Genomic DNA, 56,306 nt, shown 5'->3' with positions numbered 1-56,306 from the left:
CCCAGCAGCACAGGGGTGGAGCGGGAAAGGATGTTCATTGTTGTTATTCCTTTGCTTGATCGCAGGCAGCAGTCTCCCGTCGCAGATAAATGGCTATCTGCCGGGGAATGTGTGGTGGTTATTGCAGGTAAGACGCCGTTGAGCTGGCTACCCCGCCAGCGCGATGATTGCCGGCACACTGAGTACCGCCGTGTAGTACCCCATGAACTGCACACCGGTGTTGAACCCTAGAAAGCGCGCCAGGAAACCACCCAGCAACCCCACCGTGACGATCACCAGCAGCCCCAGCAGACCGCCCTCCCAGATGCCGATCACCAGCACCAGGCCTATAAACGTCGCGATCACCGCTTCATGGCTGATCTTGCGCACCACGAAAGCGGCGGCACCATGGGCGAAGTTCATGGTGAACGGGTATGCCACCAGGATCGCCACAATCACGGCGAGCATGCCGTAACCGAGGAAGTCCCAGGTGCTGAGCAGGTTATGCAGGTTGTTGACCTGGCCGCTGGCGTTGTCCACCCAGAAGCGTGGTGGTGCGTTGAACAGCGGCGCGGCCGGGCCGGCAGCCACGGGGCTCAGGGGCAAACCGAAGGCCATCAGTGGGATCAGGGTTTCGGCGATGTACGTGGACTCGGTGACCCCGTTTCGTGCGGTGATCACCGTGGTCAGGCGGTCATACGCCTGCTTGATCCGCGCGCCGATCACTTCGCCCATGATCACGGTCATCGCCACGGGGCTGAACACGAACGTCGCGCTCGACACACTGGCCGCCATGGCGGTGACTTTAACCTGGCGGCGGTTGATGACCTTGAACGGGTTAGGGAAGTAGCCACTCCAGCCCTTGACGTCCGGCGCCAGGGAGAACACTCGGTATTCGTTGCGACGCATCTGCTCGCGCTCACCGGGAGCCAGTAGCGAGAACAGTGAAGCAATCAACGGCGCCACGGCGATGCCGAGGAAATAACTCACCGACAGTTTCACCCCGTAGTGGCCGGTCAAGGCCTGCAACGCGACGATCACCACAACAAACGGCACCAGGGTGAGCACCGAGGCCCAGCGGCCGGCAGAAAAGTACGCAATGGCCAGGGCCGCACACAGGAACACCCACGGTGCGAACTGCTTGATCACCCCGCCAAACGGCGCCAGTAACACCGCGAACAGGACCGACAGCGGCACCGCGATCAACGCCGCCACCGCGCCGCCGGTGATCATTTTGCGCAGGGCGATATGCGGCACGCCGAGTTTGCGCAGGTAGTTGGCATCGCCGAGCAAGGCGGTGGCCACTGTGTCGCCGGGAATGCCCAGCAAGGCCGTGGGCACCGCGTGGGTCATGTGCTTGGCGACAGCGCCGGCAAGAAAGAACGTCAACACCCCGGCAGGCGGTGCGCCGAGCAACACCACGAGCATGGTCAGCGGCGCCAGGGTGGCGGTTTCGTCGGTGCCCGAGACCAGGCCGATGGAGGAAAACACCACCGCCCCCAGCAACCCCAAGGCGAACGCCATCATGATTTCATGCATCAGCATTTCCATCACGGGCGCCCTCCGTTCAGGTGCGCCTGTTCTTCACGCGCCTGGGCTTCACGGAACAAGTCGTACAATTCCAGCTCGCGCAACTCGGCGATCACTTCGTCAGACAAGTCCTCAAGCCGGCCAAGACTGCCGTACTCCTTGAGCAGGTCGGCCACCACTTGTTCGCGAAACGCCGGGTCAGCCGCGTGTTCCTGCACGTCACGCTTGGGCGGGAACAACTTGGCGCTGATCACACCTGCACCCAGGCAGCCGAGCACGCCCACCAGCATGGCGTAGGTCTTGGCCATCTGCGCCGACTCGACAAACGGTTGCAGCAAGTAGTGAGCGCCGAAATACGCACCCAGGCTGACCACTGCACCGATGCCGATGGACAGCATCAGGTCGCGGCCATCGATGGTGTCGCCCCAGACCTCGTAGAGGTTTTGCTTTTTTGGCGGTGAAAGAGGTTGATGCATGGTGCCCTCCGCGCCCTTGCGGGCTTGTTGTTTTTATTAAGGCTCTTTATGAAAAGCTTTGGCGCGCTTGCATGGCTTTCGCCACGCGCGAGCCACCGATGCGCTGTAACTGGCTGTCGATAAACGCGCCGACCTCGATCAAGCGCTCAAGGTCGACACCGGTGCCCAGGCCCTGGCGTTCCAGCAGGTAAACCAATTCTTCGGTGGCCACGTTACCGGTGGCACCCGGTGAGTAAGGGCAGCCGCCCAGGCCTGAGACGGAGCCGTCGAACACCCTGACCCCAGCCGCCAATGCCGCCTGGACATTGGCCACGGCCATGCCGTAGGTGTCATGGAAGTGCCCGGCCAGGGCGCTGACCGGCACCTCGGCAGCACAGGCGGCGATCAGCCGGGCAGTGGCTTGCGGAGTACCGACGCCGATGGTGTCGCCCAGGCTGATTTCATAACAGCCCATCTCATGCAGTGCCGTCGTCACCCGTGCCACTTCGCCAGGCGCAACCTCGCCACTGAACGGGCAACCCAGCGCGCAAGACACATACCCACGCACTGCCACGCCCATCTCGCGGGCCTTGGTCAACACCGGACCAAAGCGCTCAAGGCTCTGGGCAATCGAGCAATTGATGTTCTTGCGGGAAAACGCCTCGGAGGCCGCCGCAAATACCGCCACCTCCCGACACCCCGCCGCCAGCGCGGCGTTCAGGCCTTGCAGGTTGGGCACCAGGGCGCTGTAGGTCACCCCGGCGGGCTGCCCGAGACGGCGCAGCACTTCGTCGGTGCCGGCCATCTGCGGCACCCAGCGTGGCGAGACAAAAGCCCCCGCCTCCAGGGTTTTCAGCCCCGCCGCGACCAACCCCTCCAGCAGCGCCACGCGGGTTTCTACCGGCAGGCTGCGGGCTTCATTTTGCAGGCCGTCGCGCGCGCCTACTTCCACCAACCGCACAGCGTCCACGGTTATTGCCCGCGCTTTTCAAGTAACAGCTCGGCGGCCCGGTCAGCGCGCACATCATGGCTTTCGACCATGCGCTTGACCAGCCAGTCCAACTCCTCACCGCGGGCGCCGGCCGACAACGCGACGTTGCGCGCATGCAAGGCCATATGTCCGCGCTGGATGCCTTCGGTGGCCAGGGCGCGCAAGGCGCCGAGATTCTGCGCCAGGCCCACGGCCACAGCAATTTCCCCCAGTTCCTGGGCGGTCTGCACCCCAAGAATGCGCAGCGACAATTGCGCCAGCGGATGGGTCTTCGTCGCCCCGCCCACCAGGCCAAGCGGCATGGGCATCTCCAGGGTGCCGACCAAATGCCCGGCGCTGTCCTTTTCCCAGGTGGTCAGCGAGCCGTAGTGACCGTTGCGGCAGGCGTAGGCGTGGGCGCCGGCCTCCACGGCACGCCAGTCATTGCCGGTGGCCACCACCAGTGGGTCGATGCCGTTCATGATCCCTTTGTTATGGGTCGCCGCGCGGTACGGGTCGATCACCGCAAAGGTGTAGGCGTCGATGATCCCTTCAATGACCTCTTCTCCGCTGTACACGGCGTTGGCCAGATGCTCCGGGGCGATACGCAGTTGGGCACGGGACAGACGCAGGTCCGCCAGGTTGGACAGGATGCGCAGGCGCACCTTGCCGCCAGTCAGGCGTTCCATCAGCGGTGCCACGGCTTCGGCCATGGTGTTGACGGTGTTGGCGCCCATGGCGTCGCGCACATCGACGATCAGGTGCGCCACCAGCATCGGCCCGCGTGGGCTGTCGGCGAAGGTGTGGACCTCAATGTCGCGGCAACCGCCGCCCAGCTTGATCAGCAACTGGTCCTTGCTGTTGGCCTGGGCGATGATTTCCGCCTTGTGCCGCAACAGGCTCAGGCGTGCATTGAACGGGTCGCTGACCCCGACAATCTGCACCTGCGCACGCATCAATGGCGCGCTGCTGGAGGTCTGGAAGCCGCCGCTGTGGCGAGTCAGCTTGGCCATGAACGAGGCCGCCGCAACCACCGAAGGCTCCTCCACCACCAACGGGATCAGCACGTCGCGGCCGTTGATCTGGAAGTTGCTGGCCACGGCGTAGGGCAACTCAAAGGTGCCAATCACGTTCTCGATCATGCCGTCGGCGATTGCCAATGGCAGCGCGCCGGCACCGCGCAACAAGTCGGCATCGGCCGAGCTGAGGCCCAACAGTTGCTGGAGGTGGTCAAGACGCTGGCTGGGAGACAGGCTGCGGAAATTGGGCAAGCGGGAATCGATAGGCATCGAGGGCTCCTTGGGGAGTCATTTGTTATTGGATGACGCCAAGTTGCCCGATCTGTAGCCTTGAAAGAAGGTACAGTTTTGCCGGACAGTTACGCGACTGTACCCATAACAACAACCCTACAAGGAAACGCCCATGGCGCGCTCGACCCTCGCGCAGCAGGTAGCCAGTGCGATCTCCCAGCAAATCACCGACGGCGCCTTGAAGGCCGGCGAGAAGCTGCCGTCGCTGCGCGAGTACATGCGCCTGCATGGCCATTCGAAAAACACCGTGATCACTGCCTATGAGCACCTGGCCGCCGAAGGTTTGGTCGAGGCCCGCCACGGCCAGGGCTTTTTTGTCACCACGCGCGTGGCGCCGACCAGCGAAGAAGACGACAGCCTGCCTTACAACCGCGCGCTGGACACCATCTGGATGATGCGCCAGCAGTTCCTGCGCGACCCTGGGCATTCGCCCCTGGGGGAAGGTTTCCCGCCGGTGGAATGGCTGATGGATATGCGCCTGGACAAGTTCCATCGCCAGGTGGTGCGGGCCGGGGTCACGACGTTGTTTCGCTACGGCACGCGCCTGGGCAATGCCGGCCTGCGCGCACGCCTGGTCCAGAAGCTGGCGGACTACAACATCAAGGTCTCGACCCGCCAATTGGTCACAACGCTTGGGGCCAACCATGCCATGGACCTGATCATCCGACGCTACGTCAACCCGGGCGACCCGGTGCTGGTGGAAGACCCGGGCTACTACCCGCTATTCGGCAAACTGCAATTGCAAGGCGCGACTATGCTCGGCGTGCCACGCGAGCCCGACGGGCCGAACCTGGACGTGTTGGAACAGTTGCTCAAGGCCCATCGCCCCAAGCTGTTCTTTTTGCAGTCCATCGGCCACAACCCCACCGGTTCCGACCTGTCACCGGCCAAGGCGCACCAGTTGCTGCGGATCGCCGAGACCTACGACCTGCTGCTGGTGGAAAACGACGCCATGGCCGACTTCAAGCCTAGCTCGGCGATCAAGCTCTCGGCCCTGGACCAACTCAACCGCACGCTGTACCTGGGCAGTTTCTCCAAGTCGGTGTCGGCGGCGTTGCGGGTCGGGTTTATCGCCGGCAGCAAGCAGCGGGTCGAAGAGTTGGCCGATATCAAGATGATCCTGCATAACAGCGGCGCCGAGTACAGCGAGCGGACTATCGACGTGATCCTCGGCGAAGGCCAGTTCCTGCGGCACTTGTCCCGCCTGCAGGATCGCCTGCACCAAGCTACCGCCCGCGGCCTGGCCTTGCTCGACGAATTGGGCGCCGAGGTGTTTTGCCGCCCCGAGCAGAGCCTGTACCTGTGGGCGCGTTTTCCCAATATCGACGACGCCAATGTGCTGACCCGACTGTGCCTGGCCGAGGGTGTGATGCTCGCGCCGGGGGCGATTTTCTGCACCCAACCCAAGAACCAGGTGCCCTGGACCCGACTCAATGTGGCGTATCTGGATGATCCGGTGTTCTGTCGGATCATCCGGCAAATGCAGCAATAAACCGCAATCAATAGGAATGTGCCGGAAGATTTGCCAGAATGCGCGACTTAGAAACATTCGCATTCGCAGGAAATTCCCATGCACGCCCACTCTTCGCTCCCCGCAGCGCGTCGTATCCTCGCCGTCGAGGATGACCCGGTGCTTGCCGCCCATCTGGACAGCCACCTGGGCCAACGCGGCTTCGATGTCACGTTGCGCCAGAACGGGGGTGAAATCGTCGAGCTGGTGCGCGCCCAACCTTTCGACCTGATCCTGATGGACATCATGCTGCCGGGCAGCAGCGGCCTGGAGGTGCTGGCGCAACTGCGCCGGCATCAACGGGTGCCGGTGATCCTGATGTCGGCCCTTGGCGCCGAGCAGGACCGCATCACCGGTTTCAGCCAGGGCGCCGACGATTACCTGCCCAAGCCGTTCAGCATGCTGGAAATGGATGTGCGCATCGACGCGATCCTGCGCCGCGTGGCCTATGAACACGAGGTGCCGGGCACGGCGCGCAATGAAGACCCGCAACTGACATTCGACGAACAGCGCACCGATGTCAGCCTCAATGGGCAGTGGGCCGACCTGACCACCACCGAGTATCGGGTGCTGGAAACCCTGGTGGCCCATGTCGATGAGGTGCTGACCAAGGCGTTCCTGTACCAGCAGGTGATGCACCGTGCCTATTCCCGGCATGATCGCAGCCTGGACATGCATGTCAGCCGCATCCGCCGCAAGTTGCAGGCCATCGGCTACACCGCCGGGCGCGTGGAGACGGTCAGGAGTACCGGCTACATCCTGACCCGGCTGGCGCCATGAGGCTGCCCAACCGTCATTCGCTGTTGTGGAAACTGATCGGCCTGCTGGCGGTGCTGTGCCTGTTGGTGGTCAGCCTGCAGGTGGATGTCAGCCAGCGTATCCAGGAAGCCACTGCGCGCTTGCCCGCGCCCACCCGGCAGATTCTTACCGATTATGCGCAGCAGGCCGAAGCCGCCTGGCGTGAGCGCGGCGCGGCAGGCGTCGACGAGTTCCTGAACACCTTGCGCGCCCGGGAGCAGGTGTGGGCGGTGGTGGTGGATGACCACCATTCGCTGTCTTCCCAGGCGCTGACCACGCTTGAGCGGCGCAAGTTGGATTTCGTGCGCCGGATCGACTGGCCGGTGGGGCGCCCCGGTGGCCGGCCGACGTTTTATATCCCGTTCAGCGATGGCCAATCGCGGCTGGTGATGGAGCTGCCCTTGCACCTGGACCCGCGCAAGGACAATGGCCGCTGGAACATCCTCCTGCAACACGTCCTGCCGGCCTCACTGGCGCTGTTGTTCGGCGTGCTGTTGTACCGGGTGCTGATTTCGCCGCTGGTGATCCTGCGGCGCCAGGCCAATGCCCTGAGCGCCGGGGACCTGGCGTCACGGGTCGGAGCCCAGGTGACGCGCCGTCGCGATGAGTTGGGTGAATTAGCCCGGGCCTTCGATCATATGGCCGAGCGCCTGGAGAGCACGGTGGTGCTGCAACGGCGCTTGCTGCGGGACTTGTCCCACGAACTGCGCACGCCCTTGAGCCGGCTGCGGGTGGCCGGCGAGCGCGAGCCCGATCCCGGCGCCCTGCGCCAGCGCCTGGAGCGCGAAGTGCAAGGCATGGAACGCCTGATCGGCAACACCCTGGAGTTGGTCTGGCTGGATACCGAACGCCCATCCATGCCGGTGGAAGCGGTGGAGATGGAGCCGTTGTGGGACCTGTTGCGCGAAGACGCCTGCTTTGAAAGCGGCTGGTCAAGCGAGCGCCTGCCCTGCGAGCTGCCCGCAGGCGTCTGGGTGCTGGGCAACCTCAATGGCCTGGCACAGGCCCTGGAAAATATCCTGCGCAATGCCATCCGCCACTCCCCCGAACAGGGCGTGGTGCGCTTGACCGGTAAGCTTGAGGGCGACTTCTGGCACCTGTGCATCCAGGACCAAGGCCCGGGCATCGAGCCCGACAAGCTGGAGCAGATCTTCCTGCCGTTCACCCGCCTCAATGCCGCCCGCCCGGGCGGTGACGGTTATGGCCTGGGCTTGTCGATTGCACGCAGCATCGTGCAGTTGCAAGGCGGTCAGTTATGGGCGCAGAACACCACGCCCGGGCTGAGCCTGCATCTGCGCCTCAAAGTGTATAAGTTGTAAATTGCGTTTACTCCCATATGAGAATCACTAGCATTCGAGCCCTGGATTACTTGTGACCCACTCAATCTAGGTGGGATTGGCTTGTGTGGGAGCTGGCTTGCCTGCGATGGCATCACCTCAAAATTACCTGGTAGACCGAGGCGTCTGCATCGCAGGCAAGCCAGCTCCCACAGGTCTAACGCTGATGAGCCCTCTATGAAAAGCAAATCCCCTGCCTGGCCGACCCTCTCGCGGATTGTCGCCGCGCTGATCGGCGGTTACCTGTTTACCTATGCGTTTACCGCCGCCCTGGCGCGCCTGTTGCCCATGGACAAGGTCGACGCGCTGGTGGTCGCCAGCCTGCCCTCCTTCCTGATCTATACCCTGGCGATTCTCTGGACCTTCGCCTGTCGCAACGCCTGGCGCGCCTGGGCCGGGATGGCCCTGGCGCTGCCATTGGCCGCCATCGGCTTCTGGCCACAATGGCGCGAGGTGCTGGGATGAAACACAAGACCCTGACCCAATCCATGGCCTGGCTGCACACCTGGAGCGGGCTGATTTTTGGCTGGTTGCTGTTTGCGATCTTCCTGACCGGCACCCTGGCGGTGTTCGACAAGGAAATCGACGGCTGGATGCGCCCGGAAATCCCCGCCACCAGCCTGTCGCAAAGCGCCGCCGCGCAACAGGCCCTCGGTTATCTGGCGCGCCAGCATCCCGAGGCGAAGACCTGGAACATCGGCTTGCCTGGCGAGCGCTCCGACACCCTGACGGTATCGGCCGGCGAACAACGCCGTGGCGGCGGCACCGCGCTCGACCCGCGCACCGGCGAGCCCCTGGCCGTGCGCGAAACGGCCGGTGGCGGGTTCTTCTTCCGCTTCCACTTCACCCTCAACCTGCCCCGTGACCTGGGGATCTGGACCGTCGGGCTGGCCGCCATAGCGATGCTGGTGGCGCTGATCAGCGGGATTGTGATTCACAAGAAGTTCTTCAAGGACTTCTTCACCTTCCGTCCCGCCAAGGGCCAGCGTTCGTGGCTGGATGCGCATAATGCGACGGCAGTGCTGGTACTGCCCTTTCACCTGATGATCACCTATACCGGGCTGGTGATTTTCTACCTGATCTACATGCCGGCGGCGGTGGATGCGCTGTTCGATGGCGATCGCGACAACCTGGGCCGCGCCCTGCGGGGTGCGCCCGCCGAACAGCAGGTGCGCGGCGAACGCCCCACGCGCAGCGAGGCGGCCGAGTTGACCGCGCTTGAGCCCCTGCTGGCCGAGGCCGAGCGAGCCATGGGGCCGGTGTCCAGTCTGTCGATCCACAACCCAGGGCGCAGCAACGCGCGGATCGAGGCGCGCCCGGTGCTGGGCAATCGCATCGAACTGACCAAGGGCCAGAGCATGCTGTTTGACGGGGTCAGCGGTGAAGTCCTGCGCCAACCCGCCGTCAGCCGACCAAGCCTGCTGACCCAAAAAGTCATGGCCGGCCTGCACTTTGCCCAGTTTGGTGGCTACTCCATGCGCTGGCTGTACTTTGTCTGCGGCCTGGCCAGTTGCGCGATGCTCGCGACCGGGGTGGTGCTGTTTACCGTCAAGCGCCGTCGGCGCCACGATGGCGAAGGGGCTGTGGGCGCCCTGCTCTACCACATCGCCGAACGCCTGAATGTGGCGGTGGTGGCCGGGTTGATAGTGGCGTGCGTGGCCTTCCTGTGGGCCAACCGCTTGCTGCCGGTGGAACTGGCCCAGCGCGGTGGCTGGGAGGTGCGGGTGTTTTTCCTGGTGTGGTTGCTGAGCCTGGGCCACGCGATCATCCGCCCCTGGCGCAGTGCCTGGCGCGAACAGTTGGGCCTGGCCGCCGCCCTGTGTATCAGCCTGCCGGCCCTGAGCCTGCTGGGGGAAAGCTTGGGTGATTACCTCTACCTGGAATTGACCAGCGTCGCCCTCGGCCTGCTGCTGGCCTGGCCGTGCTGGAAGCTGTACCAGGCGCCCAAGGAGCGCGCCCCACGGCGCGTGGGCAAGCAACCTGTAGCGCAGGTCAACTGAGATGGCATTGATAGCCGCCTTGTTGCTGGCCTGCGGTGGAATGCTGGGCTTATGCCTAGGTTTGGAACGGCACTACAAACAGCTCTGGCACCGCCTGCCCTCGCCCATGCTGCGGCGTGGCTTGCGGGGCATGGGCTGGGTGCTGCTGGCGGCCAGCTTTGCCGTGAGTGTGCAGGTGTGGGGCTGGGCCATGGGCCCAGTGGCGTGGTTTGGCTTGATTTCGCTGGCGGGGCTTAGCGTGGCGTTTCTGTTGCCCTATAGCGCCCGCTGAGTGGCGGCTGGCCGGTTGTGGCTGGGGGCTTGTGGCCAGAGGGCCTGCTGTGGCGAGGGGGCTTGCCGGAACGCCGTATCGCCCCCGCTGGGCTGCGCAGCAGCCCCAATAAGCCTCACCCCGGTCTATCAGATAAACCGAGATAGCAGGTTTTGGGGCTGCTGCGCAGCCCAGCGGGGGACAAGCCCCCTCGCCACGAAAAGCCCTAGCACCACAGCGGGCTTCCTGGAGGGCTGTCAGGCCGCGTGGATCTCGCGCTTGAGGCTGTCCATATCGATCACGAAGCGGTATTTCACATCGCCCTTGAGCATGCGCTCATAGGATTCGTTGATGCCCTGGATATCAATCATCTCGATCTCTGAGACGATGCCGTGCCGCGCGCAGAAGTCCAGCATGTCCTGGGTCTCCTGGATGCCACCTATCAATGAGCCGGCCAGGCTGCGGCGCTTGAAGATCAGGTTGAATACCGTGGGCGATGGGTGCGGGCTGTCCGGTGCGCCCACCAGGGTCATGGTGCCGTCGCGCTTGAGCAGGTTGAGGAACGCGTCCAGGTCATGGGGCGCGGCCACGGTATTGAGGATGAAGTCCAGGCTGTTGGCGACCTTGGCCATTTCGTCCGGGTTCTTCGACACCACCACTTCGTCGGCCCCGAGGCGCAGGCCGTCTTCGCGCTTGTTCGGGGAGGTGGTGAACAACACCACGTGGGCGCCCATGGCATGGGCGATTTTCACCGCCATATGCCCCAGGCCACCGAGGCCGACCACGCCGACCTTCTGCCCAGGCCCGACCTTCCAGTGGTGCAGCGGCGAATAGGTGGTGATGCCGGCACACAACAGCGGCGCCACGGCCGCCAGTTGCGCCTCGTCGTGGGAGATGCGCAGGACGAACTTCTCCTTGACCACGATGTTGTCCGAGTAACCGCCAAAGGTGTTCTCGCCACCAAACACCGGACCGTTGTAGGTGCCGGTAAAGCCGCTCTCGCAGTACTGCTCCTCGCCCTCGGCGCAGGATTCGCAGTGCTGGCAGCTGTCGACCATACAACCGACGCCAGCCAGGTCGCCGACCTTGAAGCGGCTGACATTGGCCCCCACCGCTGTCACCCGGCCAACAATTTCATGGCCCGGCACCGACGGATAGAGGGTGTTGTTCCACTCGTTGCGTACCGTGTGCAAGTCGGAGTGGCACACCCCGCAATAGAGGATATCGATCTGTACATCGTCAGCACCGGGGGCACGGCGCTCGAAGGTAAAGGGTTTGAGGGCATCCTTGGCGTCACGGGCGGCGTAGCTGTAAGTCTTGGCCATTGCGGTCACCTGTTTGCATCGACATTGAAGGTCAGTTGACCAGCATAGCCGCCCCACCGTTCAACCGAAGTCAATCGGCGGTAATCCAGACAAACACCTACCCGCTCCCACAGGTCAGTGAACCACCGCCCGGGTTACCAAAAAGCTCAACAACTGCGGTTCGTCATCCAACTCAATGGCCTGCACCGGGCGCGGCAGGTTGTCCAGCACACTGCGCCAGAACGCCTGGGAGGCTTCGTCCTGGTCGTAGAAACGCACCAGCCAGTCAGCCTCGCCGCTGGTCAGTACCTGGGTGGCCAGGGCACGGCCTATGCCCTTGCGTCGGTAGCGTTTGAGGATAAACAGGTCGGCCAGCTCCAGGGCGTTGATCCCCGGCAGCTCGCTGCGCTCGATCAGCAGGAATCCGGCGATGTAGCCGTCCACCAACAGCAGATTGGCGCTCCACTGCGGCTCTTGCCAGTAGCGCGCCAGGTGTTCTTCATGGATGTAGAAGCGGCCGTCCTGCTCGACATCTTCCTGTTCCCAATCCGAGGATTCATAGGCATAAAACTGGTAGAGGTTGCAGATCAGTTCGGCCTGTTCCGGGCCGGTTTGGATCAGTTCGACAGTGGTGTCACTCATGGCGGGGCTCACGCGGGCGGGGCGCCACAGTAGCGAAGGCCGGCGCCCCAGGCAAGCCGCTAGGCTTGCTGCTTGAGCTGGGGCAGCGCGCCCAACCACTGCTCCAGTTCGCGATGCACCTGGGGCGCCAGCAACTGCCGTTCTGCCATCCATTGGTCGTTGAACACCGTATCGAGGTATTTTTCGCCGCCATCGCACACCAGCGCCACGATCACACTGTGGGCCGGCGCGTGCCGTGCCTCGCGCAGGGCCTGGTAGATAACTCCGCCTGCCGAACCGCCCAGCAGCAGGCCGTAATGCCGGGCCAGGTAGCGCGCGGTCTCAAAGGCCTGGGCATCACTGACGGTAAGACCTTTGTCGATCAGTGCGTAGTCGACCACGGCACCGATTTCTGCGCCTTGTGGGGTGCCGGTGCCGGACTGGTGATACGGCGCACCGGGGCCGCCGAAGATCACCGAGCCGCAGGGTTCGACACCGATCACTTGCAGGCTGTGGGCATGGCGTTTCAAGGCGCGCGCGGTGCCGCACAGCGAGCCACCGGTGCCCACGGCGCCCACCAGGTAGTGGACTTCATCGCCAAGCACCGCGCGCAGTTCCTCGGCCAGTTGCGTGTAGCCGTTGGCATTGGCCGGGTTGTGATGCTGGCGGGTCCAGTAGGCGCCCTGCTCAACGGCGATGCGCTCGGCCGTGGCATCGCGGTCGGCGGTGGCCAGCCCGCCACCGGGGTCGCCGACCCGCACCAGTTGCGCACCAAAGGCTTGCATCGCAAGCAGTTTGTCGGGGCTGGCGTGTTCGTCGACCACCGCAGTGAAGCGGTAACCTCGCTCGGCAGCCAGCAACGCCAGGCCCAACCCGGTGTTGCCCGAGGTCGACTCGACAATCCGCCCACCTGGCTTGAGCTGCCCCGAGGCCTGCGCCTCGTCGAGCATCTGCCGGGCCATGCGGATCTTGGCGGTGCCGGTGGGGTTGAATTGCTCCAATTTGAGCAGCACGCAGCTGCCGTTTTCGGTGACGCACAATTTGAGCAGCGGCGTATCGCCGATCAGCTCGGACAGGCAAGTGTTGATCATGGCAACCTCTGGGCAGTATGAAAAACCGGCGCGGCGCTTATCCGGCCAGGGCCGTGACGGCGCGTTGCAGGCTGGCGAGAAACGCCTGGTTTTCGTGGGCCAGGCCCAGGGACACGCGGATGAAACCGCTGTACCCAGGCTCGCGCCAGGCCTTGACGATGATCCCGTCCTTGAGCAGTTCGTCGACCACTTCCAGGGCGTTGCAGGCGGTATCGATAAACAGGAAATTGGCCTGGGACGGCGCCACACGAAACCCCGCAGCCTGCAACCCTTCAGTCAGGCGTCGGCGCTCGCTGGCGACAAACTCGCGGCTGCGCTTCACATGGTGCGGGTCGAGCCAGGCGGCCTTGGCCGCCTCTTGGGCCGCTTGATTGACGTTGTACGGCGTGCGCACCCGGTGCAGCGCATCGATGAGGCTGGGGTGCGAAGCGATGCCATAACCGATCCGCAGCCCTGCCAACCCATAGGCCTTGGAGAACGTGCGCAGGATGATCCACGGCCGCGACTGTGCGCCGAGGATCGCCAGGGCATCGGCGCCGTCCTCGACGAACTCGAAGTACGCCTCGTCGATCACCAGCAAGGTGTCGGGATGGGCGGCGGCAATCAGGGCCGTCAGCTCGGCACTGGACAGCGCCGTGCCCACCGGATTGCAGGGGGTGCTGAGCATCAACAGCTTGGCCGGTTGCTTGAGCGCCGTGTTCCAGGCGTGCAGGTTGACGCTGAAGTCCGGGTTGAGCGGCACCTTGTCCACCGTCGCGCCCATCATCAGCGGCAGGCTTTCATGCAGGCTGAAACAGGGTTGCTGGGTGACTACCCGATCCTGGGGATCAAGCAGCGCCAGGCACAACAGCTCGAGGATGTTTTCTGAGCCATTGCCGAGAATCAGCCTGGCGGGATCCACATCCAAATGCCCGCCGATCAGTTGCCGCAGCGCACGGCCTGTGGGGTCGGGGTAGCGCGCAAGCCCTGCCCCGCCCTGTTGCGCAAGCATTGCCGCGGCTGCCGGCGACATGCCCAGCGGGTTTTCGCAGTTGGACAGTTTGGTCACCGTGGGCGTACCCAACTGACGTGGATCGGCGCCCGGATCATACAGGGGCAAGCGCCGCACACTGGGCCGCACCAGCGCCTCAATGCGCTGTGCGGGGTTGTCTTGATGCATGGAACACCTCCTTGTTATGACAGTGCGATGGCGCCCGCGCGGTCCAGCGCCTTGAGTTGCCGTTCAAACGAGACGATCAGCAGCAACGCCGTGGCCGCTAGGCCAATCGCCAAACCGGCCCATACGCCAAAGATCCCGTAAGGGCTGACAATGCCCAGCAACCAGGCAGCGGGCAGGCCCACCAGCCAGTAGCCGAACAGTGAAATCCGTAGCGGCCCCGCCGTATCGCCAATGCCGCGCAGGATGCCGTTGCCGATGTTCTGGCTGGCGTCGAACACCTGCAGGACGATGGCGATCAACAAACCGGTGGTCGCCAGGCGCACGGCATCCAGGTTGTTGGCGTGTTCGGTGCTGATAAACAGGCCGATCACCTGTTCGGGCAGCAGCGCGTAGGGAATCGCAAACAGCAGCATCACCAGCACCCCGAGGCCCAGCCCCAGGCGCCCCAGTTGCCGGGCGCGCTGATACTGCCCGGTGCCGCAGGCCTCGCTGATATGGATGGAAGCGGCATGGGAGATCCCCGCCGAGAACATGAACACGATGTAGATGATCTGGTTGAGCACCGTCTGCGCCGCCAGCGCTTCCATGCCCAGGGTGCCGATCAGCAAGGTCAGCACGCTGAAGAACCCAGCCTCGCTGGCGTAGGTCCCGGCAATCGGCAGGCCGAGCTTCCACACGGCCTTGAGCGCGTCCGGCGAAAAGCGCAAGTGCGCAAGCGTGAAGTAACCGGCCAGGCGCCGATGGGTCAGTACTACCGCGAGGAACATCAGGAACGACAGCAAGAACACCACCGCGCTGGTGATCGCCACCCCCGCCAGCCCATAGGCGGGCAGGCCCAGTTTGCCGAACACCAGCACGTAGTTCAGGGCCGCCGTGAGAACGATCGACACCAAGGTGATCGCCAGCAACGGGCCGGGGAATTTGAGGCCGACCGTGAAGTGGCGCAGCGCCTGGAACCACAGGCACGGCAACAGGCCAGGGGCAATAATCAATAGGAAGTCCATGGCACCGGCCACTACGCTGGCGTCCTGGCCGAGCCATGTCAGTGGTTGGCGCAATGCCAACAATACGCCCATAAACACCAGGCCACTGACGGTGGCCCAGAACAGGCCCGCCACCAGCAGCGCACGCACTTGGGCCTCATCGCCCCTTGCGTTGGCTTGCGCCACCAGGTTGCTGACGCCCGTGACCAGCCCGGTGCCGGTGGTGCGCAACTGGTTGAACAGTGCGAGCGCCAGGCCACCGGCGGCCAACTCCTTGGCGCCCAGGGTGCCGAGCACCACGATATCGATGGTGGTCAGGGCCACATACGCCAGGTTGGTCAGGATCAGCGGCAGTGCCAGCAACAGCAGCGCCCGGCTGTCGGCGCGCCAGGCGCCGGGTTGTGCGGCATTCAGGCCGACCATAGCTGGACCCTCTGCCCGCGGTTCTGCGCCAGCGCGCGATCGGCCATCAAGCGGCCGAGGGCGACATCGGTCACCACCATGCCGCTGTTGTAGGCAAACACCACATCATCGGGATGGCGCCGTGCGGGCGCCCGGCCCAGAAGGATATCCGGCAGTTCGGCGTCCACCTCAGGCAGGCTGCCATCGGCGGCCGCCAGGTCGGCGCTGGTGACCTGCATTTGCGCGGTATCGGTGGCGATGCGGTAGTCGGCGCCGTGCAGCACGTCGGCATCGATGCCATAGCCCACCAGCACCGCCACCGCGCCTGGCTTGAGCCAGGCACGCTGTACTTGCTGGCGCGCCGAAAGCCCGGCCACGCCGAGGATGATATCGGCCTCGCCCGCCGCAGCCTGCAGGTCATCGACCACGATCACATCGCGCAGCGGGTAGTGTTTGTGCAGGTTTTCGCGCACCGCACGCAAGCCCTCGGCGTAGTGCCCGTAGACATACAAGTGCTCCAGGTCAGGCATGGCCGCCAGCAACATCGGCAAGGCGATCTGGCCTTGCACACCGGTACCCACCACCAGCGCCGTGCGAGCATCCGGGCACGCAGCCCTGGCCATCAGTGCCGAGGTCGCCGAGGTGCGCAGCGGGCCGAGCTTGACCACGTCCATCAGGGCAATCGGGTGGCCGGTGCGGTCATCACACAGGAAGATAAACGAGTGGAACTGATAGGCATCGCGGGTGCGTTGCGGATCGTGTTCGTACACCACCTTGAAGCCCACCGTGTGGCTGGCGCCATCGCGGCCGACCATCGAGTAGCTGATGGAGTGGCGGTCAGCCGGCTCGACAACGGTCTTGAGCGGGTTCTGCGAATCGCCGCTGCGCAAGGCCTTGTACGCCTGCTCGACCACCTGCAGGACTTCGCGGTAACTCACGCCCAGGTCTTCGAGCGCGGCCTGGGGGAGCACCCATAGATCGGCGGGGGCCGCAGCTTTTTTCAAACTGTTCACTCAAGACTCCTTGTGGAAGGGTTTGCACGCTCAAGCCAGGCTGTCCAGCTTCCAGCGCAGGTGTCGGTTACGCAGCTCCAGCACCACTTTGTGTGGCAAGGGGGCTTCGTGAAAGGGCGACTCGTTGGAGTCCATCTGATAGCCGGCGGTATTGAGGTAGATAAGCAAGTCACCCGCCTGGATCGGGTAATCGAAGGCGACCTTGCGCCAGGTCAGCATGTCTGACTCCAGGCAGGTGGCCCCGCCGATGCAGGCGACAAAGGGCGACCGCGCCCGCGGTGTGGCCGGCAGCAACAGTGGGTCGGGCAAAAATTCGCTGTTGAACCACTGCTCGGAGAGGTTGAAGCTGCTGCCCTGCACAGTGACCAGCGCATAGCCGTCGCTGGCGCTGCGGTCCTTGACACCCTGCACGCGGAACACGCTGATGCCGGCCTGGTCGAGCAAGGCGCGGCCGGGTTCGATGAGCAGCCGCACGCCGTATTCGATGACTTTTTGCGCCAGGCTCAGGCCGGGGCTGACGGGTGTGGCAAGGATGTCGTCGAGGGCCTCGGCGCCGGCACGCGGCGCACCATAGGGGTAGAAACCGGCGAAGCCCTTGTCGCTGTGATAGCGCTCGGCGCAGTCCTCGGCCATAAAGGCCTGCCATTGCGCCGGGTCGACATAGCGCACGGCAAAACCACCGCCCAGGTTGACGGTGCGGCAATTGTCCAACTCACTGGCCAGGCACAGGTCGACCAGGTGGCTGGCGACTTGCGCACGCTGTTCGCTGTCGTAGCCGCTCAGGTGAAAAGAAAAGCCTTGCAGGTCCAGGTTCGCCGCATGTTGGCGGCAGAACATCAAGGCCTGGTCGCACTCCCGCGCATTGAGGCCGAAACGGCTGTGGGGCTGGTTGCTGGGGCAATAACGCAGCAACAGATGCGCCCGTTGTCGCAGGGATTGGGCCAGCTGTTGGATACGCAGCAGTTCCTCCAGGGAGTCCACCGCCAACAGGCATTGATGGCTCAGGCTCAGCCCCAGCAATTGATCGCTCTTGCGCGGGCCGGACACGCCGATATCACTGCCGGCGACCCCGCCCGCCAGGGCCTTTTGCAGCTCACCGACGCTGGCTACATCCACGCCAATCGCACACTGGGCGCAGGCCTGGATAAAGCAGTTGGCCTTATTGGCCTTCTTCGCAAACAACAGGCTGCCGCGCGTCTGGGCCTGGGTAAAGCTGTGCTGGAAGGCTTCGACATTGGCGTGGAATACCTGCGGGCACAGCAGATGCAGCGGCGAGCCGAGACCGTCAACCAGCTCGGTCAACGTGCCCGGATGCTGCTCAAGCAAGCGCTCGACCCACAGGTGGCGCAGGCCGGGCAATGAGCTGGAATAAGTCATGGTTCTAGAACTCGAACTTGGCCGAGAGGAATACTTCGCGCTCACGCCCTACATCCAGCCCGCCTTGATAGTAGGCACTGGCGTAGTAGTACTTGTTGGTCAGGTTCTTGCCGTGCAGGCGGTAGGTCACGGGGGTATCCGCCAGTTTCGAGCGGTAGCTGACACCGGCGTCGAGCAAGGTATAGCTGGGGATGTAGCCGCTGTTCTGCGCATCCACCGGGCGGCTGCCGACATAGCTGACGGTGCTGTCCAACGATAGGCCGGGCACGGCGGCCACCCTATACAGGGCACCGACCGCGCCTTTCCACTTGGGCACGCTTTCGGTGCGCTTGCCTTCTACCGTGACGTCATCGACATCTTCCATGCGCGTGGACAGGTAAGCCGCATTGGCGGTGAGGGTCAGGGCATCGGTGACGCGGTTGGACAGGGTCAACTCGGCGCCACGGTGATGGTATTCGCCGTTGCTGACATAGGTGTTGCTGGTGTTCAGGTAACTGGCCCGGCGCCGGATATCGAACACCGCCAGGCCCAGGTTCAGGCGCTCATTGAGGTCCAGCTTCAGGCCTACCTCGTACTGCTTGGACTCGATGGCATCGGTGGGCTGGTTGGCGTTGCTCGCGTTGTAGGGTGCGTAGTCACCCTTTTCAAAGCCTTTGGAGTAGCTGACGTACGTCATCAGGCTGTCCCACGGCCGGTAGATCAGCGCGGCGCTGGGCACGAACACGTTATGGCTTTGCGAGGGCGCGATGGCCGACAGCTCATCGGCGCGGTACCAGATATAACGCCCGCCGAGCATCACCTGGAATTGTTCGGTGAGGGAAATCAGGTCGCTGGCAAAGACCGAGGTTTCCTTGATGGAGGACACAAAGTCGGTGGGCCGCTCCGGGCCGAAATGCCACTTGGGCGGGTTGACCGGGTGCAGGATGTTGCCTACCGAGACGTCGCCGATGCCAATGCCCGCAGTGCCGCTGTCCACCGAATCCCAGAACGGGCTGACATCCTTGAACTGTTTGTAGCCGGTGCCAAAGAACACGTCGTGGTAGATGTTGCCGGTGGCGAACTTGCCGGCCAGGTAAGACTGCAGCGACCAGGTGCTGAACACTTCACCACGGGACACGTAAAAGTCGGCCGAGCCAATGTCCCCGTTGGGCTTGATCCCGAACAGATCGTTGTAGCCGCCATGGCGCTCGACCCGAGAGTAGTTGCCCTGGGTCACGGAGGTCCAGTTGTCATCCAGTTCGTACTCGAGCTTGGCGTCAAGGTTGGCGCCCTCGGTCTGGTGACGGAACCAGGACCCGGTCAGCAGATCCCGGCGATTGACCTTGGGCGGCAGTACATAGCTGGAGGGGTCCAGCGGGTTGGCCCGGCCACTCTGGTCGGCACGCAGCAACGGGTCGGAGACCGTGGACTTGCGTGACCAGTCGGCGTTCAGTTGCAACAGCGCACGGTCGCTCAAGCGAAAGTCGGTGGCCAGGCCGATAAACTTGCGCTCCATGTCGCGGGCGTGATCGAAGTCACCGTTTTTTTCGTAGCCGGCATTCAGGCGATAACCAAAGGCGCCGTCGTTGAATGAGTCACTGGTATCAATCGCCACGTAGCGGCCGAGCAATGACGAGCCCTGTACGCTGACATTGAGCAGCGGCTCCAGGGTCGGGCGCTTGAGGATGTAGTTGATGGTGCCGCCCGGCGAGTTGAAGCCGTAGAGGAAACCCGACGGGCCCTTGAGCACATCGATGCGCTCGACGTTTTCCAGGGGCACATCGTGGTGCGGGGCCAGGGTCAGGCCGTCGCGGCGGATGGTGTTGAAGTTATCCATGGCAAAGCCGCGCAGGCGGAAGTTGTCAAAGCCGCTGCCGCCAGACGAGCTGAGCACCGAAGGGTCGAGGCTCAGCACATCCACGGCGGTGCGCGCGGAGCTATCGGCGATGGTCTTGCTGGAATAGCTCTGGATGGCCAGGGGGATTTCCATGGCGTCCTTGGCGCCGAAACCACCGGCATTGACCTCCAGCGCCTTGTTCAGCGGCGCGCTGACTTGGGTGGCTTCAAGTTCGGTGACTGACTCTTCGCGTTCCTGCGCCGCTACGGGCACGCCGGGAAGCGAGGACAGCACGCCCGCCACTAACAATGTTGAAAACCGCGGAGCTATCCCGTGCAACTGGTTCATCTGCAATCCCTTGAGCCGAAAATAAACAAGCCGACCTCAGGCTTGGCGGCACATGAGAATCGTTATTGATAGATACAATATAACGTTTCTATTGAGCTGACAATCGCACGATCATTCAATACCGGTTTTCGCGCTGCACTTAAGGTCAGGCCTTTCCCGAATCAACTGAGATGACTGCCATGCCCGCCTACACCGCCATCAACTTTGCGCACAAATACAGCCTGTTCAGCGAGCAATGGACGCCCAAGGTCGTCGCACAGATGAACGACTACCAATTCAAGGTGGTAAAGATCGAGGGGGATTTTGTCTGGCACAGCCACGCGGATACCGATGAGACGTTTATCGTCCTCGATGGCGTGCTGCGTATTGATTTTCGCGATGGCGCGGTACAGATCGGCGCCGGCGAGATGTTCGTGGTGCCCAAGGGCGTGGAACACAAGCCGTATGCCGAAGGCGAGGTGAAATTACTGCTGGTCGAGCCCTGTGGGGTGTTGAATACCGGCGATCAGGGCGGCGAGCGGACCATGCTCAATGATGTGTGGGTCTAGATCACCACATTGCGGATAAACCGCACCGCCACAGGCCCCTCATTGCGATAGGCATGGGGCTGGTGGCTGGGAAACATGAAGAACTCACCGGCGGCGATGATGGTTTCGACGTCGTCCACCACCAGGGTCAGGCTGCCTTCGAACACGAACAACTGTTCGCTCCAACCCTCCAGGTCGGGATCCGGGCAATAGCGGTCGCCCGGTTCCAGACGCCACTCCCACAGCTCGACCTCGCGCCGGGCGGTGGCCTTGGCCAGTAATACGGCCTTGCTGCCCTCGATTTCGCCGGCCCAGGCCAGTTCGTTGATGCGGCTGTGGTCACGGGCGTCGGGCGCCTGGATCAGGTCGCTGAAGGCCACGTCCAGGGCTTCGGCCACGCGGTCGAGGGTGGACAGGCTGACGTTCTTTTCACCCGCCTCGATGGCCACCAACATGCGCCGGCTGACCCCGGATTTTTCCGCCAGGGCGGTCTGGCTCAGTTCGGCGGCGTGACGCAGGCGACGAACATTCTGGCTGACGTGCTGCAGAACCGAAGCTCGTTGCGAATTTTCTTTGTGCACTATATTGCTCACTCGGTGGGTTTGCGCAGTATACTGCCCAGCTGCGGCGCATTGTGCGTTCCGCGCCCTTCCTGTGCAAGACCAGAGCCGCCATGACCACCTCGACCGCCTCCCCGCTGTTTTCCCGCTTCAGCAAAGCCGAATGCGTGCTGGTGCTGATCACCATGATCTGGGGCGGCACCTTTATCCTCGTGCAACACGCCATGACCGTCAGTGGGCCGATGTTCTTCGTCGGCCTGCGTTTTGCCGCGGCGGCGCTGGTGGTCGGCCTGTTTTCCCTGCGCAACCTGCGTGGCCTGACGCGATTCGAGCTCAAGGCCGGCGCGTTCATCGGCACGGCGATCATGTTTGGCTATGGCCTGCAAACCATTGGCCTGCAGACCATCCTCAGCAGCCAGTCAGCGTTTATCACCGCGCTCTACGTGCCGTTTGTGCCACTGCTGCAATGGCTGGTGCTGGGACGCCGTCCGGGGTTGATGCCGAGTATTGGCATAATGCTGGCCTTCGCCGGCTTGATGCTGCTGACGGGGCCGGCCGGCGCATCGCTGAATTTCAGCCCCGGCGAAATTGCCACCCTGATCGGCGCCATTGCGATTGCCGCCGAAATCATCCTGATCAGCGCCTATGCCGGCCAGGTGGATGTGCGCAGGGTGACGGTGGTGCAACTGGCCACTGCGTCGCTTCTTTCGTTCCTGCTGGTAGTACCGACGGGCGAGGCATTGCCGGACTTTTCATGGGTACTGCTGTTCAGCGCGGTGGGCCTGGGCCTGACCAGTGCGGTGATTCAACTGGCGATGAACTGGGCGCAGAAAAGCGTCTCGCCGACCCGCGCCACTCTGATCTATGCCGGTGAACCGGTATGGGCCGGGGTGATCGGGCGGATCGCCGGTGAGCGCTTCCCGCCAATTGCAATGCTCGGGGCGGTGTTGATTGTGGCGGCGGTGATTGTCAGCGAGATGAAAACCCGGCAACAGAAATCCAATGGTAGGAGCGAGCTTGCTCGCGAAGAGCGTTAACGATGACGCGGGTAAGCTGATGCGCCGCAGCGCTCTGAGGTTTTTCGCGAGCAAGCTCGTTCCTACAGGGACAGATGGGCGTTTTCGGTCCATCTTGTAGGATCCTGCCACAGGTTGCCGTTTGGTAATCCGGTTTCCGGCACGTATGATGCATCCCAAACCACCGCAGATTAGAAGCCTATGTCCCTGATAGTTCTACTGCTTCTGCCTTTCATCGGCAGTTGTCTGGCGGCCTTGCTGCCGCACAACGCACGTAACACTGAATCCCTGCTGGCCGGCCTTGTGGCCCTGGTCGGTACTGTACAAGTCGCCCTGCTCTACCCACAGATCGCCGACGGTGGCGTGATCCGCGAAGAGTTCTCCTGGCTGCCCAGCCTGGGCATGAACTTCGTGTTGCGCATGGATGGCTTTGCCTGGCTGTTCTCGATGCTGGTATTGGGTATCGGCAGCCTGGTGTCTTTGTACGCCCGTTATTACATGTCGCCGGATGACCCGGTGCCGCGTTTCTTCGCGTTTTTCCTGGCGTTCATGGGCGCGATGCTCGGGTTGGTGATCTCCGGCAACCTGATCCAGATCGTGTTTTTCTGGGAACTGACCAGCCTGTTCTCGTTCCTGTTGATCGGCTATTGGCACCACCGTTCCGATGCCCGCCGTGGCGCCTATATGGCGCTGATGGTGACTGGTGCGGGGGGGTTGTGCCTGCTCGCGGGGGTGATGCTGCTCGGCCATGTCGTCGGCAGTTACGACCTGGACCAGGTGCTCGCCGCCGGTGACCAGATCCGTGCCCACTCCCTCTACCCCATTCTGCTGGCGCTGATCCTGATCGGCGCCCTGAGCAAAAGCGCGCAATTCCCCTTCCACTTCTGGCTCCCCCACGCCATGGCCGCACCGACTCCCGTGTCGGCCTACCTGCACTCGGCCACGATGGTGAAGGCCGGCGTGTTCCTGCTGGCCCGCCTGTGGCCTTCGTTGTCGGGCAGCGAAGAGTGGTTCTGGATAGTCGGTGGCGCCGGCGCCCTGACCCTGTTGCTCGGCGCGTACTGCGCGATGTTCCAGAACGACCTCAAGGGCCTGCTGGCCTACTCCACCATCAGCCACCTGGGCCTGATCACCCTGCTGCTGGGCCTCAACAGCCCGCTGGCCGCCGTCGCGGCAGTGTTCCATATCCTCAACCACGCCACATTCAAGGCCTCGCTGTTCATGGCTGCGGGCATCATCGACCACGAAAGCGGCACCCGGGATATCCGCAAGCTCAGCGGCCTGGTACGCCTGATCCCGTTTACCGCGACCCTGGCCATGGTCGCCAGCGCCTCCATGGCCGGGGTGCCATTGCTCAATGGCTTCCTGTCCAAGGAAATGTTCTTCGCCGAAACCGTGTTTATCTCCTCCACCCAATGGGTGGAAATCGCCCTGCCGGTGATCGCAACCATCGCCGGTACCTTCAGCGTGGCCTATGCCCTGCGCTTCACCGTGGATGTGTTCTTCGGCCCGGCCGCCACCGACCTGCCGCACACGCCCCACGAACCGCCGCGCTGGATGCGTGCCCCGGTGGAATTGCTGGTGTTTACCTGCCTGCTGGTGGGGATCTTCCCGGCCCAGGTGGTGGGCTCGATCCTCGCCGCTGCCGCCCTGCCGGTGGTCGGCGGCGTATTGCCCGAGTACAGCCTGGCGATCTGGCACGGCTGGAACGCACCGATGATCATGAGCCTGGTGGCCATGACCGGTGGCGTGGTCCTGTACCTGCTGCTGCGCAAGCAACTCAAGCGCGGGCGCTTCAAGTACCCGCCGATCATCAGCTACTTCAATGGCAAGCGCATGTTCGAACGCTGCCTGGTGGTGATGATGCGCGGCGTACGCAAGATCGAGAAACGCATCAGCACCAAGCGCCTGCAGACCCAGTTGTTCCTGCTGGTGCTGGTGGCGGTGATCGCCGGGATGATCCCCATGCTGGGCAACAGCCTGAGCTGGGGCGACCGGCCGAAAATCCCGGGTTCCATCGTGTTCGTCACCCTGTGGCTGCTGGCGATTGCTTGCGCCCTGGGCGCCGCCTGGCAAGCCAAGTATCACCGGCTGGCGGCCCTGACCATGGTCAGCGTCTGCGGCCTGATGACCTGCGTGACCTTTGTCTGGTTCTCCGCGCCAGACCTGGCGTTGACGCAACTGGTGGTCGAGGTGGTAACCACGGTCCTGATCCTGCTGGGCCTGCGTTGGTTGCCACGACGGATCGAAGAGGTCTCGCCACTCCCCAGTTCGTTGCGCAAGGCACGCATTCGCCGGCTGCGCGACTTGCTGCTGTCCACGGTGGTCGGTGGCGGCATGGCGCTGTTGTCCTATGCGATGCTGACCCGCCAGACCCCCAACGACATTTCCTCGTTCTACCTCAGCCGCGCCCTGCCGGAAGGCGGCGGCAGCAATGTGGTGAATGTGATGCTCGTCGACTTCCGGGGCTTCGATACCCTGGGCGAAATCACCGTGCTGGGCGCCGTGGCCTTGACGGTGTATGCGCTGCTACGGCGCTTCCGTCCGCCCAAGGAAAGCGAGCAACTGCCCGCGCAACAGCGCCTGCTGGCACCGGATGTGGACACCGACCTGGTCAACCCGCGCCAGGCCAGCGACACCGCCCTGGGCTTCATGATGGTGCCCGCGGTACTGGTGCGCCTGCTGCTGCCGATTGCCCTGGTGGTGTCGTTCTACCTGTTTATGCGCGGCCACAACCAGCCGGGTGGCGGGTTTGTCGCCGGCCTGGTGATGTCGGTGGCGTTTATCCTGCAATACATGGTCGCCGGTACCCAGTGGGTCGAGGCCCAGATGAACCTGCGGCCGATGCGCTGGATGGGGTTCGGCCTGTTGTCGGCAACCTTGACCGGGCTTGGCGCGCTGTTCTTCGGCTATCCGTTCCTCACCACCAGCACCCTGCACCTGAGCCTGCCGGTGCTGGGCGATATTCATATCGCCAGCGCGCTGTTCTTCGACGTCGGCGTGTACGCCATGGTGGTCGGCTCGACTCTGCTGATGCTCACCGCCCTTGGTCACCAATCGGTGCGGGCCCATAAACCCGGCAACCAGGCGAAAGCCGCCGCCACACCCGCACAAGGAGCTGCCGCCTGATGGAAGAAGTCATCGCAATTGCCATTGGGGTCCTGGCGGCCTCCGGCGTCTGGCTGGTGCTGCGGCCACGGACGTTCCAGGTGGTGATGGGCCTGTGCCTGTTGTCGTATGGGGTGAACCTGTTCATCTTCAGCATGGGCAGCCTGTTTATCGGCAAGGAGCCGATCATCAAGGACGGCGTGCCTCAGGACCTGCTCCATTACACCGATCCCCTGCCCCAGGCCCTGGTGCTGACGGCGATCGTGATCAGCTTCGCCATGACGGCGCTGTTCCTGGTGGTGCTGCTGGCCTCCCGGGGCCTGACCGGCACTGACCATGTGGACGGCCGGGAGCCCAAGGAATGAGCTGGATGAACCAACTGATCATCGCGCCGATCCTGCTGCCGTTGCTGACTGCCGCGTTGATGATGATGCTGGGCGAGAAACACCGCCCGCTCAAGGCCAAGATCAACCTGCTGTCGAGCATGACCGGCCTGGGCATCGCGATGCTGATGCTGTACTGGACGCAAAAAGGCGGCCCGGCCTCCATCGGCGTGTACCTGCCAGGCAATTGGCAGGTGCCATTCGGCATCGTGCTGGTGGTGGATCAGCTGTCGGCCCTGATGCTGGTGCTCACCGGGATCATTGGCGTCAGCGCCCTGCTGTTCGCCATGGCTCGCTGGGACCGCGCCGGCACCAGTTTCCATGCGCTGTTCCAGATCCAGTTGATGGGCCTCTACGGCGCCTTCCTCACCGCAGATCTGTTCAACCTGTTCGTGTTCTTCGAGGTGCTGCTGGCCGCGTCCTACGGCCTGATGCTCCACGGCTCGGGCCGGGCGCGGGTGTCGTCGGGGCTGCATTACATCTCGATCAACCTGCTGGCTTCGTCGCTGTTCCTGATTGGCGCGGCACTGATCTACGGGGTCACCGGCACCCTGAACTTTGCTGACCTGGCACTGAAGATCCCGCTGGTGCCGGAAGCCGATCGCGGCCTGCTGCATGCCGGCGCGGCGATCCTCGCCACCGCCTTCCTGGCCAAGGCCGGCATGTGGCCGCTGAACTTCTGGCTGGCACCGGCCTACTCCTCGGCCAGCGCCCCGGTGGCGGCGATGTTTGCGATCATGACCAAGGTCGGCGTGTACACCGTGTTGCGCCTGTGGACCCTGCTGTTTTCCGGGCAGGCCGGCGCCTCGGCACTGTTTGGCGGTGACTGGCTGGTGTACGGCGGCATGGCTACCATCCTCTGCGCGGCCCTGGCCATGCTCGCCGCCCAGCGCCTGGAGCGCATGGCCAGCCTGAGCATCCTCGTGTCAGCCGGGATCCTGCTGTCGGCAGTGGGCTTTGCCCAGCCCAGCCTGACCGCCGGTGCGCTGTTTTACCTGGTCAGCTCGACCCTGGCCTTGAGCGCGCTGTTCTTGCTCGCCGAACTGATCGAACGCTCGCGCTCGGCCAATGAACTGCCCCTGGACGATGAAATCGAAGTGTTGCCACGGCCGGTGGAGTCCCTGCACCCGCCCAAGGGCACCAACCTCGATGATGAGCAAAAGGCCGTGGTCGGCCAAGTCATCCCCTGGACCATGGCTTTCCTCGGCCTGAGCTTTATAGCCTGCGCCCTGCTGATCATCGGCATGCCACCGCTGTCGGGGTTTATCGGCAAGCTCAGCCTGCTCAGTGCCCTGATCAACCCGCTGGGCCTGGGCCATGCGGTGAGTGAGCCGATCCGCCCGGCAGCCTGGGGCCTGGTGGCGCTGTTGATCTTCTCGGGCCTGGCCTCATTGATCGCCTTTGCGCGCCTGGGCATCCAGCGCTTCTGGACCCCGGAAGAGCGGCCGTCGCCGCTGCTGCGCCGCTTTGAGTGCGTGCCGATTTTCATCTTGCTGGGCCTGGCGATTGGCCTGACCTTCAAGGCAGAAATGCTCATGCGCTTTACCCAGGACACCGCCACCAGCCTCAATAACCCCGAGCACTACGTGATGGCCGTCATGGCCACCCGCCCGGTGCCCGGCCCGCAAGCCCAGGCCGCCGCCGTGGAGGTGCAGCCATGAAACGCCTGTTCCCTGCCCCGTGGCTGTCATTGGCATTGTGGATACTGTGGCTGGTATTGAACCTGTCGATCAGCCCCGGCCACCTGCTGCTGGGGGCGATCCTGGGCGTTCTCGCACCGCTGATGATGGCGCCGCTGCGCCCGTTGCCGATCCGGATTCGCCGGCCCTGGGTAATCATTCGCCTGTTTTTCCTGGTGGGTCGCGACGTGATCGTTTCCAACCTGCTGGTGGCGTGGGGCGTGCTGACCTGCGGCTCACGCCCGCCGCGCTCGCGCTTCGTCAAGATCCCCCTGGACCTGCGCGACGCCAACGGCCTGGCGGCGCTGTCGATGATTACCACAGTGGTCCCCGGCACCATCTGGTCGGAACTGGCCCTGGACCGCAGCATCCTGCTGCTGCACGTGTTCGACCTGGATGACGACGCGCAGTTTATCGAGCACTTCAAGCAGGCCTACGAACGGCCCCTGATGGAGATCTTCGAATGAGTGCCCTGCTCTCCAATGCGATCCTGTTCAGCCTGTTCCTGTTTTCCCTGGCCATGGTTCTGACCCTGGTGCGGCTGTTCAAGGGCCCCTCGGCCCAGGACCGGGTTTTGGCCCTGGACTACCTGTATATCCTGGCCATGCTGATGATGCTGGTGCTGGGCATTCGCTATGCCAGTGATACCTACTTCGAAGCGGCGCTGCTGATTGCGCTGTTCGGCTTTGTCGGCTCGTTTGCCTTGGCCAAATTCCTGCTGCGTGGTGAGGTGATCGAATGATCAATGTCAGTGAACTGCCACTGTGGGTGGAGATCCTCGTGGCGATCCTGCTGCTGCTCAGCAGCCTGTTTGCGCTGATTGGCGCGATCGGGCTGTTGCGGATGAAGGATTTTTTCCAGCGCATGCACCCACCGGCGCTGGCTTCGACCCTTGGCGCCTGGTGCGTGGCCCTGGCGTCGATTATCTATTTTTCGACCCTCAAGTCCGGCCCGGTGCTGCACGGCTGGCTGATTCCGATCCTGCTGGCGATCACCGTGCCGGTGACCACCCTGTTGCTGGCGCGCACGTCGCTGTTTCGCAAGCGCATGGCGGGGGAAAATGTACCGGCCGAGGTCAGCAGCCGCAGGACTGAGAGCGGTAGCTGATCCCTGTGGAATATACGCGGTAAACAATGTGGGAGCTGGCTTGCCTGCGATAGCGGTAGATCAGTCACTGATGTGTCAGCTGACAGTCTGCTATCGCAGGCAAGCCAGCTCCCACATTTTGGACGGTGCTGTGTCAGTCAGGTCCAGGCGACGACCAACAGCCCCGTCCCCAACACCAGGCACAGCGGCGAGTAGAAAAACGTATCCAGCCGGGCAAACCGCGACCCACCGACCTTCTTGAAAAAGCCCACCAGCTCCGAATCACCAATTGCCCGTGCAAACATGATCAGGGCAATCGCGCTGATCCCCCACTGCAAAGCCTGATGCCCCACCGGCTGGAAAAACAGCCCGGCCCGCAGGCAAACCAACAGCGCTATCAGCACCAGCCCCACGGCCACCAGGAAGGTGCCCAACGCCGACGGTTTGAACGCCGGGCGTGGCCCGCTGGCGAACTCGCCGGGCAGTTGCGGGATCGCCGCCGTACTGCCTAGCTTGCCACCCGCGGCCCAGTACACATGGACCATGCTGATAAATGCAAATACCCCGACGACCCACCTCGCAATAACAAAGCTCATGGCTGGATACCCCTTAAAAAGTCCGAAAGAGGATAGTCCTTTTCAGATTTTTTGCAGGCATTTAGTCGTCTGGTGATAAAGTGCCGCCCCATGAAACTCGCCCGTGCCGACCGCTCGTTGATTGCCTGGATGCTCTATGGCTGCGTCCTGTTCAACGTGTTCGCCTGCAGTATTGGTCATGGGCAAATGGTTGGCATGCAGCTCAACGGCATTGGCGGCCAGTTCTGTACCGTAGACCCTCGCACCCAGGCGCCAGCCCCCGTAAACACGGGCGATGAGTCCCTGCCCACACTGTCCAAGGCCTTCGGTTGCCCGCTGTGTTCCACCGGCGGCATGGGCCCGGCGCTCAACTCCAGCCTTAACGTTGCGGTGCTGCCTCAACCCCACGCACCACCACCGGCGGTGGTGCTCACCGCAGACATTCCCGCCCGTTTTACCTGGCCTGCGGCTAATCCGCGCGCCCCACCCGCCTACGCCTGATCCCTGCGCTTTTTGATCCGCACACGTTGCTGTTTCCCCAGGGAAGCGCGCAAGGCTGTGCGCTGCTTGCAAGCCATGCTTTTCAGGATTTATCGATGAAACATTTACCACTATTGGCGGGCCTGTTCGGCTGCCTGCCTTTTTGCGCCTGGGCCCTTGAGTTGGCGCCCACCACCATTGACGGCGCCGCCGCCAACGAGCCGGGCCTGGCCCTGGACCAATCCAGCGGCATGGCCTCGCGCCTGGGCCTGAGCGTGCGGGAAACCCCGGCCTCGATCAGCATCGCTGACCGCAACGATATCGAGCGCCGTGGCGCCAAGACCTTCCAGGATGCGGCCAACACCTTGCCCGGGGTCAACGCCAGTGCGCCGCCGGGGTTTGGCGGGTTTATCTCCTATCGAGGATTTACCAGCAGCCAGATCACCCAGATGTTCAATGGCATCAACGTCGCCGGTGGCCTGGCACGCCCTGTGGATGCATGGATTTATGACCGCGTCGAACTGGTGGGCGGCCCTTCCTCGCTGATCAACGGCGCCGGCTCCGTGGGCGGCTCGCTGAACTACGTGACCAAGCTCGCCACCCGCGAAGAACAGGCCGTCGAAGGCCAGCTCAACTACGGCAGCTACGACACCACCGGCATCGCCCTGGGCCTGAACCACGCCCTGACCGAACCCGGCGCCGAGGTGCAGCACTACGCGCGCCTGGACGTCAGCCGCAACACCAACCACACGCATATCGACCGCCAGCAACGCGATGCCTGGAGCGTGGCCTTCTCCTTGCTCAGTGACTTGACGCCCAACCTGTCCCACACCTTGGCCCTGGAGTATCAGGATGAACACGAGGACAGCCCCTACTGGGGCACCCCGGTGCTCAACCCCAAGGCCGGCGAGCTGAAGATCGACAAGCACAACCGTTTCAACAACTACAACGTCGCCGATGGTCGCTACGAGCAACGCACGATCTGGGCCCGCTCGATCATCGACTACCGGATCAACGACAGCACCACCCTGCGCAACACCCTCTATCACCTCGACAGCCAGCGCGACTACCGCAACCTGGAGACCTACCAGTACAGCCCCGACAACAGCATGGTGAACCGTTCGACGGCCTATCAGGTGCGCCATCAGGGCGAGCAGGACGGCAACCAGTTCGAGCTGCGCCATGACAGTAGCGTGTTCGGCCTGGCCACCACCTGGTCGGGCGGTTTCGAATACAAGGTCAACAGCACCACCGCCAGCCCGCTGAATGTGCCCGGCAAGAACGCAGTGGACCCGAACCACTACGACCCTGGGCATTTCTACGACCTTCCTGGCACCAAACCAGGCTTTATCAAGGACAAGACCACCGAAGTGACGACCAAGGCGCTGTTCGTCGAGAACCTCCTGGGCCTGACCGACCAGCTGTCGCTGCTGACCGGCCTGCGTTATGACGCCATCGACCTGGACGTGACCAGCCATCGCGACAATCAGCCTAACGTCAAACGCCGTTGGGAGCCGGTCACCGGGCGCGTGGGCCTGACCTACCAATTCATCCCTACGGCCAATGTCTATGTGCAATACAGCACCGCTGCCGAACAGCCCACCAGCACCACCCAGGTATTTGATGTCTCCACTGGCAAGCAATGGGAAGTGGGCAGCAAGTTCGATTACCTGGACGGGCGCGGCTCAGCCACCGTTGCCGCCTACCACATCGAACGCAAGGACTTTGCGGTGACCGACCCACAAGACCCTACCCGCAGCCTTGCGGTGGGCGCGCAGTCGTCCAAGGGCATCGAGTTGGCCAGTTCGTTGCGCATCACTCCCAAGCTGTTGGCAGAGGGCAACTTCGCCTGGGTCGACGCGCAATACGATGACTTCAACGAGAAAATCGCCAGCGGTGCAGTGGTGTCGCGCAAGGGCAATACCCCGACCAACGTGCCGAAACGAGTGGGCAACCTGTGGCTGACCTATGACATCACCCCGGCCTGGCAAGGTGGCGTGGACGCGCGGTACGTGGCGCAGGTGTACGCCGACAATGCCAACACCCTGACCGTGCCAGCATACACCCTGTTCGGCACGTTCCTCACCTACAAGGTCGATCAACACACCTCGGTGACAGGCCGGGTGCGCAACCTGACCAATGAGGTGTATGCGCAGTTTGCCCATGTGTCGCCAGCGTATTACCTGGGATCGCCGCGCACCTTCGAGTTGGCGGTGCAGACCAGGTTCTAGAGCTGGAATGCAGTTAAACCTGTGGGAGCGGGCTTGCTCGCGATAGCGGTGTGTCAGTAGGCATCTAACTAACTGACCCGCCGCAATCGCGGGCAAGCCCGCTCCCACATTTGGACCTTCATATCAAAGGTTATTTGAGGCTGGCTTCGACCTTGGCGGCCACGTCCTCTGTCAGCCAGGCCTTCCATACCTGCGGATGTTCCTTGAGAAACGCCTGCGCCACTTCACGGGGTGGGGTGTGTTTTTCGCTCATTTTCGCCAGGGCCTGGTTGAGCGGTTCAATCGGGAAATCGACCTTCTCAAAGAATTGCGCAATCTGCGGATACTGCTGCTGGAACGGCGTAGACACGCCAATGCTCAGCTTGGACGCCAACGAGCGCGTTGGCCGGGGGTTGGGGTTGTCGGCGTCGGTCAGGGTCTTCCAGGCCTCGGCGTCGAACGGTGGCTCCTCCAGCTGGATCAGCTTGTAGCGCCCCATCAGTGGCGTCGGCGACCAGTAATAGAACAGGATCGGCTTGCCACGGCGGATCGACGAGGCGATCTCGGCGTCCAGCGCCGCGCCAGAACCGCTGCGAAAGTTGACGTAGCTCTCGTCCAGGCCGTAAGCCTTGAGCTTCTGCTTATTGACCACTTCCGAGGTCCAGCCGATGGGGCTGTTGAGAAAGCGCCCCTTGCCTGGGGCTTCCGGGTCCTTGAACACGTCTTTGTAGCGCACCAGGTCGGTCACGCTGCGCAGCTCAGGCGCCGACGCAGCGATGCCCTTGGCCGGGTCGCCCTTGATCACGTATTCAGGCACCCACCAGCCTTCGGTCGCGCCCTTGACGATATCGCCCAGGCCGACCACCTTGCCTTCAGATTCCGCCTTGACCCAAACCGGGCTGCGTCCCGCCCATTCCTCGCCGATCACCTGGATATCATTTTTGGCCAGGGCGGTTTCCAGGGTGATGGTGGTGCCAGGCAAAGTATCGGTGGGCAGGTCATAGCCCTTTTCGACGATAAACCGCAGAACTTCAGTGATCAGGCTGCCACTTTCCCAATTCAGGTCGGCAAAGTGAATGGGCGCCTGGGCAGCCGTTACCGGTGCGGCCGCCATCGACAGGCCCAGGGTGGTAAGGGACGCTGCCAACAGCGCTCGAATTGCTTTCATGCCTTTGAACCTCGCGTTTACACAGCCATGGCGGATGGCTTTGCTTTCACACCGCCAAAGCCCTGAACAATTAAGTCCACAGAACTGTAGTAGAGGTTCAAAGGGTTGCAGGTATTCAGGGCTGTTGCTGCAAACGCTGCAGCTCCCGGCGCACCATGCTGGCGTACTCGGCGGGCCGCAGTGCATAGAGTTGACTGGCGACCCAGTTCAACCAGGCGCCCTGCAGATCATCTTTGCGGGCAAGCAGTTCGGCGGCCTTGGCTTGGGCCTGCGCTTGGTGTTGCTGGTGAAACAGGGCCCGGCCGTCACTCATTATTCGCTGGCCTTGAAGCTCACCAGCTCACCCTTGCGCCACTTGGCGGCCTTGCCGGTCACGGCCTTGAGGGTTTTGCTCAGGCCTTCCTGCAATTGTTCATTGGCCGCGAACACCAGCATCACGCTGTGGCCTTCCTTGAACACAATGCCTTCGCCCTGCGCCGTGGAAACAAACGCGTAGTCCCCCAGGCCATAGACCGTCAACTTGATGTCGCGAAACTTCAGTTCGAACTTGCCACCTTCACGACTGGGCAGTACCGCCGCGCGAAAATGATCGCCGACCTTGAGTTCCAAACGGGGTTTGTCATCTACCACTAGCGCTGTTTCGGTATCGATTTCGGCAATGTAAATGCCTTCAGGGGTTTGTTCAGTGATGTAAACAAACCGCGACTGAAACTGTTTAACCAACTTCGCGCGCAAATCACCCAGCACGAACAATGCGTGCATATCCAGATTACTGACTGCCAAGGAAACGCCCCCACATCAAAAAAAGCGCTGCCCGCCAGGCAGACAGCACAAAAAAGGCCGATACGGCACGACACATTGAAAAAACATACTGAAGTTGATTCCCGCCAGACTCGTACAGCCTGGCCTGACAGGCCTTGTACAAGTCGTCAGGCAGTGCAGGAAATCACAGGTTTATCGGCCAGAGAACACTGGACGCCCCACTTCAGAGAATACCCCATTTGAAAGAGTGGTTTCCGACAGCCAAAAACAACGGAAAAACGTTGGATGGAACCGAACGTGGGCTGCCAACAACAATATTAGAACAGCAACACGGCTTAAAACCACCCGAAATGCTGCAAGCAGGTCAACAGATCGACAGGAGCTGGCCATGCAACGAGTTCAACGCCAACCGACACAGACTTCCGGCACCCTGCCCTGCAAGGATAGCGCGCTATTCTACAGCGTGTACGCCCATGGCGTGTGCGCAGGTTTTGCACTGTACCGGGTCGTCCCGGCCGGGAGGAATTTTTTCCATATCCTGGAAGTACCCAGCGGCAGAATCAAAGGCTTTCGCAGCGACCACAACAAGGCCTGTGCCTTGGCCAAGGAGTTGGAAGCGCTTCTGGGCAAGACGCCCCATCAAGGCGCGGCTTGAACAAATCGAACTATGCGCGCTGGTGCGCCTCCCATACCCGTAGAGACTCACTCTTTTGGAGAATGAAATGGACGCGCCCACCCATACCCTGCACGACCTGTTCGAACAATTGGGGCTGGAAGCCTCGCCGGCGGCAATCGATCGTTTTATCGATCAGCACCCCCTGGCAGAAGATGTGAAGCTGATCGACGCCCCCTTCTGGAGCCCGCAACAGGCGCAGTTCCTCAAGGAAGAACTACGCGAAGATGCGGACTGGGCGATTGCCGTGGATGAACTCAACCAGCGCCTGCACCAAAACGTTTAACCGCCACTCAATGCAGGCGGTCGGATTGCTCCAGGTCCAGCAGTGCCTGCCAGGCGGCACGGCATTCCTGGGCTTCGTCGCGGCTGGCGAAGGCCGTGCCGCGCTGTTCACCATTGAGCAACACCACCCAGCACGCCCTCAGGCCCCGCGCACGCAGGGTCTGTGGCACACCACTGCCAATCATCACCGCCACATCGACTTTGCTTTGCATGGAAGTTCTCCGCAGGATTAGTTAGCTAGCTAACAATGTGCAGCATCTTAAGCGGTTCCTTTCGCCGGAAAAAGCTATCGGCGTAAAAGCTTCCTTGCATAACGCGCAACAATCGGTGCCTGGGCCTAGCGCCCTTCGGGTTTGTAGCCCAGGCGCAAGCCACCCCAATGTCGGCCATTGACCATGATCGGCACCGACAGATCGTGCATCAGCTCCCCGGTATCGCGGGTATAGGTTTGCAACAGCACCGCCTGCTGGTGACTGCCGCAGCGAATCCCGGTGCGGTCTTCAAATTTGCGCTTGGTGCGATTGTTCACGGCGTCCACCGCGGCATCGCCGGTCAGCGCCTGGGAAAACGCCTTGTTGTGCGTCGGCACATAGCCCTGTGGCGTGCAGGCAATGGCGAACACCAAACCTTCGTGACGGGGCAGCAAGGCTTCCTGGATAGCCGGCAACACCTGGTCGGTGTAGCCGTCGAAACGGCTGTGGTATTTGGTTGGGTGGCTGTTGGCAATCGGGGTGTAGCTGCGATTGAACAAGTCATCGAGGCTGATGCGGTTCTGTTGGACATCCGCCTCGAACTGCGCGCCGATGCGGCTCGCGCCTTCGCGGGCCAGGTCGTAGATTCGTTGGTGATAGTCGTCCAGCCCGACTTCGGCCAGACGCTCGCTGATCGTTTCGGCCTGCCCTTCCATTTGCACCGCGGCCTCGGCCAACTGCTGGGTTTGCTGGTCGCTGACGGTCAAGTCGCTACGCATCTGCTCCACCGCGTGGAACAGGCTGTCGAGTTGCACCCGATTGGTCTCCGTGCCCTGGGCAATGGCGTTGACCTGGCCTTCCACGCCCGCCGCCAAGGTGGCAATGCTCTCCAGTTGCTCGCCGGCGTGTTCCACCTGCTCGACACCAGCCTGCAGATCCACGGACAGTTGGCGGATTTGCTCCACCACCTGCGCGGTACGCTGCTGGATATCAGCCACCATCACCCCCACTTCATCGGTGGCGGTCGCCGTACGACCCGCCAGCCCACGCACTTCATCGGCCACCACGGCGAACCCGCGCCCATGCTCGCCGGCACGGGCGGCTTCAATGGCGGCATTCAAGGCCAACAGGTTGGTCTGGCTGGCGATGGACTGAATCACCAGGGTCACGCGCTGGATCTCTTCGCTGCGCTGGCTCAGGGCCTCGATCAATTGCCGGCTATCACTGGCGCGCTGGCTGAGTTGATGCATACGGCTGATGGACTCCCCCAGCACCGCGCGCCCCTCGGTGCTGCGCTGATGGGCCTGGCCCGCCGCGCCGAGGGCTTCACGACTGAGTTGGGATGTCAGCTGCTCGGTGCCAATCATCACTTCGGCACTGCTAACAATTTGCTGGGCGGCGCCCAATTGCGATTGCACCCGGGCCGCCAGTTGCTTGACCGAGTAGGCCACGCCAGCGGCTGACAACGCATTATGGCTGGTGGTGTAGGACAGATCGCGAGTCAACGCGCCCATGGCATCCTCGGCCACATCAGGCGCGAGGCTGCGCGGCGTTTTTTTCAGGCGCGGCAGCCAGACCAGCAGCAGGGCGACGGGTACGCAGAGGTAGATCGGCAGGTCGACAAACGCCAGGCCCAACAGGACCAGCACCAGGGCGATGCTTTGCAGGAGCGGTGTTACCCAGCCAGGCAGTTGGCGGCTCACCGCGTGCGGCGCCACGGCGGCGCCCATCAGAGATCCATCCCCGGCCATGCTTGTCACCCCACTGCTTGTCATTGTTGTCCCTGCATTAAACGCCACTAATTAGCCATTATCTATGGGCCTTTGGTGTTAGGGCTTGCAGCAGATCAATAGACTGGGGGATGAGGTTGCTGACGCTCACCTGATGTAGGAGCGAACTTGCTCGCGAAGAACTCAGGGACAACACGTTTATCCAGAATACACGTGTAATCGTTGACGACTTTCGCGAGCAAGCTCGCTCCTACAGGGGCGGACAGATCAGGCTTGGCGCTGATGCTTGTCGATTTGCTCGTGGCGCTCTTGCGCTTCGATGCAGTATTTGGTGGTCGGGCTGATCAGCAGGCGCTTGAGGCCGATAGGCTCGCCGCTGTCGTCACACCAGCCAAAGGAATCTTCCTTGATCCGGCCCAGGGCCTGCTCAAGTTGCGGCAGCATGCGCTGGTCACGGTCGATGGCATTGACCAACCAGGTGCGCTCTTCTTCTACCGAAGCTGCATCAGCCGGGTCAGCCGGGGTATCCAGGCTTTCAATGGCGATGCGGTTCTGCTCAATGCGCTCGTGGTGCTCGACTTTCATGTCTTGCAACAACTGCTCGAAAAAAGCGTGCTGCTCGGCATTCATGTAGTCATCCGCCGGCATGGCCAGCAACTTTTCCTTTGTCATTGATTTCTCTATAAAAAATACGTGCATTAAGGCGAATAAGGGAGCGTTCCGGCCAACCTCTGCAGATCGGGGAAAGACGCCGTCCATTCCAAGCGCCACCCGGCACTCAATTTACGAGGGGCGGCAGTCTACGGCTGACTTGAGGGCGCAGCAACTGAAATGACAGGCAATTTGTCCGACATTCCCCCAAAAGGCACCAGGACGGGCTCGGCAGGCGGTTATCGGAGTGCGTTTATAGCAAGAAATTCAGTGTTGTGGAGCTATATAGAAGACAAACGGTTAGCGAATGGCTACCGGTGGACAAATGTAGGAGCGGCCGAGGTACCTACGCAACCTCTCCCGTGGCGAGCGGGCTTGTCGGAACGCCGCATCGCCCGCGCTGGGCGGCGAAGCAGCCCCAAACCCGGCCATCGTGGTTTATCTGAAGAAACGCGGCGGGCTTATTGGGGCTGCTTCGCAGCCCAGCGCGGGGCAAGCCCGCTCGCCACTACTGCGCTATCTGTCTGGATTGGTTAGCGCTTGAGCTTGCGCTTGTTGCGGTACTGGTCGATCACCACTGCCACCACGATGATCAGGCCCTTGATGATGTCCTGGATGTAGGCATCCACCCCCACGAAGGTAAACCCGCTGGCCATCACCCCGAGGATCAGCGCGCCAATCACCGTGCCGGTGATGCGCCCTACCCCGCCCGCCAGGCTGGTACCGCCGATCACCGCAGCGGCAATCGCGTCCAGCTCATAAGACATGCCCATCCCGGCCTGCCCGGTCGCCGCACGGGCCGAGGCCACCACACCGGCCAGCCCCGCCAGCAGCCCGGCGATGCTGTAGACGATGATCAAATGCCGCTTGACGTTGATTCCCGAGGTACGCGCCGCCTGCATATTGCCGCCGATGGCGTAGGTGTACTTGCCGTACTTGGTGTAGCGCAGGGCAATGTGGAAGATCACCGCCACCACCAGGAAAATGATCACCGGCATCGCGCCATGGCCGATGGCCGTGTAGGAATCCGACAGCATGCTCACCGGCTGGCCCTCGGTGTAATAGCGCGCCAGGCCGCGGGCCGACACCATCATGCCAAGGGTCGCGATAAACGGCGGGATCCCGGTAATGGCGATGATGCTGCCGTTGATCGCCCCCGCCAGCAGGCCCACGCCCAGCCCCGCTACCACCGGGATCCACACCGGCAAGTCCGTCAGCGATGGAAACACCGCGCGGGAAAAGTCCGAAGTTTGCGCCAGGCTCGCGGCAATCATCGCCGACAGCGCCAGCACCGAGCCCGAGGACAGGTCGATCCCCGTGGTAATGATCACCTGGGTCACGCCAATCGCCAGCAAGCCGATAATCGACACCTGCAGGATCATCAGTACCAGGCGCTGGGAGTTCATCAAAAAGCTCTGGTCCCGCACGATCCAGCCAAACACTTCAAACACCAGGCCGATACCGATCAGCACCAGGAAAATGCTCAACTCGGTCGGAAACCGCCGCCGACTCTTTACCGGTGCCGTGGCGGGCTTCTTTTCCTCGGGTTTGCTTTCCAGTATTGCGTTCATTACCCGTCACCTTTTTATTGGTTAGTGGACTGCCGTCATACCGGAAGCCAACTGCATGACTTTTTCCTGGGTGGCCTCGGCCCGGTCCAGGGTGCCCATCAAATCGCCTTCGTGCATCACCATCACCCGGTCGCTCATGCCCAGCACTTCCGGCAGCTCCGAAGAAATCATGATCACCGCCATGCCCTCGCTGGCCAGGAAGGCGATCAAGCGATAGATCTCCGCCTTGGCGCCGACGTCGATGCCACGGGTCGGTTCATCGAGGATCAACAGCCGTGGCTTGGTCATCAGCCAGCGGGCCAACAGGGCCTTTTGCTGATTGCCGCCAGACAGGGTGTCGATGCACTGCTCAAGGGAGGGGGTTTTTACCCGCAGCTTCTTGCACATTTCTTCGCACAAGGCCCGCAGGGCTTTTTGCTGGATGAAGCCATTACCCGAGTAAAGGGGCAGCACCGCCATTTCCATGTTTTCCAGGACTGACAGGCATGGGAACAGGCCGGTGAGCTTGCGATCCTCGGTCAACAGCGCAAAGCCCTGCTTGATAGCCATGTGCGGGTCGCTGATGCGCAGCACCTGGCCGTCGAGGCGGATTTCGCCGCCGTCGCTTGGGGTAATGCCGAAGATCGTTTCCGCCACATTGGTACGGCCCGACCCCATCAGCCCGGCAATGCCGAGGATTTCACCGGCATGCAGGTCGAAGGACACGCCCTGGAACACCCCATCCAGACGCAGGTCGCGCACCGACAGCAGCAACTCGCCAATGGGTGTGTCGCGCACCGGGAACAGCTGGCTCAATTCACGCCCGACCATCATCGAGATCAAGCTGTCGCTGTCCATGCTGTCGGCCCGTTGCAGGCCGATATAGGCGCCGTCGCGAAACACCGCCACTTCATCGGCGATCGCAAACACTTCATTCATTTTATGGGTGATGTAGATGATGCCTTTGCCCTGGGCCTTGAGGTCGGCAATGATCGAAAACAGATGGGCCACTTCCTTGTCGGTAATCGCCGACGTCGGCTCATCCATGATCAGGATGTCGGAGTCGTAGGACACCGCCTTGGCAATCTCCACCATCTGCCGCTCGGCAATGCTCAGGTTGCCGACCAGCTCCTCGGGGTCGAGGTTGATCCGCAGCCGCGCCAGCAACTCGGCCGTGCAGCGGTGCATGGCCCGGTGGTTGACCAGGCGCAGGCCATTGAGCTGCTCGCGGCCGATCCAGATGTTCTCGGCGATGCTCATATGGGGCATCAGGTTGAGTTCCTGGTGGATCATCGCGATACCCGACTGCAAGGCGGCCAGGGGCGTCTCAAACACCACCGGCTTGCCCCGCAGGCGGATTTCGCCGGCGTCTGGCTGGTAAATGCCGGCGATGATTTTCATCAGCGTCGACTTGCCGGCGCCGTTCTCCCCCATCAGCGCCAGGACCGAGCCGGGGCGCACCCGCAGTTGCACATCGTCCAGGGCCACGACGCCGGGAAAGCCTTTGCTGATATGGGCGATTTCCAGCAGGTAGGGTTGTTCCAGGCCTGTGGGCTGCAAAGCAGTCGCTTGAGCGAGCATATCGGGGCTCCATCGGCAGGGCGATCGTGACCACCCTGCTGGCTTATTGTTGTGATTGAACGCTATTTGAATGACGCGACATTGTCCGGGGTGATCAGTTGGAAAGGCACCACGACGTTTGGCTCGACCGCCTCGCCCCTGGCCATTTTCACTGCCGCCTCCACCGAACCGACCGCCTGCCCCTTGGCATCCTGGAACACCGAGAGCGCCATCTCACCCTTGGTAATCGCATTCAACCCGTCGGGCGTGCCATCAACCCCGCCAATCAATACGCTGCCCGGTTTGACGCCGGCGGTTTTCAACGCCATGGCCGCGCCAATCGCCATTTCGTCGTTGTTGGCGACCACCGCATTGAACTCACGGCCCTGGGTCAGCCAATCGTTCACCAGGGTCATGCCCTTGTCCCGCAGCCAGATCCCGGTCTGCTCCTGCTCAATCTTGATATCCGGATACTTACCCAGGATCTCCTTGACGCCCTTGGTGCGATTGGTCGTCGAGTTGTTGGCCAGGTCGCCCAGCAGAATCACGATTTTGCCTTTGCCGCCCATCTTCTCGGCCAGGTACTGCATTTGCAGCTTGCCGGCCTCGACGTCATTGGACGTCACCGTCACCACCCCTTTGGGCAGGTCGGTCTGGTCCGGGCGGCGGTTGACGTACACCAGCGGGATACCGGCTGCCACGGCGGCTTTGGTGATGCGCGCGGTAGAGGCCGTGTCCACCGGATTGACCACCATGGCATCGACTTTCTGGCTGATAAAGTTCTCGACCTGGCTCAGTTGCTTGACCACGTCGGCGCGGGCATCTTCGAACTGCAATTGCACACCATCGCCCTTGGGGTAGGACTTGGCCTGCTTGTCCATATCTTCACGCAGGTAAGTGAGAAAGGTGTCGTCGAACTGCGACATGCTGACGCCAATCTTGATATCGGCGGCCGCGGCCACGCCACTGGCGAGCATCATCGACAAGGCCAGCGAGGCGAAACGGATCTGGGTCTTCATGAACGGTCTGTCTCCACTTTCTTGTTGGTTTTCTGGAAGTAGCGTCTATCAGAGCGATGAGTTTGCGGCAGGCAGCCGTACCACCGGGGCGCCCGGAATGCAGCACACCAGAGCGCCCTTGCTTTCGACGCAAAGGACATTGAGAAAAGAAAAATAGAAGGGTCGTGTGCGGGGCGGGAAGGCAGTACGTAACACGCGCAGTACAGCGTTGAAGATTTTCATCTGACGGTACCTGGTTGTTTTGATCTTGTTTTTGTTGAGTCCCCACGCCTTCTTTATGAAGGAAGGTCGAGAGGGACTTTCGGCAACCTGGAAATGACTTTATTGGAAAATAATTTCCATATCAACTGATTTTAGAATTTTATTCTATTTCCACTCTCGGCCTTCCAGCGTCGCCATCTCCACCACTTGCCGGCGCTCGGCGCTGAGCCTGGCGGCATCCAGTACATGGGTGGTTTCCCAGGCATCCCTGGCCTGCACCGGTAACTCGCCCTGGCCTTGGACGGCGCTTTGCAACTGGCGATAGAACTGGTTCCAGGCGCCCTTTTCCGAGGGGATACGCTCGCGTTCCGCGCCCTGTTCAAACCAGCCCCAGCGTCGGTGTTCTTCGGCGCCCCAGTGTTCGCCCTCGGTCTTTGGATTCTTGCCGGCCAACAGCGCCTCCTCCTGGCCGTCCAGGCCTTCGACGGTATAGCAACCCGCCGTGCCATTGACCCGCAAGCGCGGGGCCGGGCAGTTTTGCAGGGCGCTGCCCCACAGGTGGGATATCACCCCGTTGACGTGGGTCAGGCAGACGAAGAAGCCATGATCGAGCGTGGGGTGTTCGGCGCTGTACTGCAATTGCGCAAACACCCGCTCCACCGGGCCGAACAGTTGCAAGGCCTGGTCCACCAGATGGCTGCCCAGGTCCCGCAGGAACCCGCCGCCACTGGCATTGCCCAGCGCGTGTGGGGTGTAGCGCTCCACACGGGACTCAAAGCGGGTGATGGTGCCCAGGGCGCCAGCGTCGATCAGCTTGCGCAAGGTGAGGTAATCGGAGTCCCAGCGCCGGTTCTGGTAGACGCTGAGCTTCACCCCTTCGCGCTCGGCGGCGGTAATCAGTGCCTGGGCCTGCTCGGCATTGCTGGCAAAAGGTTTGTCGCTAACCACCGCCACACCGTATTCGATAGCCTCCAGCACCAGCGCCGGGCGCCCCTTGAGGGTGGTGGAAATCACCAGCACATCCACCCCGACCTCAACGATCTGCCCAATGCTGTCGAAGGCGGGCAATCCGGGATGCTCCGTCGCCAGTTGCTGGCGCCGCTCGGGGGAGCGTGTCACCACGCCAACAAACGTCGCCCCGGGCAATGTGGCAATCAGCGGGGCATGAAAAAAACGGCCACCGTGGCCGTACCCAACCAGTCCGATGCGCATGAACCAACTCCTCTCGTGATCTGCAAACCCAATCAAAATGTAGGAGCTGGCTTGCTGGCGATGGCGGTAGATCAGTCAAGTATTTCTAACCTGATCCACTGCCATCGCCGGCAAGCCAGCTCCTGCATTGACCGCGCTAGCCGTAGAACGCCGGGCGATCCGGCAAGCTGACCTTGACGATCTTCCCACTGCCCTGGGCCTCGATACACGCATCCGCCGCCACCGCCGCGGCAAACCCGTCCCAGGCCGATGGCCCACCCACCTGGCCGGCACGCACGCCATCGATAAAGGCCTGCAGCTCGACGTCATAGGCTGCGATAAAGCGGTCTTTCCAATCCATCAAAATCGCATTCGACAGCTTGGCGCCGCTGCGCAATTGCACCTGGGACGGCTCCGGCAACTTGGCAATCCCGGTCTCCCCCACCACTTCACACTGGATGTCGTAGCCGTACTGGCAGTTCACAAACACTTCCACATCGATCCGCGTGCCCCTGGCGGTTTCCAGCAGCACGATCTGCGGGTCGCGCAAATGGCTCAGGGCCTTGCTGGTTTTACGCGGGAACACCACCTGCACCGACACATAGTCATCGGCCAGCAACCAGCGCAGCACGTCCAGTTCGTGGATCAAGGTGTCGGTAATGGCCATGCCGGTGTTGTAGTTCTCGCCCACCGTCGGGTTGCGGTGGGCGCAGTGCAGCATCAGCGGCTCACCGATCTGGCCGCTGTCGATGACCGCCTTGAGGGCTTGATAACCCTGGTCGTACGGGCGCATGAAACCGACCTGGACCAGGCGCTTGCCGTGGGCTACCTCGGCCTCGACGATGTTGCGACAGCCCCGAGCCGTGACCGCCAGGGGCTTTTCGCAGAACACCGGTTTGCCCGCGGCAATCGCCGCCAGCACAAACTCCTCGTGGCTAGGCCCCCAGGACGTGACCAACACCGCCTCGACCTGCGCCGACTGGATCAGCGCATGACCATCGGCGTACACCTCGGCATTGAGTTGCAGGTCCGCCACCACCTGGGCCGCCTGTTCAAGGTTGATATCGGTGACCGCCACCACCTGGCTGTTGAGCAAGGTCTGGCTGCAACGGCGGATATGGTCCCGGCCGATCGCGCCCGTACCGATCACACCCAGCTTCAAAGACATGGCAACACTCCTCTTATTGTCAGTACTGCCGGGCCTTGGCCAGGCGCTCATTGAGTTGTTTGGCGCAGGCGTTGGTGCGCTCGCTGGTGGACACCTGGGCCACACCGACCCGCCACCACGACAGGTAGCCGTGGATCATGGTCTTGGGCAAAACCTTGATGTCGATCAGCGTCGACACGCTTTGCCCGCGCGCATCGGCCAACGCGGCGTGCAGTTGCGCAAGGGTTGTGACCTTGTAGGTCTTGCAGCCATAGGCCGCTGCGCTCATGGCGAAATCCACCGGCACCAGGCCGCCATCGAGCTTGCCGCTATCAGGGTTGCGGAAGCGGAACTCGGTGCCGAAGCTGTCCATGCCATTGCCCATCTGCAGGTTGTTGATGCACCCGAAGGCCATGTTGTCCAGCAGCACCACGTTGATCTTGCGCCGCTCCTGGATCGAGGTCGCCAGCTCCGAATGCAGCATCATGTAGGAGCCATCGCCGACCAGGGCGTAGACCTCGCGCGCAGGCTCCGCCAGCTTCACGCCCAGGGCCGCATTGATCTCGTAGCCCATGCACGAATAGCCGTACTCCACGTGATAGGTATTGACCCCTTTGCTGCGCCAACTGCGCTGCAAATCCCCCGGCAGGCTGCCGGCGGCGGCGACAATCACCGCGTCGTCGGCCAGGGTCTGGTTGAGTACGCCCAGTACCTGGCTCTGGGTCAGGCAGGAGCCGGTCAGCTCGATAAACTCGCGCAGCACCGCCGGGTCCATGTGGTCATGGATCTCGGGGGTGAAGTCGGCGTCGGTGTAGCGCGCCTGATAGACCCGATCTACCTCGGCATCCCCTTGCGCACGGGCCAGGTGTAGCTGCTCGCCCCATTGCGCGGTGTAATCGCCCAGCGCGTCGGCCAGTGCCAGCAGCCCGACCCTGGCATCTGCCAACACCTGGACCCCGTCGAGTTTCAGCACATCGCCGGGGCTGATATTGAGGTTGAGAAACTGCACCTCGGGGTGTTGGAACAGCGATTTTGAGGAGGTGGTGAAATCGCTGTAGCGCGTGCCAATGCCGATGATCAGGTCGGCGTCCCGGGCCAGCAGGTTGGCGGCCAAACACCCGGTTTCACCGATGCCGCCGACATTCAAGGGGTGGCTGGAGACGATGGCGCTCTTGCCGGCCTGGGTCTCGGCAAAGGGGATCTGAAAGCGCTCGGCAAACGCTTGCAGCGCGGCATTCGCGCCGGAGTACTTGACCCCGCCACCGCAGATAATCAGCGGCTTGCGCTTGGACTTGAGCAGCGCGGCGGCATCTTGCAGCATCGCGTCGGTGGCCGGGCGGCGGTCCAGGCGGTGCACGCGTTTTTGCAGGAAGTAATCGGGGTAATCCCAGGCCTCGGCCTGCACATCCTGGGGCAAGGCCAGGGTCACGGCGCCGGTTTCGGCCGGGTCGGTCAACACGCGCATGGCGTGGATCGCCGCACTCATCAACTGCTCGGGGCGGTTGATGCGGTCCCAGTATTTGCTCACGGCGCGGAACGCGTCGTTGGTGCTGATACTCAGGTCATGGAATTGTTCGATTTGCTGCAACACCGGGTCCGGCTGGCGACAGGCATACACATCGCCCGGCAGCAGCAACAGCGGGATGCGATTGGCCGTGGCGGTCGCGGCAGCGGTGAGCATATTCGCCGCGCCAGGGCCGACCGACGCCGTACAGGCGTAGATCTTGCGCCGCAGGTGCTGCTTGGCAAAACCAATCGCGGCATGGGCCATGCCCTGCTCGTTGCGGCCCTGATGCACCACCAGGTCGCCACTGTCCTGCTCCAGGGCCTGGCCCAGGCCCAATACATTGCCGTGGCCAAAAATGGTGAACACCCCGGCGACGAACTTGCTCTGCACGCCATCGACTTCGATGTACTGGTTATCGAGGAACTTCACCAGGGCCTGGGCCATGGTCAATCGGGTTGTGGTCATGTTTGGCACCCGTGTCTTTTGGATTTGGCGTCGTTAGAGATCCAGCAACCAACTGTGCTGCGGGTCGTTGTGAAAGTGCCAGGCGCGCTTGGGCCCGGCCATCACGTTCAAGTAATACGATTCGTAGCCATACGGCACGCTGACCGGGTGATAGCCCTTGGGCACCACCACCAGGTCGTGGTTTTCCACGGCCATGGCCTGGTCGATGCTGCGGTCGTCGGTGTACACCCGCTGGAACACAAAGCCCTGGGGCGGGTTGACCTGGTGGTAGTAGGTCTCTTCCAGAAAGCTCTGGTGCGGCAGGTCATCGGTATCGTGCTTGTGCGGCGGGTAGCTGGACGAATGCCCGGACGGCGTGCGCACCTCCACCACCAGCAGCGAATGAGCCGGTTCGCTATCGGGCAGGATGTCGCAGACATAGCGGGTGTTGGCGCCCTTGCCGCGCACGCTGCGCTTGCAGTGCTCGGGGCGGATTAGCCGGGGCGCAAGACCGGCGGCAGCAGAGCCCGGCGCAGCGCACACGGCGATCTGCACATCGCTCAGGGCCGTCACCTGGGCAACCGTGTTTGACGGCAGGTAGGCTGCGAACGGCGATTTATCCTCGAACACCGACCGGCGATCCCCGAGGTTCTGCCAACTGAAACCTTCGCCTTCGATCGTCACCCGACCACTGAGCAGCACCAGGCACAGCTCTTTGTCGTCGGCACTGACCGCCAGCGTTTGCCCCAGGCCCAGGCGGTAAGCGCTAAACCCCACATACTCCAGGCCGCCGGCCGGCAGCGCGACCAGGGTTTGCCCGCGGGGCGTGCTTTTGACCAACAGGCTCATTGTCCGGCCCTCGCATCCAACAGCGCGCGCAAGGTATCGAAGCCTTTTTTCGCATAGACATAGCTGGGCGCCACAGCCGGATCCTGCTCGGCCTCCACCACCAACCAGCCGCTGTAGCCGGCGCCCAGCAGCACGTCCAGCAACTCGGCAAAGTCGATATCGCCATCGCCGGGCACGGTGAAGGTGCCGTTGACGATGCAGTCGGGGAAGCTCCACATCTGGTTGCGCGCCAGTTGCACCACCGGTTTGCGCACGTCCTTGAAATGCACATGGCAGATGCGATCCAGGTGCTTGCGCAGCACCTCCACCGGTTCGCCGCCCCCCATATAGCAGTGCCCCGAATCGAACAGCAGGCCAACCTCGGGGCCAGTGAGGCGCATCAGGGTGTCGATGTCTTCCGGGGATTCGACATAGGCGCCCATATGGTGGTGATAGGCCAGGCGCACGCCCTGGGACAGGGTAAAGCGCGCCAGTTCGGTGAGCTTGTCGGCATAGGCCTGCCAAGCCTGTTCGCTGTGAAAGCGCGGGCGTTCGAGCAGGCGGATCGGCGCGCCCTGGATCGAGTCGGCCACCTCGCCGTAGACCAGCACCGTGGCGCCATTGTCGCGCAGCAGTTGCACATGGCTGGCGATGGCGTCGATTTCTTCCGCCACCGAGCGCCGGGCCAGGCGGCTGGAGTACCAGCCGGAGACCAGCGCCAGGTCGTAGGGACGCAACACATCACCCACGCCCTTGGCGTCCTTGGGGAATTTGCCGTTGAGCTCGAAACCTGCGTAGCCAATGGCCTTGCCTTCGCCGAGCGCGGTGCTCAAGGGCGTCTCGCCGCCCAGGGCCGGCAGGTCGTCGTTGCTCCAGGAGATGGGGTTGATGCCAATACGGATTGCGGGCATGGCTGCACCTTTTATTGTTTTAACCTTGAGGCTGCTGAAATCTGCTTCTGTGGGAGCTGGCTTGCCTGCGCCTACAGTTGAGCGTGTTTAAGTTCTCGCGCTGCGCCAGGCCTGGATCAGTTGTTCGAAGGTCTGCTGCACCTGCTGGATCAGCGTTTCGTCGTCAATTTCACCCGCCATCCATGCCCTGCTCGGCTCCTGAAAGATCGTCCGGCCCACGGCAAACCCACGGCAGGTCCGGCTCTGGCTGGCCTGCTGGAAGCCCTCGGCCAAAGAATCTGCCGGGGCATTGAGGCCCAGCAATACCACGCCCCGGCAATAGGGATCGCGCTCCTCGATCAGCTCATCGAGCTTGCGCCACTGCTCGGCCGTCTGCGCCTCGATCTTCCACCACGCCGGGTAGATGCCCAGGTTGTACAAGCGCTTGAGGCTGCGGTAGAGCACATCCGGGTAGGTCGAGGGATGATCCTTGGGTGGCACCACTTCCAACAGCAGTTCATGGCCACTGGTTTGCGCCGCTTGATACAGGGCCTTGAGCTGCGCTTCCTGCTCCAGGCGAAGCAGCGGCTCGTCGTCGGGGTGAAACTGCACCAGGCACTTGATGATCTGCTCCTGGGGCCAGGCGATCAGGTTGCTGCCGATCGAACGGCCGTGCTCGAACGCCAGCGGCCGCGAGCCCTGGACCTCCACCGGGCGCGCGACCCACCAGCCACGGCCACTGGCGGCGTTCAGCGCATCCTGGCCAAAACGCTGGTCGGCCAAAATGCCCACATCGGCCTCGACGCCCTGCTCGCGCAGCTTGCCCTCCACGCGTTCGACCGCCTGGATAAACAGCTGCTTGATCGCAGTGATCCGCGCCGGGTCCTGGCCGCCTTTTTGCGCCAGCTCCAGCAGTTGCCAGCGATGATCGAAGGCGAACACAAACAGCTGCTTCCAGGCCTTGCGCTGCACACTGACCTGATGCAGGCGCTGCAACACCGGGTCCTGGTCCGGCCGGGTGATCGGCACAGGGCTGCTGAACAGGTACTCAAGCTCGGCCGGGGTCGGCATCGCCGGCGCGCAGGCATGGCGTGACACCACCAACCCACCGCAGGCATTGGCCAGTTGGCAGCAGCGCGCGTCATCGGCGTCGTTCAACCAGCCGCTGAGAAAGCCCGCCATAAACGCATCGCCGGCACCCAGCACGTTAAGCACTTCGACCCGCACACCGGGGTAGATCGCGCCGTCCTCCAGGCGCGCCGGGATGGGCCCATGGATCACCGTGCAGCCTTGCGGGCCGAGCTTGACCACCAGCGTGGCGGTCGTCAGTTGACGCACCGTGCGCAAGGCGCTGAGCAGGTCTTGGCTGGCGCCGGCAATCAGGAACTCTTCCTCGGTGCCGACAATCAGGTCAAAGCGCGGCAGGATGCCTTGCAGGTGCTGGCTGACGTTCTGGTCGGCAACAAAACGCGTCTCGCCGTCAGCCTTGCTCGCCAGGCCCCAGAGCACCGGGCGGTAGTCGATATCCAGCACGCGCTTGACGCCGTGCCGCTCGGCGTAGTCCAGGGCCTGGAGGCTGGCCTGGTACACGCCATCGGTAGAAAAATGGGTGCCGGTGATCAACAGCGCCTTGCTGCTGGCAATCAAGGGTTCGCGGATATCCGCGGCGCACAGGGCCATGTCGGCGCAGTTTTCGCGGTAGAACACCAGGGGGAAGGTTTCGCGGTCCTTGAGGCCCAGCAGGACCATGGCCGTCAGGCGCTGCGGGTCGACGGTGATACCGCTGACATCGCAGCCCTCACGCACCAACGACTCCACCAGGAAGCGCCCCATATGATCGTCGCCGACCCGGCTCAACATCGCCGACTTGAGCCCCAACCGTGCAGTGCCGAAAGCGATGTTGGCGGAAGAACCACCCAGGTATTTGGCGAAACTGGTGACATCTTCCAGCCGCGCCCCGACTTGCTGCGCATACAGATCGACGCCCAGGCGCCCAAGACAAATCAGATCCAATTGACGCCCACTGGCAAAACGAGTCTGGCCCATGCTGGCTCCTGTTATTTTTATCAGCCCACGCCGGCCATCGTGATGGCGACGCTCTTGGTGGATGCAGACTAGGACGTCCCACGCCATCAATCAATATTTATTCCATAAATATTTTATGTGGAATATATATTCCATTAAGATATTTTTTGCCGCCTTCCCTGTAGACTTGCGCCCATCGACCTATTGTCAGGGGCAAGGTGCCGCTCACCTGCCCTGTAAGAACAAGCCAAAAGGATTGCCCATGTCCCGCACCGATCAGCAGGCTCCCACCGAGACGCTCGCCAGCCCTCCGATCAATGCCGAGCGTCTGTTGCAGCTGATCACCGATGAATACGAAAGCCTGCCCCGCCAGCTCAAGCGCATCGCCAGCTACATGAGCCAGCAGAGCGATCGGATCATGGTCGATCGCATCAGCGATATCGCCCGGGAATGCGAAGTCCACCCATCGGCCATCGTGCGCTTTTCCCAGCGCTTTGGTTTCAGCGGTTTCAGTGAAATGCAGGCGCTGTTTCGCGAGGCGTATACCCACAAGACCACGCCGGTGCAGAACTACCAGCAGCGCATTCGCAGCATGATCGCCAACAAGTCGCAGAAAGCCAGCGCCGGCGATCTGGCCCGTGAATGCGTGAATGCCACGCTGTCTGGCATCGAGCGCCTGGGCCTGGAGTTGGACGACGCCGCCTTCGAGAAAGCCGTGGACCTGGTGGTCAACGCCGACAATATCTACGTGGTCGGGGTGCGCCGGTCTTTTGCAGTGGCCGACTACCTGGTCTACAACCTGCAGCACACCAACAAGCGCATCCACCTGGTCTCGGGGCTGGGCGGCAGCTACCGCGAACAGATGCGCAGCGTGCGTGCCAATGACCTGGTGATCGCCATCAGCTTTACCCCCTACGGCAAGGAAACCCAGCACTGCCTGCGCATCGCCCAGCATCACCAGGCCAAGACGCTGATCATCACCGACAGCAACCTGTCACCGCTGGCCAAGCGTGCCAACACGGTGTTGCTGGTCAATGAAGGGTCGTCGTTTGCGTTCCGCTCGCTGAGTGCCACGCTGTGCCTGTGCCAGGCGCTGTTTATTGCCGTGGCGTACCGGCTGGAGCTGAAGGTCGATGAGATTCACGAGCAGGTGGGGTTTGACGATTAAAAAAAAGGCCGCCCCTGCGATGCAGGAGCGGCCTTGATCAAGCACCTCAGTGGATCAGTGCATAAAGATCGCGATCAGGATAATGACCGGGATTGGCACACCGAGGAACCACAGCAGTAATGAGCGCATGACGTTCTCCTTTAATTAACGAATGGTTTCCAGGTACACCACGGCATCCCGGCGGCGACCGCCGAAGGTTGCGGCGAAGCTGGCAAAGAAGGCACCGAGCAACAGCGCGACGAAGGTCCACAACGAGGTCACGGCGGCGATCTTGCTGGCGGTATCGGCGGCCTGTTTGGCCTTCAACTTGGCATCTTCCAGGGCTTTGCGGGCATCACCGTAGACCTGGTCGACACGCCGTTCAGCATCGGCCTGGCTGAGGTTGGTGCGCTGGCTAATCAACTGCGCCAGGTAGGCACGGTCTTGCGGGGCCAGTTGGCCATCGTTGCCCAGAGTGCGGGCGAAGATCCGCGCCACCACGCCATGCACTGCGTCATCACTGGCCCCTGCCGGGCGATCATCGCGGAACAGGCTGTCGACGTAATAGCCGAAGTCATCGCCATTGGCCGCGTTGCCGGCCGCCTGGGTCAAGCCGCTGGCGGCACCCGAAGCCACGCTGGCACCTGCCTGTACACCACCACCGACAATACTGCTGACCGAGCCGACCACCAGGGTTGCGGTCACCAGCGTGGCCACGGCCCAGGCGAGAAAGCCGTGGGCGGTGTCGCGAAAGTACACCTCATCGCCATGCATATTGGCCCACTTGACCCGCAGCCGGCCGGCGATATAACCGCCCAGCCCCGCCGCGACAATCTGGGTGAAGGCCAGCCAGACTATCGTGGAAATGCCCAGGCCCTTGGCGCTGATGCCGCTGTCGGCCCACGGCGACACCGCCGAAAAGCCCAGGCCGAAGCCCAGCAACACCAGGACCAGGGACAATGCAGCGGCAGCTGCGGCCCCGGCAAAGATCGCCCCCCAGGAAACCCCGGAGAGCGTGCTCGACTCTTGCAAAGTGGATGAGGATGTCATCATTGTTGTTGTGCTCCAGGCATGAAAAATGGTGTTACATCTGTCAAAAGGGACAGTGCAGGCGCCGTGCCAGTAGCCACAAAAATAAAAACCTTTTAATTTCAATGAGATAAGTAAGTTGAACTTCCTAGGATCATGCAACTTGCAAGAACGCCGCGTAAGTGGCGGGCGTTATGCATTCCCAAGCCATCCGCCAACCCCTGTGGGAGCGGGCTTGCTCGCGAAAGCGGTGTATCAGCACCGGGTGCATGTACTGATACACCGCTTTCGCGAGCAAGCCCGCTCCCACCTGTTGACCGAGGTAGCCTTAAGAACTGCCTACATGAATTTTCTTTTAGAAACCTCGCGATCATTTCTTGGCAAAATGCCCCCCATTCCCGTGTGACCAGGTAACCCTTATGACGCGCATTTTGACCATCGAAGACGACGCCGTGACGGCCCGCGAGATCGTCGCCGAGTTGAGCAGTCATGGACTGGACGTGGATTGGGTCGACAACGGCCGCGAGGGCCTGTCACGGGCGGTGAGTGGCGATTACGACCTGATCACCCTCGACCGCATGCTCCCGGAGCTCGATGGCCTGGCCATCGTCACCACCTTGCGCACCCTCGGGGTGGCGACGCCGATCCTGATGATCAGCGCCCTCTCCGACGTGGATGAGCGGGTGCGCGGGCTGCGCGCCGGGGGCGATGACTACCTGACCAAACCCTTTGCCTCCGACGAGATGGCGGCCCGGGTCGAGGTGCTGCTGCGGCGCAACAATGCGCTCAAGACCGCGCAAACCGCATTGCGCGTGGCCGACCTGGAACTGAACCTGATCAGCCGCGAAGCCAGTCGCGCCGACCAGCCACTGAGCCTGCTGCCCACCGAGTACAAATTGCTGGAATTCCTGATGCGCAACACCGGGCAGATCCTCTCGCGGATGATGATTTTCGAGGAAGTCTGGGGCTATCACTTCGACCCGGGCACCAACCTGATCGACGTGCACATTGGCCGCCTGCGCAAGAAAATCGACCCGCCGGGCCTGACGCCGCTGATCCGCACGGTACGAGGTTCGGGCTATGTCATTGCTGAACCCGTCTAACGGCTGGCGCTCCTCCAGCAGCCGCCTGCTGGCCCTGTACAGCTCGCTGTTCGTGGCCTGGAGTTGCATCCTCATGGGGGTGCTCTATTACGAAGTCTCGGGTTACCTGGGCGACCTCTCGCGCCACTCGCTGATGCAACGCCAACACCTGTTCCAGCGCTTCGAGGGCGCGCAACTGGATGAAGCCCTGGCCACCAGCATGACCTTCGATATGAAGGGCATTGACGCCTATGGCCTGTTCGATGGGCAACAACGGCCCCTTAGCGGCCCGATCCAGCAGATCCCGGCAGACTTGCCCCTCGACGGGCACATCCATGCCCTGGCCAACTGCACCGAATCGGACGACCCGAAACTGCCCCGGGGCAGTTGCGATGCGGTGGCGACCCACACCCAGGATGGCCGCTGGCTGGTGCTGGTACGCGATAACGGCTCGTTGCTGGGCGTGACCCGGATCATTCTGCAGGCCCTGCTCTGGGCAATCTCGCTGACCATCATCCCCGGCGTCGCCGGCTGGCACCTGCTACGCCGGCGCCCCTTGCGGCGGATTCGCGGGATCCAGGCCAGCGCCGAAGCCATCGTCGCCGGCGACCTGACCCATCGCCTGCCGCTGTCCAACCGCCGCGACGAACTGGACATGCTGGCGGCCATCGTCAACGCCATGCTTGAGCGCATCGAAAAGCTGATGAACGAGGTCAAGGGCGTATGCGACAACATTGCCCACGACCTGCGCACCCCACTGACCCGCTTGCGTGCGCAGTTGTATCGGATCAAGCAGCAGACCGCCGACGGCTCGCCCCAGGCTTTGCAGCTCGATGAGGTGATCAGCGAGACCGACACGTTGATGGCGCGCTTTCGCGGTTTGCTGCGCATCTCCGAATTGGAAGACCGTCAACGCCGCTCCGGCTTCCAGGTGTTCGATCCTTTGCCCTTGCTTCAGGAACTCCATGACTTCTACCTGCCGTTGGCGGAAGAAGGTCAGCTGGAACTGCTGTTGCAAGCCCCCGAAGCATTGCCCTCGGTTACCGGCGACCGGGCGCTGCTGTTCGAGGCCCTGGCCAACCTGCTGAGCAATTCAATCAAGTTCACCCCGCCGGGCGGCGAGGTGCTGCTGCGCGGCATCAATGATGCCGGTAGCACATGCATCGAGGTGGTGGACACCGGCCCAGGGATTCCCGAAGCGGAACGGGTGGCCGTGTTCCAGCGTTTCTACCGGGTTGGTGACGGTCAGCAACAGGGCAGCTTTGGCCTGGGCCTGTCGATTGTGGCGGCGATCGTCAACCTGCATGGCTTTGGGCTGGAAGTCGGCAGCAGCGAGCGCGGCGGCGCGCGATTGACCCTGCACTGCCGCGCACAAACCCCTCTGTAGAAGCCCTAGAGCCCCCCCCTGTGGTGAGGGGGCTAGTCCCCCGTTGGGCTGCGCAGCAGCCCCAATAAGACCGCCGAGGTGTGTCTGTTCATTCGAGGGCGCCGGTTTTGGGGCTGCTGCGCAGCCCAACGGGGGACGAGCCCCCTCGCCACGGCAATCAGGCCGGGAAGTTTTTGCGCAGCGCCTCAACGCCGCCGGTGTAAACGCCGCTGAACAGCTCTTCAACCTCTGCATCGGTCACACCGGCAATCGGGGTGAACACACCCGACCAGGTGACTTTGGCCGAGTGCTCGCCCAGCGCTTCAACCTGCAATGTCGCCAGATACGCACTGACCGGGAACGGCGACTCACTGATGGTGTAGCTATAGGTGCGCGCCGCGTTATCAAAGGTCTGCAAATGCTCGACCACCACAGCGCCATCCACGGTCTTCAAGTGACGCACACGCCCGCCTTCGCCCGGCTCGCTCTTGGCAATCAGCGGCAACCAATCGGGCAACGAGTTGAACCCGCCCACCAGTTGCCAGACTTGATCGGCCGAGACCGGGATTTCAATGACAGCAGCTGCTTTGGCCACGATAAAACTCCACGATAGGGGGAAAAGTCAGGCAGCTTACGCTGCCTGTCGACGCTAGCGCCATTCGCCGTTAATCAACCTGGCGCGTACTGCTGCGATACATGAATACCAAGGCCAACGCCAGACACGCCATTGCCAGCACCCGGCTGGCAGACAGTTCGATGGCCGTGTTGCCCATCCAGCCGAAGTTGTCGATCAGCATGCCCATGGCCAATTGGCCGACGATGACCGCCACCGTCGCCACCGCCGTGCCCACGATGGGTACCGCGCCGACCATCACCATCATGTACACCACGCCGAACAACGCCCCGGTCAATTGCCACTTGGGCACCTCGAGCAGGCTCACCGCCTGGGCCGGTTCGAAGAACAGAATCAACAGGCCGGTCACCAGCGTGCCCACCGAGAACGTCACCAGGCTGCTGCGCAGCACGCCGACGGTTTGCCCCAGGCGCCCATTGATCGCCGCTTGCACACTCAACACCGCGCCTGCGGCAACCACCAGCACCAACAATAGAATCAGATTCATCGCCTTAACCCCGTGCAATCAAAACAAGCGCCACCACAATCAACAGCAGCGCAATCCAGCGTTCGCCATTGACCCGCTTGCGGGCAGTGCCAAACCAGCCGAAGTGGTCGATCAGCACGCTCTTGCCGACCTGGCCGGAGAGGATCGCAATCATGGTCATGGCAATCCCGATATGGGGCGTGGCCAGGGTCAGCACCACCACATACATCGGCCCCAGAAAGCCACCGATCAGTTGCCAGCGCGGCAGTTCATTGAGGGCCGGGCCTTTTTGCGGGCCGCTCAACAGCAGGAGCAGCAGCAGGATTGCCGTGCCCACCCCGAAGATGCTCAAGGTCGCCCATAGGTGCCCCACCTGGGCGCCCAACGGGCCCAACAGGCCAGCTTCCACCGACAGGCCCATGCCCGCCAGGATCACCAGCGGCAACAGCAGCAGGCCCAGCCGGTGCTTGGGGCGGGCCGGCGTCTGGGCCGCGGCCTCGAGAGAAGAAGTTTGCATACACCACCTACACGTCAGAGAAGAACAATGGCGCGCATTATCCGGTGGCCCTGCTGTGCGATAAATGGGAGCATGCAGACAACACCTTTGCGCAGCACGCACAGAACGGAGTGACCATGCAGGGCTTCAATGAGTTGAGTTTCAAGGCGCTACGCCTGTTTGTGGCGGTGCTGGACCACGGCAGCTTCTCCGAAGTCGCACGCCGCGAAGGCCTGGCGCCCTCCTCCATTTCCCGGCAGATCCAGTTGATGGAACAGGCCCTGAGCCAGCAATTGCTCTATCGGCATACCCGTGCGGTCAGCCCCACGGAAGCCGGGCGCTTGCTCGGGCATCATGCGCGCCTGATGCTGCAACAGCTGGAAGAGG

At 62.5% G+C, this 56,306-nt stretch carries 56 protein-coding genes (2 of these 56 running past the window's edge); 22 read left to right on the top strand and 34 right to left on the bottom strand.

The genetic code is table 11. The annotated features are described in order from the left end of the window. The 5 genes from C5F71_RS23775 to C5F71_RS23755 form a co-directional block, all read right to left on the bottom strand. A protein-coding gene (locus tag C5F71_RS23775) for an OprD family porin (protein WP_104912105.1) crosses the window boundary here: on the bottom strand, positions 1-38 show its start. 1,204 nt of this gene lie to the left of the window's left edge; only the first 38 of its 1,242 coding nucleotides appear in the window; the start codon lies at positions 36-38; the stop codon falls past the left edge of the window. A gap of 109 nt (positions 39-147) precedes the next feature. Next, positions 148-1,518, bottom strand: a complete 1,371-nt coding sequence (locus C5F71_RS23770; RefSeq protein WP_371923358.1) for a tripartite tricarboxylate transporter permease — start codon at positions 1,516-1,518, stop codon at positions 148-150. An 11-nt stretch (positions 1,519-1,529) separates the two neighbouring features. Next, positions 1,530-1,985: a hypothetical protein gene (locus C5F71_RS23765; RefSeq protein ID WP_104912103.1), complete on the bottom strand. Its 456-nt coding sequence runs from the start codon at positions 1,983-1,985 to the stop codon at positions 1,530-1,532. A 46-nt stretch (positions 1,986-2,031) separates the two neighbouring features. Beyond that, positions 2,032-2,940, bottom strand: coding sequence for a hydroxymethylglutaryl-CoA lyase (locus tag C5F71_RS23760; RefSeq protein WP_166647901.1), 909 nt, complete (start codon positions 2,938-2,940; stop codon positions 2,032-2,034). Continuing rightward, entirely contained in the window at positions 2,937-4,223 is a 1,287-nt protein-coding gene (locus C5F71_RS23755; RefSeq protein ID WP_092235605.1) for a hydroxymethylglutaryl-CoA reductase, degradative, read from the bottom strand. Before C5F71_RS23755 ends, C5F71_RS23760 begins: the two co-directional genes overlap by 4 nt. A 133-nt stretch (positions 4,224-4,356) precedes the next feature. Between C5F71_RS23755 and C5F71_RS23750 the strand changes: the two genes are divergently transcribed. From C5F71_RS23750 to C5F71_RS23725, 6 genes are all read left to right on the top strand, one after another. After that, positions 4,357-5,736, top strand: a complete 1,380-nt coding sequence (locus C5F71_RS23750) for a PLP-dependent aminotransferase family protein (RefSeq protein ID WP_092235602.1) — start codon at positions 4,357-4,359, stop codon at positions 5,734-5,736. A gap of 78 nt (positions 5,737-5,814) precedes the next feature. Next, complete coding sequence (locus tag C5F71_RS23745) at positions 5,815-6,534, top strand: response regulator transcription factor (RefSeq protein WP_104912102.1); 720 nt, start codon at positions 5,815-5,817, stop codon at positions 6,532-6,534. Further along, positions 6,531-7,871, top strand: coding sequence for a sensor histidine kinase (locus tag C5F71_RS23740; protein WP_029292990.1), 1,341 nt, complete (start codon positions 6,531-6,533; stop codon positions 7,869-7,871). The genes C5F71_RS23745 and C5F71_RS23740 overlap by 4 nt, the downstream gene beginning before the upstream one ends. 195 nt (positions 7,872-8,066) lie before the next feature. Then, entirely contained in the window at positions 8,067-8,354 is a 288-nt protein-coding gene (locus tag C5F71_RS23735) for a DUF3649 domain-containing protein (protein ID WP_092235596.1), read from the top strand. After that, entirely contained in the window at positions 8,351-9,889 is a 1,539-nt protein-coding gene (locus C5F71_RS23730; protein ID WP_104912101.1) for a PepSY domain-containing protein, read from the top strand. Before C5F71_RS23735 ends, C5F71_RS23730 begins: the two co-directional genes overlap by 4 nt. 1 nt (position 9,890) lies before the next feature. After that, the gene (locus C5F71_RS23725) at positions 9,891-10,160 is read left to right on the top strand and encodes a DUF3325 domain-containing protein (RefSeq protein ID WP_104912100.1); all 270 of its coding nucleotides are present in this window, start codon (positions 9,891-9,893) and stop codon (positions 10,158-10,160) included. Between the two features lie 236 nt (positions 10,161-10,396). On the opposite strand, the gene C5F71_RS23720 is transcribed toward C5F71_RS23725, so the two are convergent. The 8 genes from C5F71_RS23720 to C5F71_RS23685 form a co-directional block, all read right to left on the bottom strand. Next, complete coding sequence (locus C5F71_RS23720) at positions 10,397-11,464, bottom strand: NAD(P)-dependent alcohol dehydrogenase (protein ID WP_104912099.1); 1,068 nt, start codon at positions 11,462-11,464, stop codon at positions 10,397-10,399. A gap of 114 nt (positions 11,465-11,578) precedes the next feature. Continuing rightward, on the bottom strand, positions 11,579-12,085 hold the full coding sequence (locus tag C5F71_RS23715) for a GNAT family N-acetyltransferase (RefSeq protein ID WP_057959217.1): 507 nt from the start codon (positions 12,083-12,085) through the stop codon (positions 11,579-11,581). A 59-nt stretch (positions 12,086-12,144) separates the two neighbouring features. Next, positions 12,145-13,155, bottom strand: coding sequence for a PLP-dependent cysteine synthase family protein (locus C5F71_RS23710; protein ID WP_104912098.1), 1,011 nt, complete (start codon positions 13,153-13,155; stop codon positions 12,145-12,147). A gap of 37 nt (positions 13,156-13,192) precedes the next feature. Beyond that, positions 13,193-14,314, bottom strand: coding sequence for a histidinol-phosphate transaminase (gene hisC / locus C5F71_RS23705; protein WP_104912097.1), 1,122 nt, complete (start codon positions 14,312-14,314; stop codon positions 13,193-13,195). 14 nt (positions 14,315-14,328) lie between these two features. Further along, positions 14,329-15,720: an MATE family efflux transporter gene (locus C5F71_RS23700; protein WP_070995244.1), complete on the bottom strand. Its 1,392-nt coding sequence runs from the start codon at positions 15,718-15,720 to the stop codon at positions 14,329-14,331. Continuing rightward, entirely contained in the window at positions 15,708-16,712 is a 1,005-nt protein-coding gene (locus C5F71_RS23695; RefSeq protein WP_218274768.1) for a hypothetical protein, read from the bottom strand. The genes C5F71_RS23700 and C5F71_RS23695 overlap by 13 nt, the downstream gene beginning before the upstream one ends. A 30-nt stretch (positions 16,713-16,742) precedes the next feature. Beyond that, positions 16,743-18,089, bottom strand: coding sequence for an alanine racemase (locus C5F71_RS23690; RefSeq protein ID WP_104912096.1), 1,347 nt, complete (start codon positions 18,087-18,089; stop codon positions 16,743-16,745). Positions 18,090-18,093: 4 nt separating this feature from the next. Then, entirely contained in the window at positions 18,094-20,253 is a 2,160-nt protein-coding gene (locus C5F71_RS23685; protein WP_104912095.1) for a TonB-dependent siderophore receptor, read from the bottom strand. Between the two features lie 179 nt (positions 20,254-20,432). Between C5F71_RS23685 and C5F71_RS23680 the strand changes: the two genes are divergently transcribed. Next, positions 20,433-20,801, top strand: coding sequence for a cupin domain-containing protein (locus C5F71_RS23680; protein WP_029293013.1), 369 nt, complete (start codon positions 20,433-20,435; stop codon positions 20,799-20,801). On the opposite strand, the gene C5F71_RS23675 is transcribed toward C5F71_RS23680, so the two are convergent. Next, a complete protein-coding gene (locus C5F71_RS23675) occupies positions 20,798-21,361 on the bottom strand; it encodes a helix-turn-helix domain-containing protein (protein ID WP_029293015.1) in 564 nt (187 codons plus the stop codon). The genes C5F71_RS23680 and C5F71_RS23675 overlap by 4 nt on opposite strands. A gap of 92 nt (positions 21,362-21,453) precedes the next feature. Between C5F71_RS23675 and C5F71_RS23670 the strand changes: the two genes are divergently transcribed. The 7 genes from C5F71_RS23670 to C5F71_RS23640 all read left to right on the top strand — a co-directional run bounded on the left by C5F71_RS23670 (position 21,454) and on the right by C5F71_RS23640 (position 28,633). Then, positions 21,454-22,377, top strand: coding sequence for a DMT family transporter (locus tag C5F71_RS23670; RefSeq protein WP_104912094.1), 924 nt, complete (start codon positions 21,454-21,456; stop codon positions 22,375-22,377). Positions 22,378-22,557: 180 nt separating this feature from the next. Continuing rightward, a complete protein-coding gene (locus C5F71_RS23665) occupies positions 22,558-25,485 on the top strand; it encodes a monovalent cation/H+ antiporter subunit A (protein WP_029293019.1) in 2,928 nt (975 codons plus the stop codon). After that, on the top strand, positions 25,485-25,829 hold the full coding sequence (locus tag C5F71_RS23660; RefSeq protein ID WP_003202835.1) for a Na+/H+ antiporter subunit C: 345 nt from the start codon (positions 25,485-25,487) through the stop codon (positions 25,827-25,829). The genes C5F71_RS23665 and C5F71_RS23660 overlap by 1 nt, the downstream gene beginning before the upstream one ends. Continuing rightward, positions 25,826-27,508, top strand: coding sequence for a monovalent cation/H+ antiporter subunit D (locus C5F71_RS23655; RefSeq protein ID WP_029293029.1), 1,683 nt, complete (start codon positions 25,826-25,828; stop codon positions 27,506-27,508). The genes C5F71_RS23660 and C5F71_RS23655 overlap by 4 nt, the downstream gene beginning before the upstream one ends. Then, positions 27,505-27,993: a Na+/H+ antiporter subunit E gene (locus C5F71_RS23650; protein WP_070995240.1), complete on the top strand. Its 489-nt coding sequence runs from the start codon at positions 27,505-27,507 to the stop codon at positions 27,991-27,993. Before C5F71_RS23655 ends, C5F71_RS23650 begins: the two co-directional genes overlap by 4 nt. Beyond that, positions 27,990-28,268 (top strand): K+/H+ antiporter subunit F, encoded by a 279-nt coding sequence (locus tag C5F71_RS23645; RefSeq protein WP_003211751.1) that lies wholly within the window; start codon positions 27,990-27,992, stop codon positions 28,266-28,268. Before C5F71_RS23650 ends, C5F71_RS23645 begins: the two co-directional genes overlap by 4 nt. Beyond that, complete coding sequence (locus tag C5F71_RS23640; protein WP_104912093.1) at positions 28,265-28,633, top strand: Na+/H+ antiporter subunit G; 369 nt, start codon at positions 28,265-28,267, stop codon at positions 28,631-28,633. Before C5F71_RS23645 ends, C5F71_RS23640 begins: the two co-directional genes overlap by 4 nt. Before the next feature lie 137 nt (positions 28,634-28,770). Here the strand turns inward: C5F71_RS23640 and C5F71_RS23635 are convergent, their stop codons facing one another. Next, a complete protein-coding gene (locus tag C5F71_RS23635; RefSeq protein ID WP_070995239.1) occupies positions 28,771-29,208 on the bottom strand; it encodes a DUF3995 domain-containing protein in 438 nt (145 codons plus the stop codon). 90 nt (positions 29,209-29,298) lie between these two features. Between C5F71_RS23635 and C5F71_RS23630 the strand changes: the two genes are divergently transcribed. Then, entirely contained in the window at positions 29,299-29,688 is a 390-nt protein-coding gene (locus C5F71_RS23630) for a DUF2946 family protein (protein ID WP_070995238.1), read from the top strand. A 95-nt stretch (positions 29,689-29,783) separates the two neighbouring features. Further along, the gene (locus tag C5F71_RS23625) at positions 29,784-31,898 is read left to right on the top strand and encodes a TonB-dependent siderophore receptor (RefSeq protein WP_104912092.1); all 2,115 of its coding nucleotides are present in this window, start codon (positions 29,784-29,786) and stop codon (positions 31,896-31,898) included. A gap of 130 nt (positions 31,899-32,028) precedes the next feature. Here C5F71_RS23625 and C5F71_RS23620 read toward each other — a convergent pair whose 3' ends face one another. The 3 genes from C5F71_RS23620 to C5F71_RS23610 form a co-directional block, all read right to left on the bottom strand. Continuing rightward, positions 32,029-33,045: an ABC transporter substrate-binding protein gene (locus C5F71_RS23620; protein ID WP_104912091.1), complete on the bottom strand. Its 1,017-nt coding sequence runs from the start codon at positions 33,043-33,045 to the stop codon at positions 32,029-32,031. A gap of 115 nt (positions 33,046-33,160) precedes the next feature. Next, positions 33,161-33,358: a hypothetical protein gene (locus C5F71_RS23615; protein ID WP_104912090.1), complete on the bottom strand. Its 198-nt coding sequence runs from the start codon at positions 33,356-33,358 to the stop codon at positions 33,161-33,163. After that, positions 33,358-33,807, bottom strand: a complete 450-nt coding sequence (locus C5F71_RS23610) for a hypothetical protein (RefSeq protein WP_029293046.1) — start codon at positions 33,805-33,807, stop codon at positions 33,358-33,360. The genes C5F71_RS23615 and C5F71_RS23610 overlap by 1 nt, the downstream gene beginning before the upstream one ends. Before the next feature lie 388 nt (positions 33,808-34,195). Between C5F71_RS23610 and C5F71_RS23605 the strand changes: the two genes are divergently transcribed. Together C5F71_RS23605 and C5F71_RS23600 are read left to right on the top strand one after the other, a co-directional pair. Next, complete coding sequence (locus C5F71_RS23605) at positions 34,196-34,462, top strand: hypothetical protein (RefSeq protein ID WP_104912089.1); 267 nt, start codon at positions 34,196-34,198, stop codon at positions 34,460-34,462. Positions 34,463-34,529: 67 nt separating this feature from the next. Next, positions 34,530-34,766, top strand: a complete 237-nt coding sequence (locus C5F71_RS23600; protein ID WP_029293048.1) for a DUF2789 domain-containing protein — start codon at positions 34,530-34,532, stop codon at positions 34,764-34,766. A gap of 7 nt (positions 34,767-34,773) precedes the next feature. Here C5F71_RS23600 and C5F71_RS23595 read toward each other — a convergent pair whose 3' ends face one another. The 12 genes from C5F71_RS23595 to iolC all read right to left on the bottom strand — a co-directional run bounded on the left by C5F71_RS23595 (position 34,774) and on the right by iolC (position 49,720). Then, on the bottom strand, positions 34,774-34,977 hold the full coding sequence (locus C5F71_RS23595) for a hypothetical protein (protein ID WP_104912088.1): 204 nt from the start codon (positions 34,975-34,977) through the stop codon (positions 34,774-34,776). 125 nt (positions 34,978-35,102) lie between these two features. Continuing rightward, positions 35,103-36,323, bottom strand: a complete 1,221-nt coding sequence (locus tag C5F71_RS23590; protein WP_371128919.1) for a methyl-accepting chemotaxis protein — start codon at positions 36,321-36,323, stop codon at positions 35,103-35,105. A gap of 630 nt (positions 36,324-36,953) precedes the next feature. After that, entirely contained in the window at positions 36,954-37,358 is a 405-nt protein-coding gene (locus C5F71_RS23585) for a TraR/DksA C4-type zinc finger protein (protein WP_010173153.1), read from the bottom strand. 512 nt (positions 37,359-37,870) lie between these two features. Next, entirely contained in the window at positions 37,871-38,908 is a 1,038-nt protein-coding gene (locus C5F71_RS23580; RefSeq protein ID WP_029293056.1) for an ABC transporter permease, read from the bottom strand. 21 nt (positions 38,909-38,929) lie between these two features. Continuing rightward, positions 38,930-40,468, bottom strand: coding sequence for a sugar ABC transporter ATP-binding protein (locus C5F71_RS23575; RefSeq protein ID WP_104912086.1), 1,539 nt, complete (start codon positions 40,466-40,468; stop codon positions 38,930-38,932). Between the two features lie 62 nt (positions 40,469-40,530). Continuing rightward, entirely contained in the window at positions 40,531-41,466 is a 936-nt protein-coding gene (locus C5F71_RS23570) for a sugar ABC transporter substrate-binding protein (protein WP_029293060.1), read from the bottom strand. 366 nt (positions 41,467-41,832) lie between these two features. Then, complete coding sequence (locus C5F71_RS23565) at positions 41,833-42,879, bottom strand: Gfo/Idh/MocA family oxidoreductase (RefSeq protein ID WP_104912085.1); 1,047 nt, start codon at positions 42,877-42,879, stop codon at positions 41,833-41,835. A 136-nt stretch (positions 42,880-43,015) separates the two neighbouring features. Beyond that, on the bottom strand, positions 43,016-44,026 hold the full coding sequence (locus C5F71_RS23560; RefSeq protein WP_104912084.1) for a Gfo/Idh/MocA family protein: 1,011 nt from the start codon (positions 44,024-44,026) through the stop codon (positions 43,016-43,018). Between the two features lie 19 nt (positions 44,027-44,045). After that, entirely contained in the window at positions 44,046-45,977 is a 1,932-nt protein-coding gene (gene iolD / locus C5F71_RS23555) for a 3D-(3,5/4)-trihydroxycyclohexane-1,2-dione acylhydrolase (decyclizing) (protein WP_104912083.1), read from the bottom strand. A 33-nt stretch (positions 45,978-46,010) separates the two neighbouring features. Further along, positions 46,011-46,805 (bottom strand): 5-deoxy-glucuronate isomerase, encoded by a 795-nt coding sequence (iolB, locus tag C5F71_RS23550; RefSeq protein WP_104912082.1) that lies wholly within the window; start codon positions 46,803-46,805, stop codon positions 46,011-46,013. Further along, entirely contained in the window at positions 46,802-47,695 is an 894-nt protein-coding gene (gene iolE / locus C5F71_RS23545; RefSeq protein ID WP_092235536.1) for a myo-inosose-2 dehydratase, read from the bottom strand. Before iolE ends, iolB begins: the two co-directional genes overlap by 4 nt. An 87-nt stretch (positions 47,696-47,782) precedes the next feature. Continuing rightward, positions 47,783-49,720: a 5-dehydro-2-deoxygluconokinase gene (gene iolC / locus C5F71_RS23540; protein ID WP_104912081.1), complete on the bottom strand. Its 1,938-nt coding sequence runs from the start codon at positions 49,718-49,720 to the stop codon at positions 47,783-47,785. A gap of 241 nt (positions 49,721-49,961) precedes the next feature. Here iolC and C5F71_RS23535 point away from each other — a divergent pair, with 241 nt between their 5' ends. Further along, positions 49,962-50,867, top strand: coding sequence for a MurR/RpiR family transcriptional regulator (locus tag C5F71_RS23535; protein WP_029293072.1), 906 nt, complete (start codon positions 49,962-49,964; stop codon positions 50,865-50,867). 144 nt (positions 50,868-51,011) lie between these two features. Here the strand turns inward: C5F71_RS23535 and C5F71_RS23530 are convergent, their stop codons facing one another. Continuing rightward, positions 51,012-51,899, bottom strand: coding sequence for a hypothetical protein (locus tag C5F71_RS23530; protein WP_104912080.1), 888 nt, complete (start codon positions 51,897-51,899; stop codon positions 51,012-51,014). Between the two features lie 395 nt (positions 51,900-52,294). Between C5F71_RS23530 and C5F71_RS23520 the strand changes: the two genes are divergently transcribed. Continuing rightward, positions 52,295-52,978 carry a response regulator transcription factor gene (locus C5F71_RS23520; protein ID WP_029293076.1) on the top strand — a complete coding sequence of 228 codons (684 nt, stop codon included), beginning with the start codon at positions 52,295-52,297 and terminating at the stop codon, positions 52,976-52,978. Further along, positions 52,956-54,344, top strand: coding sequence for a HAMP domain-containing sensor histidine kinase (locus tag C5F71_RS23515; protein ID WP_104912078.1), 1,389 nt, complete (start codon positions 52,956-52,958; stop codon positions 54,342-54,344). The genes C5F71_RS23520 and C5F71_RS23515 overlap by 23 nt, the downstream gene beginning before the upstream one ends. A gap of 157 nt (positions 54,345-54,501) precedes the next feature. Here C5F71_RS23515 and C5F71_RS23510 read toward each other — a convergent pair whose 3' ends face one another. The 3 genes from C5F71_RS23510 to C5F71_RS23500 form a co-directional block, all read right to left on the bottom strand. Next, entirely contained in the window at positions 54,502-54,918 is a 417-nt protein-coding gene (locus C5F71_RS23510; protein ID WP_104912077.1) for an SRPBCC family protein, read from the bottom strand. 70 nt (positions 54,919-54,988) lie between these two features. After that, positions 54,989-55,444, bottom strand: coding sequence for a DMT family transporter (locus C5F71_RS23505; RefSeq protein ID WP_104912076.1), 456 nt, complete (start codon positions 55,442-55,444; stop codon positions 54,989-54,991). A gap of 4 nt (positions 55,445-55,448) precedes the next feature. Next, complete coding sequence (locus C5F71_RS23500; protein ID WP_104912075.1) at positions 55,449-55,940, bottom strand: DMT family transporter; 492 nt, start codon at positions 55,938-55,940, stop codon at positions 55,449-55,451. Positions 55,941-56,056: 116 nt separating this feature from the next. On the opposite strand from C5F71_RS23500, the gene C5F71_RS23495 reads away from it, so the two are divergent. Then, positions 56,057-56,306 carry the 5' portion of a LysR family transcriptional regulator gene (locus C5F71_RS23495; protein WP_029293089.1) on the top strand. The gene runs 683 nt beyond the window's last position, so only the first 250 of its 933 coding nucleotides appear in the window; it begins with the start codon at positions 56,057-56,059; its stop codon lies beyond the right edge, outside the window.

This window comes from Pseudomonas sp. LG1D9 (assembly GCF_002949995.1).
GTDB classification, from domain to species: Bacteria; Pseudomonadota; Gammaproteobacteria; order Pseudomonadales; family Pseudomonadaceae; genus Aquipseudomonas; species Aquipseudomonas proteolytica.
Note: the sequence above shows the minus strand (reverse complement) of the source record. Positions and strands in the feature narration are given on the sequence as shown.

What these genes read in the sequence shown, in the direction of transcription:
- C5F71_RS23770 (WP_371923358.1), bottom strand. Translation starts at nt 1,518, where the DNA reads ATGCATGAAATCATGATGGCGTTCGCCTTGGGGTTGCTGGGGGCGGTG.
- C5F71_RS23765 (WP_104912103.1), bottom strand. Translation starts at nt 1,985, where the DNA reads ATGCATCAACCTCTTTCACCGCCAAAAAAGCAAAACCTCTACGAGGTC.
- C5F71_RS23755 (WP_092235605.1), bottom strand. Translation starts at nt 4,223, where the DNA reads ATGCCTATCGATTCCCGCTTGCCCAATTTCCGCAGCCTGTCTCCCAGC.
- C5F71_RS23750 (WP_092235602.1), top strand. Translation starts at nt 4,357, where the DNA reads ATGGCGCGCTCGACCCTCGCGCAGCAGGTAGCCAGTGCGATCTCCCAG.
- C5F71_RS23745 (WP_104912102.1), top strand. Translation starts at nt 5,815, where the DNA reads ATGCACGCCCACTCTTCGCTCCCCGCAGCGCGTCGTATCCTCGCCGTC.
- C5F71_RS23740 (WP_029292990.1), top strand. Translation starts at nt 6,531, where the DNA reads ATGAGGCTGCCCAACCGTCATTCGCTGTTGTGGAAACTGATCGGCCTG.
- C5F71_RS23735 (WP_092235596.1), top strand. Translation starts at nt 8,067, where the DNA reads ATGAAAAGCAAATCCCCTGCCTGGCCGACCCTCTCGCGGATTGTCGCC.
- C5F71_RS23730 (WP_104912101.1), top strand. Translation starts at nt 8,351, where the DNA reads ATGAAACACAAGACCCTGACCCAATCCATGGCCTGGCTGCACACCTGG.
- C5F71_RS23725 (WP_104912100.1), top strand. Translation starts at nt 9,891, where the DNA reads ATGGCATTGATAGCCGCCTTGTTGCTGGCCTGCGGTGGAATGCTGGGC.
- C5F71_RS23720 (WP_104912099.1), bottom strand. Translation starts at nt 11,464, where the DNA reads ATGGCCAAGACTTACAGCTACGCCGCCCGTGACGCCAAGGATGCCCTC.
- C5F71_RS23715 (WP_057959217.1), bottom strand. Translation starts at nt 12,085, where the DNA reads ATGAGTGACACCACTGTCGAACTGATCCAAACCGGCCCGGAACAGGCC.
- C5F71_RS23710 (WP_104912098.1), bottom strand. Translation starts at nt 13,155, where the DNA reads ATGATCAACACTTGCCTGTCCGAGCTGATCGGCGATACGCCGCTGCTC.
- hisC (WP_104912097.1), bottom strand. Translation starts at nt 14,314, where the DNA reads ATGCATCAAGACAACCCCGCACAGCGCATTGAGGCGCTGGTGCGGCCC.
- C5F71_RS23700 (WP_070995244.1), bottom strand. Translation starts at nt 15,720, where the DNA reads ATGGTCGGCCTGAATGCCGCACAACCCGGCGCCTGGCGCGCCGACAGC.
- C5F71_RS23690 (WP_104912096.1), bottom strand. Translation starts at nt 18,089, where the DNA reads ATGACTTATTCCAGCTCATTGCCCGGCCTGCGCCACCTGTGGGTCGAG.
- C5F71_RS23685 (WP_104912095.1), bottom strand. Translation starts at nt 20,253, where the DNA reads ATGAACCAGTTGCACGGGATAGCTCCGCGGTTTTCAACATTGTTAGTG.
- C5F71_RS23680 (WP_029293013.1), top strand. Translation starts at nt 20,433, where the DNA reads ATGCCCGCCTACACCGCCATCAACTTTGCGCACAAATACAGCCTGTTC.
- C5F71_RS23670 (WP_104912094.1), top strand. Translation starts at nt 21,454, where the DNA reads ATGACCACCTCGACCGCCTCCCCGCTGTTTTCCCGCTTCAGCAAAGCC.
- C5F71_RS23665 (WP_029293019.1), top strand. Translation starts at nt 22,558, where the DNA reads ATGTCCCTGATAGTTCTACTGCTTCTGCCTTTCATCGGCAGTTGTCTG.
- C5F71_RS23660 (WP_003202835.1), top strand. Translation starts at nt 25,485, where the DNA reads ATGGAAGAAGTCATCGCAATTGCCATTGGGGTCCTGGCGGCCTCCGGC.
- C5F71_RS23655 (WP_029293029.1), top strand. Translation starts at nt 25,826, where the DNA reads ATGAGCTGGATGAACCAACTGATCATCGCGCCGATCCTGCTGCCGTTG.
- C5F71_RS23650 (WP_070995240.1), top strand. Translation starts at nt 27,505, where the DNA reads ATGAAACGCCTGTTCCCTGCCCCGTGGCTGTCATTGGCATTGTGGATA.
- C5F71_RS23645 (WP_003211751.1), top strand. Translation starts at nt 27,990, where the DNA reads ATGAGTGCCCTGCTCTCCAATGCGATCCTGTTCAGCCTGTTCCTGTTT.
- C5F71_RS23640 (WP_104912093.1), top strand. Translation starts at nt 28,265, where the DNA reads ATGATCAATGTCAGTGAACTGCCACTGTGGGTGGAGATCCTCGTGGCG.
- C5F71_RS23635 (WP_070995239.1), bottom strand. Translation starts at nt 29,208, where the DNA reads ATGAGCTTTGTTATTGCGAGGTGGGTCGTCGGGGTATTTGCATTTATC.
- C5F71_RS23630 (WP_070995238.1), top strand. Translation starts at nt 29,299, where the DNA reads ATGAAACTCGCCCGTGCCGACCGCTCGTTGATTGCCTGGATGCTCTAT.
- C5F71_RS23625 (WP_104912092.1), top strand. Translation starts at nt 29,784, where the DNA reads ATGAAACATTTACCACTATTGGCGGGCCTGTTCGGCTGCCTGCCTTTT.
- C5F71_RS23620 (WP_104912091.1), bottom strand. Translation starts at nt 33,045, where the DNA reads ATGAAAGCAATTCGAGCGCTGTTGGCAGCGTCCCTTACCACCCTGGGC.
- C5F71_RS23615 (WP_104912090.1), bottom strand. Translation starts at nt 33,358, where the DNA reads ATGAGTGACGGCCGGGCCCTGTTTCACCAGCAACACCAAGCGCAGGCC.
- C5F71_RS23610 (WP_029293046.1), bottom strand. Translation starts at nt 33,807, where the DNA reads ATGCACGCATTGTTCGTGCTGGGTGATTTGCGCGCGAAGTTGGTTAAA.
- C5F71_RS23605 (WP_104912089.1), top strand. Translation starts at nt 34,196, where the DNA reads ATGCAACGAGTTCAACGCCAACCGACACAGACTTCCGGCACCCTGCCC.
- C5F71_RS23600 (WP_029293048.1), top strand. Translation starts at nt 34,530, where the DNA reads ATGGACGCGCCCACCCATACCCTGCACGACCTGTTCGAACAATTGGGG.
- C5F71_RS23595 (WP_104912088.1), bottom strand. Translation starts at nt 34,977, where the DNA reads ATGCAAAGCAAAGTCGATGTGGCGGTGATGATTGGCAGTGGTGTGCCA.
- C5F71_RS23590 (WP_371128919.1), bottom strand. Translation starts at nt 36,323, where the DNA reads ATGATTGGCACCGAGCAGCTGACATCCCAACTCAGTCGTGAAGCCCTC.
- C5F71_RS23585 (WP_010173153.1), bottom strand. Translation starts at nt 37,358, where the DNA reads ATGACAAAGGAAAAGTTGCTGGCCATGCCGGCGGATGACTACATGAAT.
- C5F71_RS23580 (WP_029293056.1), bottom strand. Translation starts at nt 38,908, where the DNA reads ATGAACGCAATACTGGAAAGCAAACCCGAGGAAAAGAAGCCCGCCACG.
- C5F71_RS23575 (WP_104912086.1), bottom strand. Translation starts at nt 40,468, where the DNA reads ATGCTCGCTCAAGCGACTGCTTTGCAGCCCACAGGCCTGGAACAACCC.
- C5F71_RS23570 (WP_029293060.1), bottom strand. Translation starts at nt 41,466, where the DNA reads ATGAAGACCCAGATCCGTTTCGCCTCGCTGGCCTTGTCGATGATGCTC.
- C5F71_RS23565 (WP_104912085.1), bottom strand. Translation starts at nt 42,879, where the DNA reads ATGCGCATCGGACTGGTTGGGTACGGCCACGGTGGCCGTTTTTTTCAT.
- C5F71_RS23560 (WP_104912084.1), bottom strand. Translation starts at nt 44,026, where the DNA reads ATGTCTTTGAAGCTGGGTGTGATCGGTACGGGCGCGATCGGCCGGGAC.
- iolD (WP_104912083.1), bottom strand. Translation starts at nt 45,977, where the DNA reads ATGACCACAACCCGATTGACCATGGCCCAGGCCCTGGTGAAGTTCCTC.
- iolB (WP_104912082.1), bottom strand. Translation starts at nt 46,805, where the DNA reads ATGAGCCTGTTGGTCAAAAGCACGCCCCGCGGGCAAACCCTGGTCGCG.
- iolE (WP_092235536.1), bottom strand. Translation starts at nt 47,695, where the DNA reads ATGCCCGCAATCCGTATTGGCATCAACCCCATCTCCTGGAGCAACGAC.
- iolC (WP_104912081.1), bottom strand. Translation starts at nt 49,720, where the DNA reads ATGGGCCAGACTCGTTTTGCCAGTGGGCGTCAATTGGATCTGATTTGT.
- C5F71_RS23535 (WP_029293072.1), top strand. Translation starts at nt 49,962, where the DNA reads ATGTCCCGCACCGATCAGCAGGCTCCCACCGAGACGCTCGCCAGCCCT.
- C5F71_RS23530 (WP_104912080.1), bottom strand. Translation starts at nt 51,899, where the DNA reads ATGATGACATCCTCATCCACTTTGCAAGAGTCGAGCACGCTCTCCGGG.
- C5F71_RS23520 (WP_029293076.1), top strand. Translation starts at nt 52,295, where the DNA reads ATGACGCGCATTTTGACCATCGAAGACGACGCCGTGACGGCCCGCGAG.
- C5F71_RS23515 (WP_104912078.1), top strand. Translation starts at nt 52,956, where the DNA reads ATGTCATTGCTGAACCCGTCTAACGGCTGGCGCTCCTCCAGCAGCCGC.
- C5F71_RS23505 (WP_104912076.1), bottom strand. Translation starts at nt 55,444, where the DNA reads ATGAATCTGATTCTATTGTTGGTGCTGGTGGTTGCCGCAGGCGCGGTG.
- C5F71_RS23500 (WP_104912075.1), bottom strand. Translation starts at nt 55,940, where the DNA reads ATGCAAACTTCTTCTCTCGAGGCCGCGGCCCAGACGCCGGCCCGCCCC.